Below are 54,704 nucleotides of genomic sequence, written 5' to 3'. Positions count from 1 at the left end.
ATCCTGCGCGAGGCCGGTTTCTCCGAGCCGACGCTGTTCTACACCGGCTTCACTTTCCGTGGTTGGGTGGCCTACGCGTGAGGTGCCATTGCTGCGTCGTCACTCTGGGCATCAATGCAAACCGGATGCGCCAGGGCGTGCGGGCATGACCCTTAGCCCGCGAATTAGGTCGTACCGTTCTGCCGTCAGAACCGGACATGGCCAGTTCGCCCCTGCGAATCGGCTAACGGCCACTTGCTGACATTCGCAAGACATCGGTCGAAGCCGCTTAGTCTGCCCGAAGGAACGAGTCCAGTTCGTCGAAAAACTGCGGCATGCCCGGATCGTTTTCCAAGGGCAGATGGTTCTTGCCGGGTAAGGAAACGAATTTTGCGCCCTTTATTCCGGCGCCCATCAGCCGACCCTGCTCCAGCGGAACCATGGCATCATCTCTGAAATGCAGCACGAGCGTCGGGACAGATACCTGCGGAAGAAGGTCGCGGACGTCGAAGTTACTTACAGTTTCGTAGTATCTGGCAGCGCTTTCCGCTGACAAACTCCGTCGTTGCATTTCATTGAAGGCAAGCGCTTGTTCCTTAGTAGCGCCCGGTATTAGTTGCGAGGCCAACATCTGTCGGAACGTTGGATCTTCAGAGCTCCATCCCAGTCTGATGAGGGTTGCCGTAGCTTTGTATCGCTCAAGGTCTGCAGCGGTGATCGAAGGCCTCTTGAATCTGCCGGTCACGAAGCCACCGAACAAGATGAGCCTGGATACTCTTTCGGGATGGCGGACCGCATACGCAATCGACACCGCGCATCCCTGCGAAAAACCAAAGATAGGAAAGCGTTCGAGGCCGACTGCATCTGCGACAGCCTCCATGTCATTTACCCAGGCGTCCAGCGACAGTTCACTTTGGTCCCAATCAGACAAGCCGTTGCCGCGTGCGTCATACCGAACGAGTTTGTGCCGCTTCGTCAAACCTACGAAGAGGTGACGATACAGAGGAAGCTCCCAATCGAGCTCTAAATGATTGATCCAATTCGCTGACTTCAACAGAATGGGACCATTGCCAACGACTGAATAAGCCAATCGGACACCGTCCTCAGATCGGCAATATCGAACCTCCTGCTGAAACTTCGATGAGGAGGGATTTGCCGTCTCTGAAGAGGCCAGGCGACTTCGTAACTGAATTGCGTAGGCTTCGACCGGGCGCGCGATATTTTTAAGAGTCTGAAGCCCAAGAGGTTCGATAGGGTGACCGATCTTTCCATCGATCTGGTCGAAGACGGCTCCGGATATGCAAATACCTCCGGGGTCGGCGATGCCTTCTAATCGTGCTGCGATGTTAACTCCGTCCCCGAGGAGATCATCCCCCTGAACGACCACGTCGCCCAAATGAATGCCTATCCGAAACCGGAGCGCTAGGTCTTCCGGCTGCCCCCTCTCAGCCTCAAACATGCGAAGCTGAACGGCCACGCAACATTCAACCGCGTCCGTTGCGCTCGGAAACTCGGCGAGAATACTATCGCCCGCTGTGTTCGCTATCCGGCCGCCGAAATCAGAGATAAGCCCATCCACAATTTGGCGATAAGCGGAAAGTATTTGAATGGTGGCGGTCTCGTCATGACTTATCAAACGAGAATAACCTGCTACGTCGGCTGCAACGATGGCAGCTAACTTGCGTCGAAGCGTTACCCGGCCCAATCCCTTCACTCCCCTTCAGTGCCTCATTACACTGCGGTCTGGCAGGCGGCTGTAGCTATCGCCGTCAAGATTAACCAAAATCTCGAGGGCGGAGCAATTCAAAGCACAAGCTTCTTACGCGTTCGCTTGAGGTCAACAGCTCCGGTTTGACTGGCGGCGTGTCACTTCCGGCCTCCCCCGATCAGCAGACCATATCTGAGCCATCCTGAACTTCGCCACCGGGGCCAGATGCAGACGTTAAATGAAGAAAAAAGCCCGATCCGGGCCACCTATAGATGGCAATCGGCCCGTCCAGAGAGCCGACTTGTTAACGAAGTGCAGAAGGCATGCGCGATGGATCATCGAGCCAGCCACGAGCGACAGAACAGCTGAGCCCGTCAGAAGTACAAGATAGACCGACATGCTGGCATCAGAGGCCGGCGGGCAAATAACCGCCTTATGACCTTCGGCATATAGCCCTAGCCGAGCGAGACCATCAAAATTCAAGAATCGATTGGAAGAGACTTAGCTGGTTACCCCGGCCAAATCTCGGATTATTGGACGGTGGGAGGTGCTTGTATGTCCTTTGACCCGATGGCCACTGCCGTCGACTGGCTCGATGCCTACCGTGCCGGCGATGTCGAAGCGATACTCGAGATGTACGCCGAAGATGCAGTGGTCTACTGCGGTTGTGACGCACTGACTATCACCGGCAGAGAAGGCCTCCGAGCATACTGGGCTGCTCGTATGCGGAAATACCCCGCTGCCGAGCTGGACGATCTTCAGCCTTCGCAAGGTGGGACAGTGATCTCGTACATCAGCGGGGAAAATGTAGTGAACGCGGTCTTGGCGTTTAACGCTGCTGGAAAGATCAAGGCCCTGAGCTGTGGTCCACCAGCACCAACTCATGCGTCATGTCGTCCTTGACGCGGTGCCTTTCAATGAGGGTCGCCTGCGAACTACAATCTAAGACACTGTATCATTTGAGATCCCGCGCTTGAATCCTGGGCCCGATATCGACTGGCGTCCGGCGTCGAGTCGGCGCGTCGGGCGATCTCGGTGCGTCTCGGTCCAGCCCCGGGGATGCCCGGGACCGTTCGCGTTGGAACGTCTGGGCGACGCAGCCAAATTCACGCATTGATGCAAATTTGACGAACGCCCACATAGTTGGCTGCAAGCTTGTCATATCGGGTCGCGACACGACGACATTGCCTGATCTTGTTGAAGGACCGTTCGATCAGGTTGCGCGCAGGTGTCGATCATCTGCACCGCCGCGTCATGACCGGCGGCCATTGCATCCGTAATCCGGTGCCAGACGCCAGCTCGCGGTGCGGATGCGCGGCTCGTCGACCCAGGCTTCCCGCGCGAACCACGAATGATCGGTGCGGCAGATCGGACAACGGGTGCGCGAGAAAAACACCGCGCGGCGTCCAAAGCTCTCGCTATCAGTCTTGATGCCAGTGGGAATCGCGTGTCCGGTTTGTGGACATTTGACCATGACCATTCCCATGTTGCCTCCCTTGCGATTTGTCTTGTTGTAGTTTGCAGAAAAACAACGGCCGGTTGGAATGCGCCTCTCGTCGGTGCCGGGCCTTGAGAGGCATCGCGCACCTTGTTGGTCGAGCATGGGGCCGTGGAGCGTGCTCGCTCAGTTGGGCGAGTTCCAACCAGCCGGATCTCCTCTTCAAACGAATCGGAATGTGAAATTGAACGCGCTTTTAGCCGCCTGGGTGGAGGACCCTGGTGAAGTGCTTCCTGATCGGCTCACCCGTTTCCGTCGCGAGCTTCTGGGCAAGCGCCCACAATTCCCTGTTCTGGTCAGAGGCGGTGTCGAACGCCTTGCGGGCTTGCGCCGCCGACAATGTATAGGCGTCGGTCGCAGATTTGGTGCCGAACAGATGGACGAAGAAATCGAGCGCAGAAGCGGCATTGGCGTTTGAGATTTCGAACACCTTGAGCCCGTAGTCGGTCGTGCATCTCGCATTGCTCGAATAGGTCTCACGCAGCGCCTGCGTCATCTCTTCCGATGCGACCTTGATCTTCTCGCACCCTTCCCGTGCGCGGGCGAGGCCCTGCTCGGCAAGCTCGCGCCCCACGCCAGGCAACATGGCCTTCGAGAAATCCAACCATGGCATCGCGAAAACGTTCGTTCCGTTCGGCGGCAAGTTCATTTGGCTTTCAGTCACGCAACATTCCCTTTCTCAAGCGAAAGCATTCCTCGCAACGCTCGCTTGCGTCACGAGAGCTCACGCTCTGTGTTCGATCAGATTTTGGATGAGCCTTGATCTAGCCCCGACCCGGTATGACTTTGTGCTGCGAGAAGCGGGAATGTCGGTTCGGTTTATGACTCTCCCTCAAACTTTTTTTGAGATTGTCAACACAGACGAAGGTATGTCAGGCACTGACGGTGCATAACAGGGATATCGCAAGGGATGGGAAGTTCCTTCCTCAGCGTAAGCATTGCAAAGGAGCACGGCGCTAGCTGCGGTGGGATGCGCTACGTTTGCGCAAGAACGGACATCACGCGACGTGCCGGCAACGGTAGCTGGTGCATGCCTCAAGCCGCCTGCCCTTATGCTTCACTCGGCCTCATTGAAACTTTCCCGTTTCCACCCGCTTCGCATGATAGCTCCTGACTGCACATGCGATCAATTCGGCCTCGCATGACACCATAGCACTCGCAAGCAATACCCTCCAGTTGGGTTCGCTCGATGTTGAGCAGTCCGCGACGATCGGGTTTGATGCAGCCAGCTCCGCGAAGCTTGTTCATTGTTAGTGTCACAGTGGTTCGTCGCACCCCCAACAGCTGTGCAAGCGCCTCCTGCGTCAGCTGAATTACGTCGCCCGCAACCCGATCATGCAGCTCGAGCAACCACCGCGCCATCCGGCATTCGACCGGATGCACTGCGTTGCAGGCCGCCACGTTCTGGAGCTGCAAAAGCTGTGTGCCGAGGTGAAGTCGCAGGACATGTTTAACCGCGGCGCTTTGCTCAAAAGCATACTTCAATTTTGAGGAGGGTATCCGCAACGCACTGCCGGCCACATAGGCTGTAGCCGTCACAGGCGATCGTAATGAACTGAGCACCGAGAGAGCGCCAACCGCTCCTTCCGAGCCCATCAGCGTGGAGGCCACCGTGTGTCCATCCGACATCTCGACCAGGAAGGCTACAACTCCACTAATTGGAAAATAGACATGTTCGAACTGTTCTTCCATTCGCACCAATACGGCGTCGGGCCCAAATGACATCCGCTGAAGGTGAGGCGCGAGCAAGTCGAAATCGTCAGGTGGCAATGCTGCCAAGAGTCTATTCCCAGGACTCGGCAGGAGGGCCATCTTGGATGTCCCCTTATCGAACGCACGAACCAAACAATCCAGTGGGAACCCATATCAGCACGATCTGTTCCTATTGATCGAGCCACGTTTGGTCGATCCGGACCAAGGTCGCGATCGACAGCAAGCTCCGGGGCTGCGACGTGATCGGTTTGAGGGTCGATGACGTGGCACCGAACGGCTCTGCGGCCGATGGAGCAAGCGTCCGCCAGTGTGCTGGCGGAGTTCCTAAACGCCGCTTCCAGCAGCTTGTGCTCATATCGCGTAGATCGCGCGATCGCTGTGAGAGGCATGGTTCGCGCGTCTCTCTCACCGCAGCGTTTGCCGCGCTCCGGAAAATGGAACCCCCTATGGTGTTACCCATACGCATTTTGCATTTGTGCCGCGTCGCGCTTGAATCTATGTCCTCAACGATGGCGCAAGACAAACCGTCGCCGTGTGTTTGGAGTTTTGTTTTTGAGATGAGAGCTTCCGCAGCTGAATTGGATTTCGCAGCGCGAAGCGTACGCGGTTTCAAACAAAGTTCGAGTTTGCCGCCCTATGCCACTCGAAATACGGTTCGCGGTGGGCTCCGGTGACGCATCCCAGCGGAATTGGGAACCGCCTTCTCGCTGCACTACCGGTGGCAGATTTCGGTCTGCTGGCATCCGAGCTGGAGTTGGTCGCGCTCGATCGGGACGCGGTCATCTCGCGGGCGGGCGACCAGACCGAGCACGTCCTCTTCCCTCATAGTGGCGCCATTTCGGTGATGATCGACATGGCGAACGGGCAGACGGTCGCCAGCGCTGCGATAGGGCGCGAGGGAGCAGTAGGCACTCTTTCCGTGCTGGGGCCGTCCCCTGTGGCCGTTACCGCCATCGTTCGTGCCGCCGGCACCGCCTCGCGGATCCCCGCATCGCGATTCCACGCGGCTTTTAGCCGAAGCCCCGCGATCCGCCACGCTATCCAGCTTCACTTCAAGGCGATGCTGATACAGCTGCAAATCGGCGGAGCCTGCAATGCGCTGCATCCGGTCCAAGCCCGCATGGCACGCTGGCTGCTCCATCTTCGCGACCGCGTCGACCACGACGTCCTCCCGCTCACCCAGGAGACGCTTTCGCAAATACTGGGTGTGCGACGGACGACGGTGACCCTCCTGATGCGCAATCTGCGCGCTTCCGGAGCGATCAGATCTGAACGGCGAGGCGAAATCGAGATCGACCCATCGCGGCTCGCAGCGGTGGCGTGCGAATGCCGCGACGCCATGCGTCCCGAAGTCGACGATATCTTTTCTATCGATCCAGCCTGAACTCGCGTTTGGTTCTGCCGACGCGTCAAATGAAACGGGCGATGCGACCCACTTCGGCGTGGCCCAGTGAAGCTGGGGAAGACCGGGCCTGAAATCGTCGCCGCTTCGCCGGGTATCCGGCCCTGACCTGAACCTCCCCACCTCGTTTCCGCAACGGGTCAAAAGCAGCTGTCGGCCGATGGGTCAGGCGATGTCCGGTTTCCCTCAAACAGCAGACATGACGATGGCTCTCGTGATGTTCCGTTCAGGGCCGAACAGACGATCTTGTGTGGCCGGGTACGGTCTGCGCGCGGAAGCCACACGTAAGCGGCGGCACTCTCGGCACGTGCATGAGCATCGCCGACGTTAACCCTGTCGGCAAATGAATCGTCGCGGGACGGCAGCCGCCGGCAAAGTTGCCTCATTGGCGCGGAGAATTTTCAGCGGCACGAACTCGGTTCAGAGGTGCGTAATGCTGAGAATGGCGCTGTTGGGCCTCCTGATCCTGTTCAGTGTCGGAGTGCTGTCGGCCATGGAGCTGAGAGCTCCACCGCGTCGCGCCGTCGCAATCGTCCAGCCGCTTGCCGAGCAGAGCGCAAGCATCTCCGCTTCGTATAACGCGTCGGCGAAGGCCGATCGCCTCGAGGTTGCCGCTGTGAGCAACGCGATGCCGACAGAGGCAGCTTCAGCCGAAAACCCGGTTGCTCCGCAAGACATCCATGCCGGTTCGCCCGCGCCGGAGCCGATCGTCCGTCATCGGCACAATCCGAAAACGATCGCGACCACCAAACCTCCCAAGCCGAGGCCAAAGCCAATCGTTGTCAAGCGAACCGCCAATGTTCAGCGCGCAAAGGCCGCCAGCGAGACCGAGCCCTGTCGACTCAAGGCGTTCGGCGGCTTGCTCAAGGCTTTGAATATGACCGGCTGCGAAATCTGAAGACTCCACGGGCAGTCCACACCCTTGCCTGCTTCCTCCAAGAGGCGCTTACGGGCACACGCCTTGCCGCCATCTTTCCTCCGGTCGACGTCTCGCAAACTGTTCCGATCATCCATATCTTGCCCTCATGAAAAAGATCGGATTCCTCTCCTTCGGACACTGGACGCCCTCGCCGCAATCGCAGACCCGCTCTGCTCGCGATACGCTGCTGCAATCGATCGAGCTTGCGGTCGCGGCGGAACAGCTAGGCGCCGACGGCGCCTATTTCCGCGTGCATCATTTCGCGCGCCAGCTGGCTTCGCCCTTTCCGTTGCTCGCCGCCGTCGGCGCCAGGACAAGCACGATCGAGATCGGCACCGCCGTGATCGACATGCGCTACGAGAACCCGCTCTACATGGTGGAGGACGCCGGCAGCGCCGACCTCATCGCCGGCGGCCGGCTTCAGCTCGGCATCAGCCGCGGCTCGCCCGAGCAGGTGATCGATGGCTGGCGCTATTTCGGCTATCGTCCGGCTGACGGCCAGAGCGACGCCGACATGGGCCGGCGGCATGCGGAGGTCTTCCTCGACCTGCTCCGCGGCGAAGGTTTTGCCGAACCCAATCCGCAGCCGATGTTTCCGAACCCGCCGGGACTGCTGCGCATCGAGCCGCATGCGCAGGGCCTGCGCGAGCGGATCTGGTGGGGCGCCGGCTCGAACGCCACCGCGGTGTGGGCGGCCAGGCTCGGCATGAATCTGCAGAGCTCGACGCTGAAGAACGACGAGACGGGCGAGGCTTTTCACGTGCAGCAGGCCGCGCAGATCCGTAGCTACCGCGCGGCGTGGAAAGAGGCCGGCCACACCCGTGAGCCCCGGGTGTCCGTCAGCCGCAGCATCTTCGCACTGATGAACGATCGCGACCGCGCCTATTTCGGCGGAGAGCGCGGCGGCGAAGACCAGATCGGCTTCATCGATCCGCAGACCCGGGCGATCTTCGGCCGGAGTTATGCGGCCGAGCCGGATGTGCTGATCGAGCAGCTTCGCCAGGACGAGGCCATCGCCGAGGCCGATACGTTGCTGTTGACGATCCCGAACCAGCTCGGCGTCGCCTATTGCGCGCATGCGATCGAGGCGATTTTGACGCATGTTGCGCCTTCGCTTGGGTGGCGTTGAGGCGGTTGGCGAGACGCCTTCGGCCACGACGTCGCACATGATATCTTGAGCAGCCTGAGCGCGCGCCTCGTCCTTGTTCGAGACGACCGCGGAGCCTGTCATCGGGCCGCGCTTTGCGCGGAGCCGGTGGCGGTCTCCTCAAGGATGAGGCTAAGCGGCGCCGGTGAGCGCGCAGCTTCACCCCGTCTTCGTACCGGTGACGATCGCCAGCGCCTCGACGAGGCGGTCGAGATCGGCCTCGTCGGTGAACAGCGCCGGCGTCACGCGGATGCACTGGCCCTTGGCGACGCCGGTCCGGCGCACCGTCATGACCTTGTGGCTGTCCCTCAGCTTCACCACGATGGCCTCGTTGTCGACCTTGCTGGTCTTGCCGGCGAGGCGGAACGACGTGATCGCGCCGTAGGAGCCGGCTTCGTCCGGCGTCAAAATCTCGATGTCCTTGAATCCGCGGACGCGGCTCACCCAATAGTCGCGCAAATGGCGCAGGCGGGCCTGCTTTGCCGCGGCGCCGATCTGCTGATGCAGCGCCACGGCCGTCGGCACCGTCAGCACCGTCGCGAAATTGACCGTGCCGGTATGCACCCGCGAGCGGATGTCGCTCTCGGCAAAATCCTCGTCGCCCATGTCACGATCGATGGCCGCGAGGCGGTCCTTCCTGATGTAGAGGAAGCCGACGCCGAGCGGGGCGCCGATCCATTTGTGCAGATTGAAGCCGACGAAATCAGCCTCGAGCTCACTCACCTTGAAGTCGATCTGCCCCCAGGAATGCGCGGCGTCGACGATGGTGTCGATGCCCTTGGCCTTCGCCATGCGGGCGATCTCGGCGACCGGCATCACCAAGCCGGTGCGGTGGCTGACATGGGTCAGCAGCAGAAGTCTCGTCTTCGGGTTCGCCTCGATGGCGCGGGCATAGGCGTCGAGCACCGCCTGGCGCGTGGCGGGCTCCGGCACGTCGAACTTGACCACGTCGACGCCGCGGCGCGCCCTGAGCGCATTCATCGCATACTGCATCGAATCATAGTCGAGGTCGGCATAGAGCACGCCGTCGCCGGGCTTCAGCCTGTTGTAGCCGCCGATGAGGTGCTGCAACGCTTCGGTGGCGCCGCGGGTGAGCGCGATCTCCTCGACCCCCGCGCCGACCGCCTCCGCCACCTTGACGCGCACGGCCTCGAAATCCGCACCCGCGCGCTGCCGCGCGTAGTAGGTGTTCTGATAATTGATCATGTCGGACTGGCGAATGAACTCGCGCCGCACGGGTTCAGTCATGATGCCCCAATAGCCGTTCTCGAAATTGACGACGTCTGACGTCACGGCATAGAGCCGCTTGACCTCCGCCCAATAGGCCTTGTCGGTGGCGATCGCGGCGGCCGCTCCGGTCGGCTGTGGCGGAAGACCTTCGGCCGCCAGACCCTCGGCTGCCATGGCCGGTGCCGCCAGCGACGTGACGGCGGCGGCCGCGAGAGCTTTCAGGATCGACCGGCGGTCGGACGAGTTCATCTCAGTCAGATGCATATCAGCCTCCACAATGCGCGGCGAAGGAAGCAGCGATCAATAGAGCGCGAATGACAAAGCGGTGACGGTTCGATGATGACGGGTTCAGCGCGATCTCACAGCAAGGCGGCGTTGGCGGCCTGCCGGTAGATCATCGTGGCTACGAGGGAAAGCAGCAGGCCCGCGCCCGCGAAGATCAGCAGCACCTTCAGAGTCTCGACGTCGAAATTGGTTCGTGTCGCGCGGGATATTGCCCTTGCCAGTGCAGCCATCATCGCCAGCTCCGAACTGGGCCGCGCGGTGGCGAGGCCTTGGTTCATCTAGCGTCAATGGGCACGTTTGCGTGTGAAGGAGATTACATTGAGCTTGCGACCGCATCGAAAGCGAGCTGCCGCAACCGACCGGAAATCGTGAACGCCGCCGCGCGTTCGTTGGTTTAACCGCACGAACTTCCAGGCCAGGCCGATTGCGGACCCCAGACGGAAACTGGGGCCCGTTGCATTCAGTGCATGTGGCCGATGAGATAGATGCCGCCGCCGAGGACGACGATTGCGGGCACGGCCCAGAGAATCAAGACAGGCATTTTCCTCTCCTCCAGTTGCATTGCGCCCCGGACAAGAACGGGAAATATCGGCAAACGTTCCGGCGGTTGCGGAACGGTCAGCCTGATCGCGAGTTCATCGCTGCGCCGCATGCAGCGGCGAAGGAGAACGCGATGAAGAAGTTCATGCTGATTTCAGCCGCCGCCCTGCTCGTGTCAACGAGCGCGATGGCGCAGTCCACCGTCGTCACCACCACCGGTGCGGGCCATGGCGCTGCCGTGCAGATCGAGCCGGAGTATCGCACCCGGATTCGGTCTTACGTCACCGAGCATAAGGTTCGTCCGGTCGAAACGCGCGAAAAGATCGTGATCGGCTCGCCGGTTCCGCGCGACGTCGAGCTCGCGACGGTGCCGAGCGATTGGGGCCCTTCGCTTACCAAGTATCGCTACGTCTATTCGGGCAGCCGCGTCATGCTGGTCGATCCCGAGACCCGCATGGTCGTCCAAGAGGTGGACTGATCGCAACGCATGGCGGGCTGTCGCCTGGCGGCCCGCCCCTGCAATGGCCCTTGGCTCGTCTATCGGTAGCGCCTGATGCCCATCATTCGATATTTTCTTTTTGCAGGCGCATTCGTCATGGCGCTACTCTTCGTACTCGACCGCAATCTGCCGCCGCTTGCGACGGCGTCTGCGGCCCCGGATGTCGATCGAACGATCATTCGAATCCGTTCCGCCCACGCTCTCCCTGAAAAGATCATCCTGGACACATCGACCGGCATTGCCGCTGCGGCAGCCTCGCCGCTGATTGCCGCCGAGGCGCCAAGCCATGCCTTGAGCGACGCGTTGGCAATGGCCGAAACACCGAAGGCGGAGACGAAAACTGCGCCTGCAGTTCGACACGGCGCGACGCGCGCAGCCGGTCTCCGCTCAAATCGCACAGCGCGCTCGGCGTCCTCGCGTCGACTCTTCGAGCGCCCGGTGATGGTCGGGGCATTCTGAGAGCTGCCGGCATCGCGTGATTGCGACGCAAGAGGCGACAAGCTTCGTGCAGATGAATAACGGATGAATGGATGCGATGTGCGTTGCGCGTTGCGCGCGCGGAACTTCGCGTCAGGCGTGAAGAGAACGCGTCAACGTGTCCGACCTAAGGAACGTTCGGGCGGTTGCCAATTTATCCCGTGCCTGATCGGGCGCTTTGTTTTGAAAACCAATGGAGGAACGGACATGAGGATCCTGAAGCTTTCTGCGGCTGCGGCCGCGCTGCTGGCCGGCACGGCGCTCGCCGTTGCGCAATCGAGCTCGACGGTCGGCACCGGCGGTTCTTCGGCCGGCGGCGGCACGAGCAACTCGACGGTCGGTACCGGCGGCTCCTCGGCTGGCGGCAGCGGCTCGGGCTCTGCCTCGACGCTCGGCACCGGCGGCTCGTCGGCAGGCGGCGGCACCAGCAGCTCGAGCGTGGGCACGGGCGGTTCGGCGGCCGGCAGCGGCTCGGGTAGCGGCTCGGCTTCGACGCTCGGCACTGGTGGCTCATCCGCGGGCGGCGGCAAGAGCTCGTCCAGCGTCGGCACCGGCGGCTCTGCGGCAGGTTCGGGCTCCAACTCTGCATCGACGCTCGGCACGGGCGGCTCGTCAGCCGGTGACGGCAAGAGCGGCTCGACCGTCGGCGCGGCCGGCTCGTCTGCGGGTCATGCCAGCGACAGAGGCATGGAAAAAGGCAAGGGCCACCACAAGGACAAGAATTGATGCCTTGAACGAGGAGCGGCAGCGATGCCGCTCCTTCGTCTTTGTCGGAGGAGAACTCGCATGAACAGATCAATCATTGCGATCGCAGCGTTGGCCCTGATGGGTGGCGCGGCTCAGGCAGCAACCATGGAAAAGACCGGCAAGAATGCATCGGGCCAGACCTGCAAGGTCACGGTCGAAAAACATGCCGACGGCAGCATTACCGCGGCCGGCGCATCGGGGTCCGGCACGACCGGATCGACGTCGTCGAGCGGTTCGCTTTCGAGCTCGAGCTCGGCAGGCGGATCATCGGTGCATGTGCAGGCGGGCGGCGGCAACGTCTCGAGCTCGTCGTCGACGGCGGGCGGGCCTGGCTCCACCAGCGCCAGCACCATCACCGTCAACGGCTGCACGATCTCGACGTCGTCGCCCTGAATTCACAGAGAGGATTGAGACATGAGAACTCTACTCACGACCTCGGCGGTCGCGCTTCTGCTTGCTGCCGCCTCGCCAGTTGTCGCACAGAAGAGCATGACAGGAGGCAGCGGCGGCTCGGCCGCAGCCGGCGGCACCTCCGCTTCCACGGTCGGGACGGGCGGCACGTCCACGTCACCGACGGGCAGCACCGGCTCGTCGATCGCGGCCGGCGGAAGCGCCGCAGCCGCCGACGGCAAGGCCCGGACCGGCGTCAGCATGAACAAGGGCAACGGCCCGGTGATGAATTCCAACGCCCGTGCGCAGGCCCATGAGGGCGGCACGTTCAGCCGCTCGCACACGCGCACCAAGGTCAAGGCCGGTGAAGAGGTCGGTTCGACCACCAAGACGATGTCGCATGTGCCGGGTTCGAAGCCGTCCATGTCGACCACGTCAACGACGGCGCGCTAATCCTCACGACCTGCTGCCCGGCTTAGCCGGGCAGCTTTTCTCCGTGGTCTGGTTCAGCCGCCCCTCAGGCTGTGGCTGATCCGCGTGACAAGCCGATCCCATTGCCGCTTCTCGGCCGCGGGATAATTGACCAGCACGCAGTGCACGTAGCCCCGCGAGAAATTGCAGCGGTCGTACCAGATTGTGCCGCGCTTGATGCTGGAAACCACGAAGAAATCGGGTGCGATGCGCTTGTAGATGATCCCGGACGGGGGATTCTTCCTGGCCAGGAATTCAGCCGGCGAAAGACCCTGCCGGTTGGCAACGGCCTGGACGGTGAGATCGGCCCTGCCGTCGGACGTGCGAAATTGCTGGCCGTAGCCGTCGGGCTTGCCGGCCGTCTCCGTGAAAACCGAGACGGGAACGTCGACTGAGGTCCCTGACTCCGGAATCCGGTAGCTGGTCCAGCTGTCGGCCCGGGCAACGGACAAGGTGGCAGACAGCGCAACGGCGGCAACAATGATCGTCTTCATGCGGGCCTCATCATTTGCGCGGCGCCAGTTGCAGCTCCATCAGGGCGATCCGCTGCAAAGTCGCGACGTTGCGCTCGCCTGCACCAGCCGTGCGCAGAATGGATTCGGCGAGGGCGTTGACGTGCGAAGAGTGCACGGGCTCCGGCAACGTGGCAACCGCGGCTTCCAAAGCGGTGGTCATGAGCTCGACCACCTCAGGGGAGAACTCGGTGTTGGAAAGGTTCTTCATGGCGTGCGTCGGCCTCTGCGGGCCGCTGTTCAACGCCGGGAAAAAGTGGAAGTTCCTGGATGGGCGCGCGACTGAGAGCCGCATCGGGACCTTTGGCGTTCCGCCGGCCTACGTCACGGGCTGGTACCGCGTCAGCTGCTCGAACTCGGCCTCCTCGCGGGCGACAGCCTGCACTCTCACATGGCTGCCGATGACGAGGCCCGTGAGCGACAGCATGAGTCCGAGCGCCAGCGGCGCGAACAAGGCCTCTTCCTGAAACAATCCGTTGAGCAGCACGACCATGACGCCGAAGCCGGCGAGACCCTGCGTCAGATATCCTGACGACGCGTATAGCCGCCAGGCCTTGAGCGCCATCGCGAGATAGAAGGCAAGCGGCACGAAGGCGGCGATGCCCATCTGGTAGAGCAGCACGCCGATCGCGCTTTCGACCGCGCCATCGATCGTCCCGGCCGCCTGCGCGGCACTCCAGTCGATGGAAAAATAGCTGTCCGACAAATTGCCGCCGACGCCGAGGCCGCGGCCGAACGGTCTCTCCAAGAATCCGTTCAGGCCGCCCATGAGGCCGATGACGTGATAGTCGCCGATCTGCAGGCCGACACGGATCGCCAGAATCGCAAAGGCGATCAGGCCGAGGAAGCCGAGCAACAGCGTCACCACCGCGCCGAGCAGCCGGGTCGAGACCCAGGCCGCGACCACGAAGACCACGACGATCAGCGCTCCCTTCACGCTGCAGAACACCAGGAGCGGCAACGCCGCAAGCGCCAGGAGCGGACGTCCCACCGAGAACAGGAACAGGCCGAGAAAGCCGATCCCGTAGGCGAAGCTGATCGGGTGCATGTTCGGACCGTGGATGCGCAGCATCTTCGACAGGCCGAACCCTTCGAGCAGGGGCGTGTTCAGGAAGTCGAAGCTGAAACGATCCTTGAGGGTGACCGGCACGTTGCCGGTGGCCCGCATCTCGGCTTCCCAGACGCCCGAATGGGTCGCCTTGAGCTCGTCGAAACCCCAGAACGTATAGCCGTTGGTGATGGCCAGCCAGACATCGCGGAAGGCGAGCTCGATATAGCCGCAACAGACGAGGATGACCGCGAGCGTCACCAGGAACGGCGTGATGCGGACCTCATAGGTCGCGGCCGTCAGCAGCGCCAGCTGAAACAGGAACAGCGGCAGCACGATGTTGCGGAGGTAGACCGCCGCCGGCTGTCCGTTCTGGCTGAAGCCGATCGCGAAATACAGCGACACCACCGCGAGTGTGATCACACCCCAGCGCATGATCTGATTCACTTCAGCCGACTGGCTTCTCCGGCCCAGCACGTAAAGGCCGAACGTTGCCAGCCACATCACGGAGCAGACGAGGAAATTGTAGCCCTTGATGAAGTCGAGATCTGACGGCAGCGGAACCAGCGGCGACAGGATCGAGACGAACAGGTTCTGGAAGAACAGAACGAAGATCGCGATAGCCGGCGCATAGGTCGGAACGCTAACGACAATGGCGATGCCGACGAGCACCTCGACGACAATGCCCAGAGCCGGATTGGCGAGATGCAGGATCGGCGCAAAGCCGATCGCCGCCACGGCGATGCAGAACGTCGCGACCAGCTCGTGCCAGACAGGCGACGATGGCCCGGCCTGCACGGTCTGAACCTGAGGTGAGGACCCGGCGCTCATTGATCGTCCTTTGGCATCGCGCGTCGAGCACGATAGCGGGGCGATGTGTAAGGATTCGTTAACGATAGCGGAACGCGATGAGAGGTCAGCGCCGGCCGGACCGTGGCGCGCCGAGCAGCGCCCGCATCACGTCGGGATCGGGCTTGCCGGTGTTGCGGTCGACGAGGCCAAAACCCTGCGCCAGTTCCCAATGCGCCCAGCCCCAGCAATGGTCGCGGGCATAAGCGGTGACTTCCGCCAGCCAGCGCATCCGGCTCTCTCTGGGAGCGCCGGCTTTCAACACGCCGAATTCGTTGACGATGATCGGTCGCGCAAACTGCTGCTGCCATTGAAGCGCGGGCGCGAGCCAGCGATCGGCGCCCGGCCTGTCCTTGGCGGCGGCAATCGCTACGTCGAGCATGCTGAGCGTCCTGGTTGCGCCCCGATCCTGCAAATCCTGGCGCAGCGCCCGAACCTTGGGATCGCCGGCGTTGATCGGATAAGGCAGATCGATGATGTCGTGCAGCGGATCCTGTGCATCCCAGTGGGCCTGATGGGTGAACACCATCGGATCATAGAAGTGAATGGCATAGACGATGTCGGGATCCGGCAGCGGCCGGAACCTTGGCAGCGAGTCCGCACGCTGCCAATTGACCGGACCGACAACGAGGGTTGTCTTGGGAAGCAATCCGCGCACGAAGACGGCGAGCGCCTCGACCTCGGTTTGCCATTTGTCGGCGTCGACGTCGGGCTCGTTGAGCAACTCGGCGAAGATGCGATCGGCCGGATAGGAGCGGATGACCTCCGCAAGACCGCTCCAGGCCTCCTGCATCTGACGCAGCGCCGCGTCCGGATCCTCCTTGTGCAGGCGATTGAAGCGCTCGCCGGGATGAAGATCGACGGACGTGGAATAGCCGAGCGCGGTGAGCTGCTTCAGCGCCTGGTCGAGCACGCGCAGCGTCTCGTCGCGCTCAGCCTTCGCAGCGAAACGAGGCATCACGCGCTCTGCCGGCACCGGCAGGCGAACATGGCTCATTCCCGCCCTGCGCAGCTGATGCAGCAGTTCACGACTCGGGGCCGCGCCGTTGATCCAGCCATCGGCATTGAAGCCACGGGACAGCGAGGCAAGCCGATCCGGCGCGACCGTCTGGGGCACGGGCACGCAATCGCCGGCGAAGACCGGCGAGCCTGACGAGATCGACAGCAAGATCGCCGCGACCAGCAAACGACCGCGCGACGTCATGGTCAAACCGCAAGGCCCAATGCGTCACCCTCGGGGTGCGGCGCCTGCGAGCCTGCAGGCGCATGATTGACGACCAGACCTGTCGGCACGGCCTCGTAGCGCGACAGCGCCGCGGTCACCCGGCGCATCGCCGCCGAGCCAAGCTCGCCGGCGCGCGCCACCAGGACGATGAGGTCCGCGTGCGCCGCCAGCGCGATGGCGTCGGGCTGCAAGGCGAGATTGCCGGCATGGACGATGATCAGATCGAACTCCGAGCGAATATCGTCCTCAGGACTCGCATCCGCCTTTCGGCCGGCACTGAGGAGCTCGTCGATCGACTGCAGTCCCGCCGTCGTCGAGCCGTCATTCCATTCGGTCACCGGAGGCTGGTGACCTGCGAATTCCCCCTGCAGCCGGATCAATACGCTCATCATGCCGCGCGTCACGGCGGCGCGATTCAGGGAGCGCGCAACGGTGTTGCCGCCGGCACTCTTGCCGACCGACAACACGAGCGCGACCTTGCAGCCGCGCACCGGCACGCGATCGATCCGCTCGAGCAGCGGCCGCAGATAGGCACCGAGATCGAGCTCGGCCGTGGCCGCAATCGGTCTTTGCCAGACAGTGTTGGTGTTGGCTCCAGATGAAAGATCGGGGATGCGGGCCCAGACAGGAAGGCGCGGCATTGTCTCGGGCCGACCCACGGCAGCGGCCGGAAGTTGGACTTGAGGCTGGACTTGAGGCTGGACTTGGGCCTGGACTTGCCGACCCTGCGTGTCCGCCGCCGCGGCATGCACGGGAGCTTCGATGGGCGCAGACTGGTCGGACATGCTCGTCATCACCGCAATTGCGGCGGTCGACGTCAGCAGCGATCCGATCGCCAGCGCCGCCAGCAGCAAAGCGAGCGGCGGGCGCGTCGAGCGCAGCGGCGGGATGGCGGGCGAAGCAATCTTGGTCTGGGATGCCTGCAGCTGACGCTGCTCGTTGGTGGTCTTGAACCGCGACAGGAACTGCTCGTAGATATTCCTGTTAGCGTCGGCGTCGCGCTGCAGCTCCTGCAGCTTCACCAGCGCCTGCCCGTCGACCAGCATCTGCGTCTCGACCGCCTTGAGCTGCTTTTCCAGCGCGTTCTGCTGCTCCAGCTGGGCTTCATATTCGGACTTGGCGGTATCAATGTTCTTCTTCCGCTCGACCTCGATCTGCCGGTTGATGTCGGCCAGCTGGCTGTAGGAGATCGCGAGGTCGGGATGGCGCTCGCCGTACACGGCCTTCTTCTGCGCAATCTGGTCATTCAGGGTCGAGCGCTGCGCCCGCAGCATGCTCAGCAGGTCCTGCTTCACCGGTCCTTCGACATTGGCCTTGAGATCGCGCTGCACCTGCTCGTAGCGCGCCTTGGCTTCCTCGGTGCGCAGACGTGCGGCGGAGACCTGCTGATTGAGATCGGTCACCCGCAATTGCTGGGTGGTCGAATCCTTGCCGGCATTGAGGATCTTGTGCTCGAGCCTGAAGGCGGCGACGGCGTCTTCCGAGGCGCGCAGGCGCTCGTTCAATGTCTTCAGCCGGTCCTTGAGCCAATCGGCGGCCTCATCCGTGGCCTCGGTGCGGACGCGGCCCTGGCTGGCGACGAACGCCTCGGCGATGGCGTTGGCATAGTAAGCGGCCCGCTCGGGGCGGTTGGAGGTGAACGAAACCGCAATGACGTAGGTGAGCCCGCGGCGCGTGATCTCGAGGCGGCTGCGGAATTTTTCGAGCAGGCGCGTCATGTCGGTATGACCACCCGCGATATCATCGTCTTCAGCGATCTTGAGCTGCTCGATCAGGGGGCGGAGAAAGCCGTCCGATTTGGCGATCTCGATCTGGCTCTGAAGCGCCGCGGCGTCCTGGCCGATGCCCGGCAAGACGTCCTGCTCCGTGGTGACACGCAGCTCCCGGGGATCGAGCACGACCAGCGCCGTCGCCGCGTACCGGACCGGCAGAACCATGAGAACGATGACGCCGAGGGCGAATAGCGCCAATGCCAGCGTCAGAATGCGCCGGCCGTTCTCGCGCAGGAAAGAGAGGGCTCCGGAGACGGTCAGCGATCCCTTGATCAGGGTCGGCGCGGCACCATCGGGTTTCGTCCGCGCAGCCCGCGGCGCTTCCCACGAAGCCGCTGGCTCCGTCGGGGCGATGCTTCGCGGAGATGGGCGGCTACCGAACGCCATGGGCTCGACTCGAAATCAACTGACAGTCACAGTTCAGAGGCTTTCGACACCGTAAATATCCATGGTTAACCGGCGGTTACGGCCGGCGCGAAGCCGTCATGACGCGCTGCCTGGCCACGCGGGCAGCAGCGGCGCTATTGCAGATGCCCCGAAAGGCCTGCGAACGGCCTCCTTTCTGGTTGAAAAGAACGGCTTGGATGGTCTGCGCGCCGGACTTGCGGTGCCGGCGGCCTCGACCAGGCTTGCGACTTGGTCGCCGCGCTCAGCTGATGTTCAGCAGAATTCGGCCCGATGTGCCGCTGCGCATCAGGTCCAACGCGTCATTGACGCCGTCAAGCGCGAACTCGTGGGTCACGATCCCGCGGTAGCTCACCTTGCCGGCATCGCTCAGCCGAACGAGACGCGGGATATCGCGGGCCGGCTGGCATTGCCCGCCTTCCGAGCCCTTCAGCACCTTCTCGAAGTGGAGCGGCAGCGTGTAGATTTCGGCCTTCTCGCGGGGAACGCCGACGAGGATGCAGCGGCCATTCTTCGCCGTGATCTCGTAGGCGAGCTCGATCAGATTCTTGACGCCGGTGGTTTCGACGACCTTGTCGGGCCCCTCAGTGCCCGTGATCGACCGAACCTCGGCAGCCACATCCTTGACCGCTTCGGAGTTGATGGTGTGGGTGGCGCCGAACTGCCTCGCCATCTCGAGCTTGTTGTCGAGGCGGTCGATCGCAATGACGGGATAGGCGCCCACCATCGCGGCAAATTGCACGATGTTCAATCCGACGCCGCCAACGCCGAACACGACGACGGCCTCGCCGATGGCGATTTGCGCATCGTTGTTGACGACACCGAGCGCGGTCGTCACCGCGCAGCCGAGCAGCGGCGCGCTGGTGCGGTCGATCGAGGCCGGAACGGGCGTGACGCGATTCTCGGACACCACGGCGTAGTCGTTGAAGGTGGTGACCCAGCCCGCATTGAGGCGCTTGCCGCGCCAGGAATAGGCCGGTGTATTGGACTGAATGCCCTTGCCCGGCCGCCAATGCATGACGACGGTGTCACCCTGCTTGCAGGAGACGACACCGGGCCCGGTCTCGACGATGGTTGCCAGCGCTTCGTGTCCCAGGAGGTGCGGCAGGAACTTGTCGACGCCTTTGACGGCGTCGATCTCGTTGATCTGCGCGCCGCAGATGCTCGACGTGTGCACGTGCGCGAGCACCTGGCCGTGCTCGAGCCGATCCGGCAACGTGAACTCGTCGACGATCAGCGGCTTGCCCGATTCGACGAGAATGGCCGCCTTGGCAGTCTTGATGTCCATGAGGAGCGCCCGATCACTCGAAATAGATGAATTCGTAATCGCCGGTGTAGCCGAGCTTACCGTACAGCCAGATCCATTCCGACGTGTGCAGGATGGACTCCGCCGTCAGCGCCCAGCATTCGAGGTTGTGCAGCTCAGTGACGTTCCGATAGCCCTCGACCATGACGTATTTGTTCTTGCCGACCCTCTCGACCTGCTTGAGCGCCGCCTCGAGTTCATACAATCGGAGATTGTGCAGGGTACCGAGCGAGATGACGAGATCGAAACTGTCGTCGCCATAGGGATAGATGTCCTGGGCACGATAGTTGAAGAGGTACGGCTTCACCTGCTCGTGCGCATTTTCGAGACCATGCTTGGAGATGTCGAAGCCGACGACCTTCAAACCCGGCAGGATCTTCTGCATCTCGTACAGCAGAAAGCCCTTGCCGCAACCGACGTCGAGCACGCTGGACCCATTCTTCAGACCATAGGTCTCGATCAGCGCCTTGGCGACCGGCGCCCAGCGCCCCTCGATGAAGCGGTAGCCGCCATAGCCGAAGCGGCGGTCGCCATCCCAATAATCGGCCTCGTATTCCCGCGCCTTCAGCGAGCAGCCGATCTTGTCGTCGTTCATGCGGCCCATGTAGTCGCGCTTGGTCGCCGTATGCAGTGGCGTCACGATATTCAGGAGTCGTCCCATTCAGCCCTCGGATTCCAATGCGCGTTGCGATTGTCGCGACCGGCCATGAGCCTTGAGTCGCGACTTCCGAGTCGTTCTAGCATTGGTGGTCGAGATCATCATTGCTGCAGATCAATGATGTGGGAATCTCGCGACGGCGTGGTCAGCGGCCGGCGTGGATTCCGCTGCTGGCAGCCGAGCCGTGGAAGCCGAAGCTCGCATCGGCCGCTACATCATGGCCCGTCGCGAAGTTTCAATCACTCGCGACTGTGCGGTTTCGCCGCAATGTTCCCAGCGGAATCAATCACTATACTCAGAGTGTCATGGCATATGTCGTCGACATAGATGCGCGCACCGCGCGTTTTAGTCTCCACGCCGGCCGCCTCCAAGCAGGCGGTTAGCCGGACGGTGCTTGCGCCGTCCGGGCTCTTTTCCAGCTTTCGTGACCTCCACCCGAGAGGTCGTATTGAAGCAGAAGGAGTGTGCCGTGCTGCCTCTTCCAAAAATCGCGCTCACCGCATCGGACTATCCGCGGCTGGAACAGCTTGCCCGCCGTGCCGCGCAGAAAGGCGACCTGGACGGGATCTTCCTCATAAGTGAGATCAACCGCGCCGACATCGTGCCCGACGAAGGGAACGATCTCCGTTCGCTCGTGACCGTGGGATCATGGGTCACCTGTTGCACGAATTGGGGCGTTCCGCGTCGCACCGTGCAATTGGTCTGGCCCGAAGAGTGCTGGTCGAATCCCGACAGCCTTTCGGTCCTGACACCTTTGGGTGCGGCTTTGATCGGACTGCAGGTCGGCGATCAGATGCCATACTTCGTTGCCGGCTGCCTGAACGTCGTCAGGGTTCAGCACGTGACCCAATCAAGCCCAAACGTCGTCCCTCTCTTCCGGGCGCCCCGAGGCAAGCCGTTCGATGACGACCCCGGACCAACTGCAGCATAGGAGAATTCAAATGCGCAACTTCGAAACCACGACTCGGCGAGAACAGCCGGCGCTGCCGCCGATCAAGATCACGGAAGACGAGTCGCGGCGCCTCAGCTCGCTGGCAAATTCAACCATGGAACTATTTCCGCATGTCGCCCAGTTTCTGGCTCGAGAACTGGAACGTGCGACGGTTACGGAAGAGAACGACTTGCGCGGCGTGATCAGGATGGGGTCGAAAGTGACCTATCGCGATGACGTGACGGGTGCGAGCCGGGAGATCGTGCTGGTCTATCCGCACGAGGCGAACATCGAGCTCAACCGGATCTCGCTCCTGACGCCTGTCGGAGCGGCGCTGATCGGCCTCTCGGTGGGACAGCGGATCGAATTCGAGACGCCCGACACCCGCACCAGGGGACTGACCGTTCTCGCCGTCTCCGAATGAGGGCTTCTCGCCGGAAAGGCGTCTTTTCGGCAACCGAATTCAGGCGAGCCACGCAGAGGCTGGCGTCGTGACAGGAACGTCTCCTCTCTCTTTGCAATTGACTCTCGTCAGGCAACGACAGCGAGAACCGTCATGAAGAACATCAGTGCCGGCCAGATCGCCCTGTTGGTCGCTCTCGGAGCCATGCTGATCCTCACCGGCGTCTGGGCTTTCTCGGTCTGGGGAGCCAGCAGCGGGGTCGAAATGGGCAAGCATGGCTGGATCGCGCTTGGCCTCGGAAGTTTCTTCTCGCTGCTCATCGGCTGCGGGCTGATGGCCTTGATGTTCTTCAGTAGCCGCAGCGGTCACGATGATGTCGCCGATCCCTTCCGCCGGCGGGATGGCGAGGACAGGTAGCTGCATCTTCGCCTTGTATCCTTACCAACAGTTCATTTTCTGCGACCCTCTGACGCTCGTCCGGCGTTGACGGAACGGAGCGGGCAAGCCGTCGTTGCTCCGGCATCCTCAACAACATGGAGCCGGACATGACACTGCGTAGAACCTTCGTCACCCTCGCGGCCGCTGGAGCGATGCTCTCGGCGGCTGCTTCACCGGTGCTGGCAGCGCCTCTGCCGATCGCGAATCCCGGTCCTGACTTAGGCGTGCAGCAGGTGCAGTACCGGCATTGGCACGGACATGGGCATCGGCACGGCTATTACGGGCACCATCACGGTGGGAACGGCGCAGCCGTACTTGGCGGCCTCGCGGCCGGCGCCATCATCGGCGGCGCAATCGCCAGTAGCCAGGCTCAAGCCAACGCCACCTCCTACTGTGCGCAGCGCTATCGGTCCTATGACCCCGGCTCAGGGACCTATCTGGGCCGCGATGGTCTACGTCACCCTTGCCCGTGAGGCGCGTTTGAGCCTGCGGCAGCCTCCTCGCGGCGCGAGAGGGCTGCCGACACGCGGCATACTCGCCATGATCTCAAGGCCGCCCAGCGCGTCTTGATTCCCCGGTCTGCCGCGGTATACGGCCCCACCATGATGTTCATGTCCACATTCTTCCCGCTGATCTGAACGGCCGAAGTCGTCGCGGCGCATCCGCGCCAATCAGATCAAACCGGCTGCGCTTGATGCGGTAGCCGAACGGAGAATGTGCAATGCCCCAGACCGAACAGGCTGGCCTGACGCCTCGTCAGGTCCAGAACTTTATCGACGACGGCTTCGTCAAGATCGAGAACGCCTTCAGCGCTCAGCTTGCAAAGCAATGCAGGGACGAACTATGGGCGGATATCGGCCTGTCACCGGACCAACCTCAACTTTGGACTCGACCCGTTGTCCGGGTGGGATTCAAGGCTTCGCCCCCTTTCATTAAAGCCGCGAACGCGCCGCCCCTGCACCACGCCTACGATCAACTCGTCGGCGAAGGGCGCTGGCTCGCGCCCACGGGCCTTGGAACCTTTCCGATCCGCTTCCGGTCAGAGGAAGCGCCCGGTGATGACGGCTGGCATGTGGACATGAGCTTTGGCACCGCCAATGCGGATTTCATGAAATGGCGCGTCAATGTGAAAAGCAGCGGGCGTGCGCTCCTAATGCTCTTCCTGTTCTCGGATGTCGGCGCCGATGATGCGCCCACGCGGATCCGGAAAGGCTCGCATGCCACTATCGCGCAGGAGCTACTGCCTTATGGCGAGGCAGGCGCGACGCTCCGGCAACTCTCTGCCGATGACTATGCGTCGACCGGAGATTGCGAGATCGAGCTCGCGACCGGTGCGGCAGGCAGCGTCTATCTGTGCCACCCATTCCTCGTTCATGCCGCGCAACCCCACCGAGGGAAACGGCCGCGCTTCATGGCACAGCCTCCGCTGCTGCCGAAAGGCGAGCTTGATCCCGCGTTGCCGCCTTCGCCAGTTCAGATCGCGATCCGGCGAGCTTGTGGATTGACGGTGTAGTTGGACGACATCCGCGACCGCTCGGCGGTCGCGGATGTTAGCCGGACTCGCCCAGCTTATTACACCTCGATGTTCGCTTTGATCAGCTTGCGCCAGCGTTCCTCCCCCTGCGCGACCTAGCAGGACCCGGCGGCGTCACCGGGCACCGGCCTCGACGACGGTCGGCAATTGCGGAAACGCCGCCGACCGCTCCGGTTACAGCTTTCCATAAACCCGCCCGGCGACCGCCTTCAGGCGTTCGACCGAGCCGGACTCCGGATGCGGCTTGACCGGGGCGAACAGGATCGAAGCCTGCTTGCCGTTCTTCCAGACATAGATGGTGACGGCGTTGCCGTTGCCCTTGGTGCAGGAATGCTCGCCGAACGCTTCACTGCCGAGCTCGGGTATCGCCAAATGCTTGCAGGGACCTGCGCGTTTCATCATGCCGATGGCGGTGTCGCGCGAGGTCGCGATAACCGCGACCGTCATGGTATTGGCCTCGCGATCGAACATCATGCAGCTGCCCGCGCCGGTCCGCTGCACCGTCAGCGTGCTGCTGTCGAGAAAGCCGCCGGCGTCCGCGGCCGCAAGCCACTCGCAATTGCCGAACCGTTCGCTGCTCCTGCTCACGTTGGCGACGGCAATTCGCGCGGCTTCGGTGAGCGGTCCGAGCAGCGCATCGTCGGCACGCCGGCCGGCCGGATAGACGGTGATCTGCAGAATGTAATCGCCGGACAAGGCGACGACCGAGGCCTCCTGCCGCTCTGCGCCGGCGGCGCTCGCTCCGCCCTGGCCTTCGTCGCCGATCCCGGACACCGCGTTGAGCGGCATGCGCTCGCCGAGTGTCTTGACGAAGGTCGCGTACAATTCCCTGGCGCGGTCCTTGTCGGGATTACGGAACACGGACAGCATCATCGTGTCGCCGCGCCCGGCCTGGTAGATGCAGCCGCGACCGTCCTGATTTGAAATCAGTGACCATTTGAGCGCCGGCATCGCGCCGGCGAGCTCCTTGGCGCTGATGAACGGGCAGGGCTCGGCCGCCCTTGCGGGAAGGACCGGGGCGGCTGCGATTGCAAGGAATAGAACGAGGCGGGAGAGCAGACGATCGATACTGGGCATGGGACGAACTTACTATCGAAATGGCAAGCCCGGAACCATTCAGATTCGTACCCTGATGCTCTACGTCACCGCCCGTGATATTCGGCCCAGCACTCCGCCGTTTCGTAGACGCGGACCGCCGAGATTTGCCGCAGGCTCGATGCCAGCCGGTCCCATATCCAGATCGCAATGTTCTCGGCCGTCGGGTTCTCGAGCCCCTCGACGTCGTTCAAGCATCGGTGGTCCAACGCGCCCACGATATCGGCGAAGCTCGACTCGAGATCGAAAAAGTCCACGACGAAGCCCGTGCCGGGGTCGACCGGTCCGTCGAGCTGAACCTCGACCCGATAGGAATGACCATGCAGCCGGCTGCATCGGTGCGTCTCGGGCACCTTGGGCAGCCGATGCGCCGCCTCGAATTTGAATGCCTGTGATATCTTCATCTGGTTCCCGACGGCGCGCGGCCGATCCGCGATCTCGGATGTTGGGTTGCCTGGCCGGCGTCGAAGAATGGCGCGCCCGGAACGATTCGAACGTCCGACCCTCAGATTCGTAGTCTGATGCTCTATCCAGCTGAGCTACGGGCGCGTTTTTCGCAAACAGCGCGGGCATGGCCCGCAAGCAGCCCCCGGCAAAGCCGGAGGGGGTGCGAAAGAGCGCTCTGACTAACCGCTCTTTCCCCGATTGGCAAGGTCTGCGTCGGCGGTATTTTGGGGCATTTCCGCCTCTCGATCGTCATTCCGGGGCGCGGGGAAGTCGCGAGCCTGGAATCCATAACCACCAGCCGGGGTTATGGATTCCGGGCCTGGCCCTTCGGTCCATCCTGGAATGACGGATATCGTGGAGATCACCGCATCGTTCAACTCGGCCGCTGGCCGACCTACGCCCTCTGCCGCTCGTTGCGGATGGAGAGCAGCTCCACGGGGCGGTCGGGGATGACGATGCGGAAGGTGGCGCCGATGGTGCCCTCGACCAGGTGAATGTCGCCGCCATGGGCGCGGACCAACTCGGCGGCAATGGCCAGGCCAAGGCCGCTGCCGCCGGGGCGGCCGGAGGTCTGGAACGCCTCGAACAGGTGATCCCGGGTCTTCTGGGGCACGCCGGGGCCGGTGTCGGAAACTTCGATGATCGCCACGGCGCCCTCGCGTTTTCCGGTGATCCGGATCTGCTGCGGGCCACCCTCGCCGGAGGAATGACTCTCCAACGCCTGGGCGGCGTTGCGAACGAGATTGAGCAGCACCCGGAACAACTGATCGGGATCGGCATCGATCGCAAGCCCGCGCTCGATCGCAGCGACCCAGGCGATCGAGGCGTCGGAGGCGAGGCCCGCGGTCTCACGGACCTCCAGCACGACAGGCTCGATCAGGATCATGCGACGGTCCGGCGCGGCCTCCTGGGCGCGGCCGTAGGACAGCGTCGATTGGCAGAAGGCGATGGCGCGCTCGAGCGAGCGCACCAGTTTCGGCGCAAAGCGCTGCACCCGGGGATCCGGCACGCTGGCGAGCTGATCCGACAGAAGCTGGGCCGAAGCCAGCAGATTGCGCAGATCGTGATTGATCTTGGACACCGCGAGGCCAAGGGCGGCAAGCCGGCTCTTTTGATTCAGCATCGACATCAAATCGCGCTGCATGTCCGACAATTCGCGCTCGGCGACCCCGATCTCGTCGCTGCGCTGGCTCGGCACGATGATGCCCGCGGAGCTTTCGGGGTTCTCGTGGAAGCCGACCAGGCTCGCGGTCAGCCGCCGCATCGGGCGCACGAAGAGATAATGAAGCGCGAGATAGACCAGCCCCGCGGTCAGCGCCGCGATGATCAGCGCGACCACCACGAGGTTGCGGGAGAAACGATACATCTGCTGCCGCAGCGGCAGCTCGTCGGTCACGATCTCGATGAACTGGGCATTGCCGACGCCGGGCCCGACGATCCGGATGGCCTGGTTGCCGGTCTCCAGCATCATTCGGAACGAGCCGGTGATCGCCTCCCAGGCGGTCATGTCGCGCAGGTCGAGGTCATGCTCGATCGCGGCCGGAATGTTGTCGCTGGCGAGCAGCCGGCGCTGCTGGCCCATCTTGATGGCGACGGCGCGGGCATTGATGCTTTTCAGGATCTGACGCGACAGCGAATCGGGGACCATGCCGAGCGGCGCCGCATCCAGCACCAGCGCCGCGGTGTTGGCCGCCGCGACGCGGTCGTTCAGCCGGTTGACCCAGAAATTGGCAATGGCGGGCACGTAGAGCAGAATGGCCGCAATCATCACCAGGGGAATGGTGAGCAGCAGCAGTTTGCCTGACAGCCCAAGCCCGCGCGTCCCGCGGGGACGCATCGCCGGCGGGTCCGGCTGATCCTGATCCTGGATCGGCTGGAGGTCTGTCGCTGCCACGAAATTCGCCCTCGCTGCCTTTGGCGGGTGAAGGATTGGCGGTGTGAAAGATGCGGCCCGACCCCGGTCGGGTCAAATTACGGATCGCTAATCTGCCAAGGTGGGATGTAAGCGCTGATATCGCGAGTCGCTACCTCAAGGGTTAAAAACCCCGCACAAACAGCGATATTCACCGGAAAGGTGCGCTTGTGCGGCGTTGACGAAAACAAGGCGCTCGCTTATAAGCCGCGCAAATTGTCCGCGATGACCCGGTGCGACACCGGGAGCGGCTCTCTTAGGGCCGGAAACGGTCCGTTTTGGGCCGCATCTTCCGGACTTTACCATCAATTCTACAGGCAAATTGCCCGGTCAGCGGAGAAAAACCCGTGAAGCGGACTTATCAACCCAGCAAACTGGTGCGCAAGCGCCGTCACGGCTTCCGTGCCCGTCTCGCCACTGCCGGCGGCCGCAAGGTTCTCGCCGCCCGCCGTGCCCGCGGCCGCAAGCGTCTGAGCGCCTGAGCCGGACCCCCTTTTCCGGGATTTCATCATGGATCGGCTGAGGCAGCGGGCGGATTTCCTCGCCGTTGCCAATGGCGCGCGGGTGAACAGTCCCGCGTTCGTCCTGCAAAGCCGCTCCCGCGATGACGGCGGCCCGATCCGGATCGGCTTCACCGTTACCAAAAAGAACGGCAACGCCCCCGCGCGCAATCGCATCCGGCGCCGGCTTCGCGAACTGGTGAAGCGGCTCGATCCGGTGTCGATGCAGCCCCATCATGATTATGTGCTGGTCGGCAGAAGGGACGCGCTCACGCGCCCCTTCGCGACCATGCTCGACGATCTGCGCATAGCGTTCACGAAGCCCGCGCGTCATACGCACAAAGTGCGCGGCCAAAGGCCAGGCCACGCCGCAGCGACCAGCCGCAAACCGGATTGATGACGAGACAATAGTGATGACCGACAATCGCAATACCATCCTTGCCGTCATTCTCTCCGGGCTGGTGCTGATCGCCTGGCAGTATTTCTACAATGTGCCGGCGATGGAGAAGCAGCGCGCCCAGCAGCAGACCCAGGCCGAGCTCCAGAAGGGCACGCCGCAGCCGACCGCATCGGCGACGCCGGGCAGCGCGCCGCAGCCGGGCAACGCGGCTCAGCCGGCAACGCCGGGCGCGAGCCAGCAGGCTCAGCCGGTCGTTGCGCGCGATGCCGCGATCGCAGCCGGTCCGCGCGTGAAGATCGACACGCCGCGGATCGCCGGCAGCATCTCCTTGAAGGGCGGCCGCATCGACGACCTCGCGCTGGTGCAATTCCGCGAAACGGTCGACCCGAAGTCACCGCCGATCATCCTCTATTCGCCCTCGGGCACCGCTGAACCCTATTACGCCGAGTTCGGCTGGGTCGCGGCGACGGGCGTGACGGCGAAGATGCCGGACACGCAGACCGTCTGGCAGCAGGAGGGCAGCGGCAGCCTGACGCCGACGACGCCGGTGGTGCTGAAATGGGAAAATGGCGACGGCCTCACCTTCCGCCGCACCATTGCAGTCGACGACCATTATCTCTTCACCATCAAGGATGAGGTGAGCAATGTCGGCAATGCGCCTGTCACGCTCTATCCGTTCGCGCTGATCTCGCGCCACGGCGCGCCCCAGGTCTCCGGCTACTACATTCTGCATGAGGGCCTGATCGGCTATCTCGGCGATCAAGGCTTGCAGGAATACGCCTACAAGAAGGTCGACGAATCCAAGCAGGTGAACTTCAACAACGTCACCAACGGATGGCTCGGCATCACCGACAAGTACTGGGCCTCGGCACTGCTGCCCGACACCGGTGCGCGGCTGCAGGCGAGGTTCTCGTCCAACCCGGTCGGCAACGTCCACACCTATCAGACCGACTACCTGCTCGATCCCGTCACCGTCGCGATCGGCGGCTCCGCGACCGCGAATGCGCGCCTGTTCGCCGGCGCCAAGGAAGCCGGCGTCGTCGGCATCAATTTCCCGCTCGCAGGTCACGGCGGCTACAACAAGGAGCTCGGCCTCAACCATTTCGATCTGTTGATCGACTGGGGCTGGTTCTACTTCATCACCAAGCCGATGTTCCTCGGCCTCGACTTCTTCTTCCGCTTCTTCGGCAATTTCGGCATCTCGATCCTGCTCGTGACCGTGATCGTGAAGCTGCTGTTCTTCCCCTTGGCGAACAAGTCCTACGCCTCGATGGCGAAGATGAAGTCGATCCAGCCGCAGCTTCAGGCGCTCAAGGAGCGCTACCCCGACGACAAGGTGAAGCAGCAGCAGGAGATGATGGAGATCTATCGCAAGGAGAAGATCAATCCGGTCGCCGGCTGTCTTCCCGTGGTGATCCAGATCCCGGTGTTCTTCTCGCTCTACAAGGTGCTGTTCGTCACCATCGAGATGCGGCACGCGCCGTTCTACGGCTGGATCAAGGACCTCTCCGCGCCGGATCCGACCAATCTGTTCAACCTGTTCGGGCTGATCCCGTTCGATCCGACCACGATTCCGGTGTTCGGCCACTATCTCGCGCTCGGCATCTGGCCGATCATCATGGGCATCACGATGTGGTTCCAGATGAAGCTGAACCCGACGCCGCCGGATCCGACGCAGCAGATCATCTTCAACTGGATGCCGCTGATCTTCACCTTCATGTTGGCGGGCTTCCCGGCGGGCCTCGTGATCTACTGGGCCTGGAACAACGCGCTCTCGGTTCTGCAACAGAGCTACATCATGCGCCGCAACGGCGTGAAGGTGGAGCTGTTCGACAATCTCAAGGCGACGTTCGCGAGGAAGGCGACGTAGCGCCCGTCATTGCGAGAAGCGAAGCGACGAAGCAATCCAGACTGCTTCCGCGGAGAAAGTCTGGATTGCTTCGCTTCGCTCGCAACGACGTGTGGAAACAAATGAGCTTCGCATGACCGACGACAAAGATGCGAAGCTGATCGAGGCTGGGCGAAAGCTGTTTGCCCGCGACTGGCAGTTCATCTGGGCCTCGCCCTCGATCCAGACGCTGCCGCCGATGGCGGGGCTGGAGGTCGCCTTTGCCGGACGCTCCAATGTCGGCAAGTCGAGCCTGATCAACGCGCTCACCGGCCGCAATGCGCTGGCGCGCACCTCGCATACGCCCGGCCGCACCCAGGAACTGATCTTCTTCGAGGTCCCAGGGAAGACCGACCTGCGCCTCGTCGACATGCCCGGTTACGGCTATGCCAAGGCGCCCAAGAGCCAGGTCGCGTCCTGGACCGAGTTGATCCACAAATTCCTGCTGGGACGTGCCTCACTCGCGCGCGTCTACGTCCTGATCGACGCGCGGCACGGCATCAAGGACGTCGATCTCGAAGTCCTGAAGACGCTCGACCGCTCCGCGGTCAGCTACCAGATCGTGCTGACCAAGGCCGACCAGGTGAAGGCCTCCGAGTTGCAATCGCGTATCGCCGAGAGCGAGGCCGCGCTGGCCAAGCATCCGGCCGCGTTCCCGAACGTGCTCGCGACATCGTCACGCAGTTCGACCGGCATGGAGAGCTTGCGCGCCGCAATGGCGAAGCTGCTGGAGGAGCGGGCCTCGTGACGGCGGCGCACCGCCTGCTGATCGGGCTTGCCGGTTTGATGGGCGCCGCCGGCGTCGCACTGGCCGCCGCCTCGGCGCATGGCGGCGATGCGAGCCGGCTGGCCTCCGCCAGCGCGATGCTGCTGTTTCATGCAACTGCCATACTTGCGACCGTCGCCCTGCTCGCGCGCGGCCTTCTGCACGGCGGAATTGGCCTCGTTGGTGCATCCGGCCTGGCGATCGGCGCCGCGCTGTTCGCCGGCGACCTCAGCTTGCGGCAATATGCCGGGCATTCGCTGTTTCCGTACGCGGCGCCGACGGGTGGGACGGTGATGATTTTGGGCTGGCTGGCGGTGACGCTGGCGGCGGTGGTGGCGAAGCGCTGACCTCGTAGCCCGGATGGAGCGAAGCGCAATCCGGGGCCGGTGCCCGCGGTGAGAATCCCGGATTTCGCTTCGCTCCATCCGGGCTACATATCAGCCACACTTTGCGCTGCCCCCGCCAATCGGATAGAACGCAGCCGCGTTAGACCCGCCAGCGAGACCGCGACATGACCGACATCTCCCCGCTCGACCAGGCCCGCATCCTGTCGGAAGCGCTGCCGCACATGCAGCAGTATGACGAGGAAACCATCGTCATCAAATATGGCGGCCATGCCATGGGCGACGAGGAGACCGCGAAGAACTTTGCCCGCGACATCGTGCTGCTCGAGCAGACTGCGATCAATCCCGTCGTGGTGCATGGCGGCGGACCGCAGATCGCGACCATGCTCAAGCGCCTCGGCATCGTCTCGGAATTCGCCGCCGGCCTGCGCATCACCGATGCCGCGACCATCGAGATCGTCGAGATGGTGCTCGCCGGCTCCGTCAACAAGCAGATCGTCGGCTACATCAACGAGGCCGGCGGCAAGGCCGTCGGGCTGTCGGGCAAGGACGGCAATATGGTGAAAGCGTCGAAGACGACGCGGACCATCATCGATCCGGACTCGCATATCGAGAAGGCGGTCGATCTCGGCTTCGTCGGCGATCCCGAGAAGGTCGACCTCACGCTGCTCAACCAGCTGATCGGCTACGAACTGATCCCGGTGCTGGCGCCGCTCGCGACGTCCAAGGAAGGCCAGACGCTGAACGTCAACGCCGACACCTTTGCAGGGGCTGTCGCCGGCGCGCTGAAGGCCAAGCGCCTGTTGCTGCTTACCGACGTGCCCGGCGTGCTCGACAAGTCGAAGAAGCTGATTCCTCAGCTCTCGGTGAAGGACGCGCGAAAGCTGATCGCCGACGGCACCATCTCCGGCGGCATGATCCCGAAGGTCGAGACCTGCATCTACGCGCTGGAGCAGGGCGTCGAGGGCGTCGTCATCATCGACGGCAAGATGCAGCATGCGGTGCTGCTCGAGCTCTTCACCAACCAGGGCACGGGCACGCTGATCCACAAGTGATGCAGGAGCGGCGAGGAACAGAGCTGGGAGAGCGGCGGCCTCGCCGCTCTGTCCTGACGCGTTTCCTGATGACGCTGCCGGCCGCAGCGGTCTCGTTCTTCTTCTCCTCCGCTCCCGCTTTCGCCGACCTCAAGATCTGCAACCGGATGTCCTATGTCGTCGAAGCCGCGATCGGCATCGACGACAAGGCGGCGACCGCGACGCGGGGCTGGTTCAGGATCGATCCCGCCACCTGCCGCGTGGTGGTGCAGGGCACGCTGACGGCCGACCGCATCCTCCTCAACGCCCGCGCGCTCGGCGTCTATGGCGCCTCCCCGATCCCGCAGAACGGCCGCGACATGCTGTGCGTGGCGCAGGACAATTTCGTCATCGCGGCGGCACGGCAGTGCCGCAGCGGCCAGACGCAAGTCGCGTTCACGCAAGTGACGCCGACGCAAGCAGCGGACGGCAACCTCACGGCCTATCTCGCCGAGGATTCCGAATATGACGACGAGCAGGCCCGCCTCGCCGGCATCCAGCGCCTGCTGGTGATCGCAGGCTACGACGCCGCGCCGATCGATGGCGTCGACGGGCCGAAGACGCAGGGCGCGCTGGCCGCGTTCCTGAAAAGCCGCGGATTGCCGTCGGACATCGTGGGCTCGCAAAACTTCTTCAAGACCATGGTCGATGCGGTGCAGACGCCGTCTGCGACCGGCCTCACCTGGTGCAACGACACGCCGCACAAAGTGATGGCGGCGATCGCGACCGACGACGGCAAGTCCGTCACCAGCCGCGGCTGGTATCGCATCGATCCCAAGACGTGCCTGCACCCCGATGTGACCGGCCAGCCGAAGCAGATCTTCAGCTTCGCGGAAGCGATCGATGGCGACAACCGCGCCGTCAAGCTGAAGGACAGGCCGCTGAACTGGGGCGGCGACAGGCAGCTGTGCACGCGCGAGACCAAGTTCGAGACCAATGAGCAGACCGATTGCGGCGCGCGCGGATTCGCGGCGACGGGCTTCGGCGCGGTGGATATGTCGAGCGGCGGCAAGACGCTGCGCTTCGCGGTGCCGTGATCGAGAGGGTTTTGATGACTTCGCCCCGCACATTCGACCACGTCGACACCTGGGTGTTCGACCTCGACAACACGCTCTATCCGCATCACGTCAATCTGTGGCAGCAGGTCGACGCGCGGATCGGGGAGTTCGTCTGCAACTGGCTGAACGTCGGCCCGGAGGAAGCGCGGGCTATTCAGAAGGACTATTACCGGCGCTTCGGCACCACCATGCGCGGCATGATGACCCTGCACGGCGTTTCCGCCGACGACTACCTCGCCTATGTCCACAAGATCGACCATTCGCCGCTGGAGCCGAACCCGGCGCTCGGCGCAGCCATCGCAAGTCTGCCGGGACGAAAACTGATCCTGACCAACGGCTCGGTCGACCATGTCGATGCCGTGCTGGCGCGTCTCGGCTTTGCCGGCCATTTCGACGGCGTGTTCGACATCATCGCCGCCGGGTTCGAGCCGAAGCCGGCCGAGCAGACGTATCGGAAATTCCTCAGCGATCACGCGGTCGATCCGACACGCGCCGCCATGTTCGAGGACCTCGCCCGCAACCTCACCGTTCCGCACCGGCTGGGCATGACCACCGTGCTGGTGGTGCCGGATGGGACGAAAGAGGTGGTGCGCGAGGATTGGGAACTGGAAGGCCGGGACGCCGCCCATGTCGACTATGTTACGGATGATCTGAGTGGGTTTTTGGCAAAGCTGCGCGGTGAGCCGTAGCCCGGATGGAGCGCAAGCGTAATCCGGGGTTTCTTGCCGCGGAGATGCTCTCCCGGATTACGCTGCGCTCCATCCGGGCTACGGGAGCCGGGACGACGGTTGGACTATGCCTTGACTCCGGCCCCTCAAATCCCGAAAAAGCGCTCCAATTCACGCGAAACCACGCCTTCTCCAGAGGAAATCCCGATGTCCCTGTCCGCCCTCGAATCCACCATCAACAGCGCCTTCGACGCGCGTGACGGCATTTCGACCTCGACCAAGGGCGAGGTGCGCGAGGCCGTGGACCAGTCACTGGAGATCCTGGACAAGGGCGAGGCGCGCGTTGCCGAGCGCGGCGCTGACGGCAAGTGGAAGGTCAACCAGTGGCTGAAGAAGGCCGTGCTGCTGTCATTCCGCCTCAACGACATGGCTGTCATCCCCGGCGGATCCGGCAAGGCGACATGGTGGGACAAGGTGCCCTCGAAGTTCGAAGGCTGGGGCGAGAACCGTTTTCGCGATGCCGGTTTCCGGGCCGTCCCGGGCTCCATCGTGCGCCGCTCGGCCTTCATCGCCAAGAACGTCGTGCTGATGCCGTCCTTCGTCAATCTCGGCGCTTACGTCGATGAGAGCACCATGGTCGACACCTGGGCGACCGTCGGCTCCTGCGCGCAGATCGGCAAGCGCGTGCACATCTCCGGCGGCGCCGGCATCGGCGGCGTGCTCGAGCCGCTGCAGGCCGAGCCCGTCATCATCGAGGACGACTGCTTCATCGGCGCGCGCAGCGAGGTCGCCGAAGGCGTGATCGTGCGCAAGGGCGCGGTGCTGGCGATGGGCGTGTTCCTGGGCGCCTCGACCAAGATCGTCGACCGCGAGACCGGCGAGGTCTTCATGGGCGAAGTGCCCGAATATTCGGTGGTGGTGCCCGGCGCGCTGCCCGGCAAGCCGATGAAGAACGGCCATATCGGCCCGAGCACCGCCTGCGCCGTCATCGTCAAGCGCGTCGACGAGCGCACGCGTTCCAAGACCAGCATCAACGAGCTGCTGCGGGACTAAGCTCCGGCACAAACGCAAACCTATCACCGTCACCCCCGCGCCAACGGCGAAGCCGTTGTCGCTGGAGGCGGCCGCCTCTTCGGCGGCCCTCGAAGGGCGACGCCCCGGCTGCATCTCGGCCGTCCATCCTTCGAGGCTCCCCGTGGGACGCGTTGCGTCCCAGGCGGAGCACCTCAGGATGACGGGTCTGGCAGGGCTTCGAACCGCCTAACTGTCCATCGCGACCAATCTTCGGACGGCCCTGCCGCCCGGAGCCCCGCGCATGGACTGGACCTCGTACCTCTTCCGCTTCGATGGCCGCATCAACCGCGCCCTGCTGTGGCAGGCGCTGCTGATCGTCGCGCTGTTGGCGGCGCTGCTCGGCGTCATCAGTCAGGTGATCCATCTCGTCGGCGCCGAAGGCGCGTTGAAGCTATCCCTGAAGATCGATTTCGACTTCGGCCTCGACGAACTCTTCAAGCTGGTCGATCCCCGGACCTATCGCTCGCCGGCCTCATTTGACCGCACGGATACGATCCTGAAGTCATCCGGCCTGGCGCTGTTCTCATGGATCTTCCTGGCGACCACGATCAAGCGGCTGCATGATCGTGACAGGAGCGGCTGGTGGATCATCCCGTTCTGCGTCGTACCCGGCCTGTACAGTCAGTTCTCGAACCTGTTGCCTGACGCCCGCTCGATGCTTCCGTTCAGCCTCACCGCCTCAAGCCTGTGGCTGTGGGGGTTCGTCGAGATGTTCTGCATGCCGGGCAACGAGGGCCACAACCGGTTCGGTCCTGATCCATTGGCCAAGGTCGAGGACGCCGCCGTATCGCCCTCTGCCAATAGCTGGGACCAGAGCCGCGAGATCGAAATTGTCCCGCCCAGTGCTAGCCCACCCGGCGGCATGCATGTTAAGCGGGGCGCATGACCGATGCCCTCTCCATTGCCCGCGATCTCATCCGCTGCCCCTCGGTAACCCCTGAAGACGCCGGCGCCCTCGGGGTGCTTGAAAAAGCCCTCGGTGCCGCCGGCTTCATTTGCCACCGCGTGACCTTCAGCGAGGAAGGCACTGCCGACGTCGACAATCTCTATGCGCGGATCGGCAACGACGGCCCGCACATCACCTTTGCCGGCCATACCGACGTGGTGCCGCCGGGCGACGAGAGCGCCTGGAGCGTCGGCGCGTTCTCCGGCGAGGTGAAGGACGGTGTCCTGCACGGCCGCGGCGCGGTCGACATGAAGGGCGGCATCGCCTGCTCGGTGGCAGCTGTGCTGGAGCATCTCGCCGCCAATGGCGGCAAGCCGCGCGCCGATGGAACAGGCTCGATTTCCTTCCTGATCACCGGCGACGAGGAAGACGTCTCCATCAACGGCACCATCAAGCTGCTCAAATGGGCCGGCGATCGCGGCGAGACGTTCGATCATTGCGTGCTCGGCGAGCCCTCCAATGTCGAGACGCTCGGCGACACCATCAAGGTCGGCCGCCGCGGCTCGCAATCCGGCACGCTTTACGTGGACGGCGTGCAGGGCCACGTCGCCTATCCGCATCGCGCCTCCAATCCGGTGCCGGATATCTCGCGCCTGATCATCGCGATCTCCGACGAGCCGCTCGACCATGGCAGCGCGCAGTTCCAGGCGTCCAATCTCGAATTCACTTCGGTGGACGTCGGCAACAAGGCCAACAACGTCATTCCCGGCGAGGCCCGCGCAAAGTTCAATATTCGCTATAACGATAACCACACCCAGGCGAGCCTGCGCGAACTGGTCGAGACGCGTCTCGCCAAAGCCTGCGGCAACCGCATCAAGGCCCGCATCGTCTGGGAACCCTCGAACTCCAACGTGTTCGTGACCAAGCCCGGCCCGTTCACCGATCTCGCGGTGGCCGCGATCGAGGAGGTGACCGGCCGCAGGCCGGAGCTGTCGACGAGCGGTGGCACGTCGGATGCGCGCTTCATCTCGAGCTATTGTCCGGTGATCGAGTTCGGCTTGGTCGGCCAGACCATGCATCAAGTCGACGAGCGCGTGCCGGTGGCTGATCTGGAGAAGCTGACGAAGGTGTATCGCGGGATTTTGACGCGGTATTTTGGGTAGGGCGCGACTGCCGCCCCATTCTCCGCTGTCATCGTCCGCGAAGGCGGACGATCCAGTATTCCAGAGACAGCAGTGATTGAGTCGGGGAGCCGCGGCGTACTGGATTCCCCGCCTTCGCGGGGAATGACAGCGAGGGCGTGGTGAGCGCGCGCTCTCCGCTCCCCTCACACCCCCTCAATAATCCACCTTCATCAGATACAGCCCGTCCGGCGGGGCGACGATGCCACACGCTGCGCGGTTGCGGGCTTCCAGTGCTGCGGAGAGATCGTCGGCGGTCCAGCGTCCTTCGCCGACCCAGACCAGCGATCCCACCATCGAGCGGACCTGGCTGTGCAGGAACGAGCGCGCCGAGGTGATGATCGTGATCTCGCGGCCGTCGCGCATCACGTCGAGCTGATCGAGCGTCTTCTCCGGCGACTTGGCCTGGCACTCGGTATCGCGGAAGGTGGTGAAATCGTGCTTGCCGAGCAGACGTTGCGCCGCCGCGTGCATCGCGTCGGCATCGAGCTTGCGCGGCACACGCCAGGCATGACCGATGTCGAGGGCGAGATTGGCGCGCGTATTGATGACGCGGTAGCGGTAGTGGCGTTTCACCGCGGAGAAGCGCGCCTCGAAACTGTCAGGCACGATCTCGGCTTCCAGCACCGCGATCGGATGCGGGCGCAGATGCGCATTGAGCCCGTCGCGAAAACGGCCCGGTGGAAACGGCTTGTCGACATCGACATGCGCGACCTGGCCGCGCGCATGCACGCCGGCATCGGTGCGGCCCGCGCCATGCACGCGGAGATCCGCGCCGGTCATCGCCTTCACGGCTGCCTCCAACGCGCCCTGCACCGAAGGCAGCGTCTCCTGCACCTGCCAGCCGAAGAACGGCGCGCCGTCATATTCGATGGTGAGCTTGTAGCGGGGCATCGTTCCCGGTGTCATCGTCCGCGCAGGCGGACGATCCAGTACGCCGTGACGGTTCGGTTCATCTCAGAAGTCTCGGTGTACTGGATACCCCGCCTTCGCGGGGTATGACAGCGTTAGGTGAATTTAGCTCCCGCCTTCAGCGGCACACCACGCAAAAAGTCCGCGGCCTGCATCCGGCCCTTACCCTCACGCTGCAGCTCGATGATACGGATCGCTCCCTCGCCGCAGGCGATCGTGAGCTGATCGTCGAGCACCTCGCCCGGCGCACCCGAGCCCTTCGCCAGCTCACAGCGCAGGAGCTTTACGCGCGCATTTTCAAGCTCGGCCCATGCGCCGGGGAACGGCGAGAGGCCGTGGATGTGGCGCAGCACGGCACGCGCAGGCTTGCTCCAGTCGATCCGCGCCTCGGCCTTGTCGATCTTGGCGGCGTAGGTGACGCCGTCCTCGCTCTGCTTCTTGAGCTGCAGCCCGCCGCGGGCGAGCGCGGCCATGGCTCGCACCATCAGGTCGGCACCGAGCCGGGACAGACGGTCATGCAGATCGACCGCGGTCATGCTGTCCGTGATGGCAAGACGCTCGGCCATCGCGACGTCGCCGGTATCCAAGCCGACATCCATCTTCATCACCATCACGCCGCTCTCGGCATCATCAGCCATGATCGCGCGGTTGATGGGCGCGGCGCCGCGCCAGCGCGGCAGCAGCGAAGCGTGCAGGTTGTAGCAGCCGAGCTTGGGCGCATCGAGGATCGCCTGCGGCAGGATCATGCCGTAGGCAACGACGACGGCCGCATCGGCGTCGAACGCATTGAACTCCGCCAGCGCTTCCTCGGTCTTCAGCGTCTTCGGCGTCAGCACGGACACGCCGAGTTTTCGCGCGGCTTCCTCGACCGGCGTCGGCTGCAACTGCAGGCCGCGCCGCCCGCCCGGCTTCGGCGCGCGGGTGTAGACGGCGACGATCTCGTGGCCATGCGCGACCAGCTCGAGCAGCGTCGGCACGGAGAAATCGGGCGTGCCCATGAAGATGAGGCGGAGAGGCATCAACAGACTCGCTGCGTTCCCTCCCCCCTTGCGGGGGAGGGTTAGGGAGAGGGGTGTCACACGACGCGCTCTATCGGCGTGAGCGCGGAGTCTTCGCCCCCAGACAAACCTTTTGCTGCGCTACCCCTCTCCCCCGCCCTCCCCCGCAAGGGGGGAGGGAGCGCAGAGGAGCGTGCGGCAACGCCAGTTGCTTACAACTCACTCCGCCCGCTTGGCGGCCTTTTCGAACTTCTTCATCACGCGGTCGCGCTTCAGCTTCGACAGATAGTCGACGAACAGCACGCCGTTGAGGTGGTCGATCTCATGCTGGATGCAGGTGGCGTAGAGGCCTTCGGCGTCCTCCTCGTGCACCTTGCCGTCGAGATCGGTGAAGCGCACGCGCACCTTCGCAGGGCGCTCGACCTCCTCGTAATATTCGGGGATCGAGAGGCAGCCTTCCTCGTAGACCGACAGTTCCTCGGACGAGGCGATGATCTCGGGGTTGATGAAGACGCGCGGCAGCGGCGTGGTCTCGCCGTTCTCGTCGCGCTTGGCGAGGTCCATGGTGATCAGCCGCAGCGGCTGCGCGATCTGGATCGCGGCGAGGCCAATGCCGGGCGCGTCGTACATGGTCTCGAACATGTCGTCGGCAAGCTTGCGGATCTCGGCCGTGACCTTCTCGATCGGCTTGGAGACCAGACGCAGCTGCTTGTCGGGCAGGATGATGATTTCTCTGAGGGCCATGGCCGCGATTTAAGCCGCATGCCGGATGCGGTCAATGCGGCGGGGAACCCCGTTAACCCCTCACTAACCATAAAACTTCGCTTTTCGTTAACCATAAAAATTAGGGGGCGGTTAACCCCTGTCGTTCCCTCTTCGTTCGCGAATATCGGCGAATCGCGCTAGAAGGGCACATGAACGAGATTATTTTCCTGATTGGCGACTGGCCGGTGCGCACCATCGATGCGCTGATCAGCTTCGGTGCGCTCGTCCTCATCCTGCTGGTGGTGATCGCGGTGGTGATCGCGCGCTCTGGCCAACGCGGCGCGGAACTCGCGATGGCGCACGCAATCCGGGCCGACGAGCTCGAGGAGCGGCTGAGTGAGGTGCTGCGCGCCCAAAGCGAATCCTCTGGAAGGGTCGACGCCATGACCCAGGCGCTGGCCGGCCGCCAGGCCGACATGGCGCGGGCGGTCAACGAGCGGCTGGATTCGGTGACCCATCGCGTCGGCCAGTCCATGGAACATTCGACCCGCAACACCATGGAGAGCCTGCGCGCCCTGCACGAGCGGCTCGGCATCATCGACAGTGCCCACAAGAACCTCACCGACCTCACCACGCAGGTGACCACCTTGCGGGACGTACTCGCCAACAAGCAGTCGCGCGGCGCTTTCGGTCAGGCGCGGATGGAGGCGATCGTCCAGGACGGCCTTCCCAAAGGCGCCTACGAGTTCCAGTTCACGCTCTCGACCGGCAAGCGGCCCGATTGCGTCGTGTTCCTGCCGGACCAACGCCCGCTCTGCATCGACGCAAAGTTTCCGCTGGAGGCGATGACGGCCCTGCACGACGCCCGCACCGACGAGGAGCGGCGCGTTGCCACGCAGCGCCTGCGCGGCGACGTGATGAAGCATGTCAGCGACATCGCGGAAAAATACCTCGTCACCGGCGAGACCCAGGAGATGGCGCTGATGTTCGTGCCGTCGGAATCGGTCTACGCCGAGATCCACGACGGCTTCGACGACGTGATTCAAAAAGCCTACCGCGCCCGCGTCGTGCTGGTGTCGCCCTCGCTCCTGATGCTCGCGATCCAGGTGATGCAGCAGATCATGAAGGACGCGCGCATGCGCGATGCCGCCGACCAGATCCAGACCGAAGTGATCAAGCTCGGCGACGACCTCGGCCGCCTGCGCGACCGCGTGGTCAAACTGCAGAAGCATTTTTCCGATGCGAACGAGGACGTCCGCCAGATCCTCATCTCCGCCGACAAGATCGAGAAGCGTGCAGGACGAATCGAGGAACTCGATTTCAGCAAGAGCGACGCACCGGAGGCACCGCGGCTGGTGGCCACAGGCGCAGGCGAGCTGTTTCCGCGGAAGCTCCAGGCGGGGGAGTGATTCGGGCACACACTGTCATGCCCCGCGAAGGCGGGGCATCCAGTACGCCGCGGCGGGTGTGATTGAACAGAGACTCCGGTGATTACTGGATCGTCCGCCTTCGCGGACGATGACGGCGGAGCGGGAAGCGGCAGATGGGCGGACGCTGCTACTACGTATACATTCTCGCGAGCAAGATCGGTGGCACGCTTTACATAGGCGTGACCAATGATCTCATTCGCCGAGTAGCGCAGCACAAGTCGAAGGTGATCGAGAGCTTTACGGAGAAGTACGACATCGCAAGATTGGTTACTTCGAGCGGTTCGACGATCCCGAGAATGCGATCAAACGGAAGAAGCGGCTGAAGAAGTGGAACAGGGCCTGGAAGGTCGATTGATCGAGCAGCACAATCCGAATTGGGACGATCTGTATCACGAGATTGCCGGCCCACCATAATACTGTCTCACTCCGCCACGCTGTCATGCCCCGCGAAGGCGGGGCATCCAGTACACCGCGGCGGGTGTGATTGAACCGAGACGCTGGTGATTACTGGATCGTCCGCCTTCGCGGACGATGACAGCGAGCGGGGGTTGGGAGCTTCCGCCTCGCGGGCTACCGTCAGAGTCTTTTCTCCCAGAATCTGCTAACACCACCCCATGACCGCACCCGACGCGACTTCCCCCGCCGCGACTTCCGCCCCTGGGACCTCCTGGCGCGAAAGTCTTGCCGTGTACCTGCAACCGCGGGTGCTGATCGTGTTGTTCCTCGGCTTCTCCTCCGGCCTGCCGCTGGCGCTGTCGGGCTCGACGCTGCTGGTGTGGATGCGCGAGGCCGGGGTCGATCTCAAGACCATCGGGCTGTTCGCGCTGGTCGGCACACCCTACACGCTGAAATTCCTGTGGGCGCCGTTGGTCGATGCGCTGCATGTTCCGCTGTTCACGCGAGCCTTCGGGCGGCGGCGCGGCTGGCTGCTGTTCTCGCAGCTGCTCCTCATCGTCGCCATCCTGCTGCTGGCGATGACCGACCCGGCGCAGTCCCCGTTCTACGTCGCGCTCGGCGCGCTGCTGGTGGCGACGACGTCATCGACGCAGGACATCGTGGTCGATGCCTTCCGCGTCGAGAGCCTGCCGGAGAGCGAGCAGGCCGCCGGCATGGCCGCTTACGTCGCGGCCTATCGCATCGGCATGCTGGTCTCGACCGCGGGCGCGCTGTTCATCGTCTCCGGTTTCGAAAGCACCGGCATCACCCGCACCTCAGCCTGGATGTGGGGCTATGTGGTGATGGCGGCGATGGTGCTGATCGGGACGATCACGGCGCTGGCCGCGACCGAGCCCGGGCAATCGGTCCAGGCGGAAGCTGCTGCGAAAACCGAGACCGCGTTCACGCGGGTGCTGCACGCGGCGATCGGGGCTTTCTCGGAATTTTTGTCACGGAAGGACGCGCTCGCCGCACTCGCCTTTGTCGTATTGTTCAAGTTCACCGACGCCTTTTCAGGCACGATGACCGCGCCGTTCGTGATCGACCTCGGCTTCACCCGCAACGACTATGCGGCGATCGTGAAGGGCGTCGGCTTAGCTGCGACCCTGATCGGAGGCTTTGCCGGCGGCTTCGTCGCGCGGCGCTATCCGCTGGCGGCATCGCTCTGGATCGGCGGCGTGGTGCAGGCGCTGGCCAATCTGTCCTTCTCCTGGCTGGCCGTGGTCGGCACCAATCAATGGGCGCTGGCCTTCGCCATCTGCGCCGAGAATTTCACCAGCGCCATCGGCACCGTGATCTTCGTCGCCTATCTCTCCGCGCTGTGCCAGAACCCGCTGCACACGGCGACGCAATACGCGCTGCTCACCGCGCTCGCGGCGGTGGGACGGACTTATCTGTCGTCAGGCGCCGGCTTCGTGGCTGCGGCGACCGGCTGGCCGCTGTTCTTCGTGATCTGCGTGCTGGTGGCGATCCCTAGCCTGGTGCTGCTGGCCTGGCTGCAGAAGCGCGGGCATTTCGACGCGCTGGGGCCGGTAAGGGTGTGAGCGCCACGCCTGCGGTGCCGTAGGGTGGGCAAAGGCGCGGAGCGCCGTGCCCACCATCACGCCATGATCAGAAACAGGTGGTGGGCACGCTTCGCTTTGCCCACCCTACGGCAGCCACGGCACCTCGCCTTGAGGCGCCGCCTACTGCTTCTTGATCAGGCTCCACTTCGTGATCACGGCCTCGCTCAACTGGCCGGCATCGCTGGCGCAGGCAATCTCGTCGACCTTGACGGAGATCTCCTTGCCGACGAACGATTTGAGCTGCGTGGCCTGCGCGTCGCTGGAGGTGACGAGCTGGAAGGTCTCGGGGCCGGTCTCGAGATTGCACAGCCCGTTCGGCGCCGGCAAGCGACGCGGCTCGGAGGTGATCTGGTACATCGGAACCCGCTTGCCGTTCTTGCCGTCGCGCACCTTCATCGCGTTCAGCTCGCCCGACAGCACGTCGCCATTGTTGATCGGCTTGCCGGGCTTCGACGGCGGCGGAGTGTCGCCACCCTGCTGTGCGGCGATCGCCGGGTTCACCAGCATCGCCATCGTCGCGACCAAAGCCAATCGTGTGGCGAAAAGTTTCGTCATGTCGTCCGTTCCGTGAGATCTCAGGGATGGCTAGAACAGGGTCCGCTGCCGCATCGCTGCCGATAGCGTACCTTCATCGAGATAATCAAGCTCGCCGCCGACGGGAACTCCGTGGGCGAGCCGCGTCACCTTCACATTGGCGTCTTGAAGCAGGTCGGTGATGTAGTGGGCCGTGGTCTGGCCGTCCACCGTCGCATTCAGCGCCAGGATGATTTCGTGCACCTGCGAATCATGAGCGCGCGCGACCAGCGCGTCGATGGTCAGATCCTGCGGGCCGACGCCGTCGAGCGGCGACAATGTCGCGCCCAGCACATGATAGCGCCCCTGGGTGGCATTGGCCCGCTCCAGCGCCCAGAGGTCGGCGACGTCGGCGACGACGACGATGATCGCAGGATCGCGCTTCGGATCGGTGCAGACCGTGCAGGGATTTTGCGTGTCGATGTTGCCGCAGGTCTTGCAGACCTCGACCTTGTCGAGCGCGACCTGGAGGGCCGAGGACAACGGCATCATCAGCGCTTCGCGCTTCTTGATCAGATGCAGCGCCGCGCGCCGCGCCGAGCGCGGACCGAGGCCCGGCAGCCGTGCGAGCAGCTGGACCAGCCGTTCGATTTCGGGACCTGCAACAGCGCCCATATTATTGGCCGAACAACCCCGGCGGCAGGCCGAGCCCACCGGTGAGAGCCTGCATCTTCTCCTGCATCGCCGTCTCCGCCTTGCGGCGCGCATCGCCCATGGCGGTGACGAGCAGGTCTTCCAGCACCTCACGCTCTTCCGGCTTCATCAGCGAGGGATCGATCTTGACGGCCTTGACGTCCATCTTCGCGGTCATGCGCACGGCAACGAGGCCGCCGCCGGAGATGCCCTCGACTTCTACGTTGGCGAGCTGCTCCTGCATCTCCTGCATCTTGGATTGCAGCTGCGCCGCCTGCTTCATCATGCCGAGAAAATCAGCCATCGGTACTCGTCCTTGAAAAGACTGGCTCTAGAGATCGTCGTCGCCGTCGGAACCGTCGGGCGGATCGTCACTGCCATAGTCGGTGTTTATATTGGTTTCCGGTGTCTCGGGGGCAAGCCTGCGGACCTCGACGACCTTTGCGCCGGGGAAACGCGACAGCACCTCCTGCACGCGCGGATCGGCCTCGGCGGTACGCGCATGCTCCTGCTTGGCGGCCTGGTTCACCGAGCGCAGCGTCGGCTGGCCCTGCTCGTTGGACACGACGATGGTCCAGCGCCGGCCGGTCCACTGCTCGAACTTCTTCGCGAGCTCGGAGATCATGGTCTTCGCCGCGTTCGGCTCGAGCGCGACCTCCAGCCGGCCCTCCTCGAAACGGACGAGGCGCATATCGCCTTCGAGCGCGCTCTTGGTCATGATGTCGCGCTTCTGCCCGGCGAGCGCGACGAGCTGGGTGAAGCTTGTGACGCGCAGCACGGGCGCTGCGCCTTGCGGATCCGGCGCGGGCGCCGCCATCTGCGGCCGCGCGCCGCCACCGCCGAACGAGGACGGCGACGACGTCGGCATACGAACTGGCGCTGCGGAAGCCACCGGCGCGGCCGGCGCAGTGCTGCGTGCGGCACCGCCGCCGCTCACGACCGGCGAGCCGCCGCCGTTCTGCTCCAGCATCTTGATCGCTTCGTCCGGCGTCGGCAGGTCGGCGACATAGGCAATGCGCACCAGCACCATCTCGGCGGCGGCAGCGGGACGTGTCGCGGCCTGCACCTCGGTGATGCCCTTGAGCAGCATCTGCCACATCCGCGACAGCACGCGCATCGAGATTTTCGAGGCGAATTCCTTGGCGCGCACGCGCTCGGTCTCGCCATAGGCGACGTTGTCGGCGGTCGTCGGAACGATCTTCACGCGGGTGACGAAATTGACGAATTCGGCGAGGTCCGAGAGCACGACGATCGGATCGGCGCCGACGTCGTACTGGTCGCGGAATTCCCTGAATGCGCTCGCGATATCGCCGCGTGCCAGCGAATCGAACAGGTCGATGACGCGGGTGCGGTCGGCAAGGCCCAGCATCTGCCTGACCGCGTCGGCCTTCACCTGCCCAGCGGCATGTGCGATCGCCTGGTCGAGCAGCGACAGCGAATCACGAACCGAGCCTTCGGCGGCACGGGCGATGATGCCGAGCGCCTCCGGCTCGATCTCGACGTTTTCCTTCGTTGCAATACTGGCCAGATGCCTCATCAGCACGTCGGCCTCGACGCGGCGAAGATCAAAGCGCTGGCAGCGCGACAGCACCGTCACCGGAACCTTGCGGATCTCAGTGGTCGCGAACACGAATTTGGCGTGCTCCGGCGGCTCCTCCAGCGTCTTCAGAAAGGCGTTGAACGCCGCCGTAGACAGCATGTGGACTTCGTCGATGATGTAGACCTTGTAGCGCGCGCTGGCGGGGGCATAGCGCACGCTGTCATTGATCTGGCGAACGTCGTCGACGCCGGTATGCGAGGCCGCGTCCATCTCCAGCACGTCCATGTGCCGGCTTTCCATGATCGCCTGGCAATGCACCCCTAACGTCGGCATATGAATGGTCGGGCCCTTCACCGAACCATCAGGCATCTCGTAGTTGAGTGCACGGGCCAGGATGCGCGCGGTGGTGGTCTTGCCGACGCCGCGGACGCCGGTGAGGATCCAGGCCTGCGGAATGCGCCCGGTCTCGAACGCATTGGAGACGGTGCGGACCACGGCCTCCTGGCCGATCAGATCGTCAAAGCTGGAGGGACGGTATTTGCGCGCCAGCACCCGGTAAGGCGCGTTGCCGGCCTGGCCGGCGCTGTCGGGGTTGGGAGGGGCGCCAGCGTCGGTCATCGGTCGATCCGCAATGAAATGTCTCTTGGCCGGCTTTTGCGGAAAGGAGCGCGCTGGCGGCTGGTGCCGCCGGCGCAATTCGCTCGAAAAACAGGTAGGAGACTGACGAGCGACCCGATCCGGACCTCGTTAGGGCTGCTTCCTTCCGGACCTGACCCGGTTGGCGAGTGGCTCGTCCACCGCCAATCTCCCGGTCCTATTTGGGGCCAAAAGGACCGGAAAGCAAGCGGCTATCGCCCCCGATCGCCGGCGCCTGCCCAGCATCCGGGCAATTCCCGATCTGCCCAGCCGATAGGCTGTGCTTTCACTGATAGTGCTGCCTTGGTATGAACCTGCCGGAACCTGTCCCAACCAGAAAAGCGATTGATCCCAATGGTTACACGTCGTGATGTTGCATCGATTGTCGGACTTGGCGCGATGACGGCGGCCGCGCTCGCTTCGCCGGCGGTGGCCCAGACCGCCGATTCGAACGAATCGACCTTCGCCCGCATCCGCCGGACTAAGAAGATGCGGATCGGCGCAGTCGGCGGCGGCGCACCCTATTACATGAAGGATCTTTCCAGCGGTCAGTGGAAGGGCTTTTACATCGACATCGCCAAAGGTCTCGCCGACGACATGGAGGCCGAGCTCGAGATCACCGAGACCACCTGGGGCAATTCGGTGCTCGATCTGCAGGCCAACAAGATCGACATCTTCTTCGGCCTCAACCCCACTCCGAAGCGCGCGCTGGTGGTCGACTTCTCGGTGCCGGTCTTCAACAATGCCTTCGCCATCCTCTGCAAGAAGGACTTCAAGCCGAAGAGCTGGGCCGAGCTGAACTCGCCCGACATCAAGATCGCGGTCGACCAGGGCTCCTCGCACGACCAGGTCGTCAGTCGCCTGACGCCGAAGGCGCAGATCACGCGGCTCAAGACCGCAGACGACGCCACCGCCGCACTGCAGACCGGCCGCGTCGACGCGCAGTGCCTGATCACCATGCTGTCGCTGACCGTGCTGAAGAAGAATCCCTCGCTCGGCCAGCTCGTGCTGCCGACGCCGATCTTCGCGACGACATCGAATGCCGGCTTCCGCCGCGAGACCGACAAGACCTGGCGCGATTACGTCAATACCTGGATCGACTTCAACAAGGGCCTCGGCTTCATCCGCAACGCGATCATCACCAACATGGAGCTGGTGGGCGTGACCGAGGCGGACATTCCGCCGGGCGTGTCGTTGTAAGGTAATGATTGGGCGCGGCTGCATCGACAATCTCGCTGCGCCCCCTCTCCCGCCTGCGGGAGAGGGTTGGGGTAAGGGTGTCTCCGCTGGCAAGACTCCCCAAGAGGAGAGAGCCCTCACCCGGCACGCTGACGCGCGCCGACCTCTCCCGCAAGCGGGAGAGGTGCAGTGAGACTGCCGCTCTGCCAAACCAAACTTCGTCGCGTCTGAGGTCCAAACAAATATGTATCAGTGGGACTTCGGCATCCTCTGGACCTATCGCTGGCTCTTTCTCAACGGGCTTGGCGTCACCGTCGGCTTCACAATCGTCATCGTGGTGTGCGGATTGCTGTTCGGCCTGCTTGGCGCATTCGGCACCCTCTCGCGCTTCAAGCCGCTGCGTCTTCTCGCGCTCACCTTCATCGAGGCGTTCCGCTGCACGCCGATCCTGGTGCAGCTGATCTGGTTCTATTACGCGCTGCCGATCCTCGCCGGCGTCGAGATGACGCCGATCACGGCCTCGGCGCTGGCGCTCTCGCTCTATGGCGGTTCGTTCTATTCGGAGATCATCCGCGGCGGCATCATCTCGATCGACCGCGGCCAATCCGAAGCCGGTGCCGCGCTCGGCATGACGCCGATCCAGACCATGCGCCGCATCGTGCTGCCGCAGGCGATCAAGCGCATGATTCCGGCGCTGATGAACCAGTCGATCATCCAGTTCAAGAACACCTCGCTGGTCTCGGTGCTGGCGGTGCCCGACCTCGTCTACCAGAGCCAGGTCGCCGCCCATGACAGCTACCGGCCGCTGGAGACCTACACCGCCGTCGCGGTCGCCTATGCGGCGATCCTGATCCCCCTGACCATCCTCGTCCGCCGCGGCGAGAAGCGACTGGCGGTCAGCGAATGAGCGAAACGTCAAAAATCGAGATCAGGGCCTTGCGCAAGAGTTTTGGCAGCAACGAGGTCCTGAAGAACATCAATCTCGACGTCGCCAAGGGCGGCGTCGTCGCGCTGATCGGGCCATCAGGCTCCGGAAAGTCGACCCTGCTCCGCTGCATCAATCTCCTTGTCGTGCCCGATGGCGGCAGCGTCCGCGTCGGCGATACGCGCTTTGCGTTCGGCGACGGTTCAAAACTCCCGGACGTGAGGACGCTGGCAAATTTCCGTGCCACCACCGGCATGGTGTTCCAGCACTTCAACCTGTTCCCGCACATGACGACGCTTCAGAACGTGATGGAGGGCCCGGTCACGGTGCGGCGCATGGCCAAGGCCGACGCGGAGATGCTCGCGCGCGCCCAGCTCGCCAAGGTGGGGCTCGCGGAGAAGGCCGACCAATATCCGGCGACGCTCTCCGGCGGACAGAAGCAGCGCGTCGCGATTGCCCGAGCACTGGCAATGGAACCTGATGTCATGCTGTTCGACGAGGCGACCTCAGCGCTCGATCCCGAGCTCGTCGGCGAGGTCTTGAACGTAATCCAGCAACTGGCGTCCGAGGGCATGACCATGGTGATCGTGACGCACGAGATCGCCTTTGCCCGCGAAGTCGCCGACCGCCTGATCTTCATGCGCGACGGAATCGTGGTCGAGGAAGGCCCGGCGCGGCAGGTGATCGACAATCCGCAGGAAGCCGCGACGCGCGCCTTCCTCAGCCATTTCCACCGCACCGGTGCATTGCCGCCGGCCACAACGGCATCGTGATGTCCGACATTAACCGCGTTTATCTCGTCACCGGTGCCGCCAGCGGCATCGGCCGCGCCACCGCAAAGCTGCTCGCGGCGCCCGGCGTCGGGTTGGTACTACATACGCGCTCGAACGCAGAAGGTCTCGACACCACCGCAGCTGATGCCGAAGCGAAGGGCGCCGTCGTCTCAAAGTGCCTTGGCGATCTTGCCGAGGAGGCCACCGCCGGCGATGCCGTCGCTGCCGCGAAAGCTGGCTTCGGCTGGCTCGACGGATTGATCCTGGTTGGCGGCCACGCTCGCCGCGGCGGTGCGATCGGCGCGCCCGCGGATCAGTTCCGGCAGGCGATGGACGAGTCCGCCCTCGCCTTCACGCGAATGGTCGCTGCCGCGCTGCCGCTCCTTCGCGCAGGGCGCGATGCGCGGATCGTCACCGTATCGTCGTTCGTGGCGCATGCGATCCGGCCCGAATTCGCGCCCTTCGCAGCGACAGCTGCCAGCCGCGCCGCACTGGAAGCGCTGGTGCGGCTCACCGCAGTTGAGCTGGCCAGCGACGGCATCACCGTCAACGCGGTCGCGCCGGGCCTCATTGTCAAGGACAAGCCAAGCGAAAGCCGGCTATCACCCGAGCAGATCGCTGCGACCGAGGCGTTGATCCCGATGCGCCGCCGCGGGCGGCCCGAGGAAGTCGCCGAGATCATCGCCTTTCTCGCTTCCTCAAAAGCATCCTACGTCACCGGCCAGATCTGGCACGTCAATGGAGGCCTGACATGACCGAAGCAACGATCGAACGTCTCAGGCTTTTCCTGATCGAAAGCCCGATCAAGATGGCGCGCCTGCAGGGCGTCGGCAACGTCAAGGGCACCGTGAAGCGCGTGCTGGTCGAGCTCACCGCGAGCGACGGCGTGGTCGGTTGGGGCGAAGCGGCGCCGTGGGAGGTGTTCACGGGAACGCCCGAAGCCGCCTTCTCCGCGCTCGACATCTATCTGCGCCCCATCTTGCTCGGCAAACCGGTGCGCCGCATTCGTGCGCTGATGACCGAGCTCGATCGCGTGCTGGTCGGCCATGCCGAAGCGAAAGTCGCGATCGAGATGGCGATGCTCGACATCGTCGGCAAGTCGTCCGGCTTGTCGGTCGCCGACCTGCTCGGCGGCCGCGTGCGCGACACGATCCCGCTCTCCTTCTCGATCGCCGACCCGGATTTCGCCGCCGATCTGGACCGCATGCGGAAGATGGTTCCGGACGGCAACGTCATCTACAAGGTCAAGACCGGCGTGAAGCCGCATCGCGAGGACCTCGATCATCTTGAGGCGATCCGCAAGGAATTCGGCGACAAGGTCGATCTGCGCGTCGACTACAACCAGGCGCTCACGCCGTTCGGCGCCATCAAGATCCTGCGCGACGTCGAAGAGTTCGCGCCGACCTTCATCGAGCAGCCAGTGCCGCGCAAGTTTCTTGACGTGATGGCGCAGCTGACCGCGGCGCTGGAAACGCCCGTGCTGGCCGACGAAAGCTGCTTCGATCGCCGCGACATGATGGAGGTGGTGCGCCGCGAGGCCGCCGATGCGGTCTCGATCAAGCTCATGAAGGCCGGCGGCCTGTTCGAGGCGCAGGCGATCATGGCCATCGCCGACATCGCCGGCCTGCCCGGCTATGGCGGCACGTTGTGGGAAGGCGGCATCGGCCTTGCCGCCGGAACGCAGCTGATCGCGGCCACACCGGGCATCTCGCTCGGCTGCGAATTCTACATGCCGCACCATGTGCTGACAGAGGATGTGCTGGAAGAGCGCGTCGCCAACCGCGCCGGTCATGTCGTGGTGCCGGATGGACCGGGCCTCGGAATTCGCGTCAGCGAAGCCTCGATCCGCGCCAATGCGCGGGTGTTGACGGAGGCGTAAGCCGCTGTCGTCCTGGCCGCTAGCGCGGCCAAAAACTCAACTGTCGTCCCGGGCAAGCGCCAGCGCAGACCCGGGACCCATAACCACAGCGCGTGGTCGTGGCGCGAGCTGGCAACCACGAGTCTTCGCAAAACCACTCCCTGTGATTATGGGTCCCGGATCGGCGCTTCGCTTCGCTGCGCTTGTCCGGGACGACGATCGCGTATGCGGTCCGCGTGCTTCCCCAATCAGAATCCCTATCGTATGGTCGTATCACACAAGCCCGTTCCCCATCGGGCCATCCGGAAACACCTATGCCCGAATCCGCCTGGTCGCTGCATTCCCGCCTGAAAGACGACACCATCGACATCGGCGATTTGCCGCTGTCGAAGGTGCTGGTCATCAAGGATGCGCATTATCCCTGGCTGCTGCTGGTGCCGCGGCGCCCCGACGCGGTCGAGATCATCGATCTCGACGAGGTGCAGCAGGCGCAGCTGATGACCGAGATCTCCCGCGTCTCACGCGCGCTGAAGGAGATCACCAAATGCGACAAGCTCAATGTCGCCGCGCTCGGCAACCTCGTGCCGCAGCTTCACGTTCACATCATCGCGCGCCGCACCAGTGACGCCGCCTGGCCGCGGCCGGTCTGGGGCGTGATGCCGCCATTGGCACATGACGCCGCAGAGGTTCAGAATTTCATCAGCGCGCTTCGCCGCAAGATCTGGTTGGGTTGAAAGAACGATAATGTCAGCATTCGACGCATTTCCGCTGGGACAGCCGGCCTTCGTCACCAACATCCTCGACCGCGCCGCGCATCTGCGCCGCGACGACGAGAAGCTGTTCGCGATGGAGCAGAAGCCGACCTCGCGCGCCTATGTCGTCCACCGCGACTCGCTCCTGGTCAGGCGCGAGGGCGACAAGACGCGCGCGCTGCTCTCGATCGACGAGGCGCTGAAATGCGGCGCCAATCCCGGCACGATCTTCCTCGGCCTGCGCGACGGCGCCGCGATGTTCGGCATGGGCCTGTCGCAGGCTGCCGCCGAGAAGCTGGTGGGACGCGAGGACTACACCCTGACCGAGCTGCGCGGCATGGCGATGCAAGGCGCGATTCCCCCCGAGGAGCTCTCGGCGATCGCGATGGCGAAGTCGATGGTGAGCTGGCACCAGCGCCACGGCTATTGCGCCAATTGCGGCGCGCGCAGCGCGATGAAGGAAGGCGGCTGGAAGCGCGAGTGCCCGAGTTGCAAGGCCGAGCATTTTCCGCGGACTGACCCTGTCGTGATCATGCACGTTGCCACGGGCGACAAATGCCTGCTCGGCCGCCAGAAGCAGTTTCCGCCGGGCATGTATTCCTGCCTCGCCGGCTTCGTCGAGGCTGCCGAGACCATCGAGGACGCGGTTCGCCGCGAGATCCTGGAAGAATCCGGCATTCGCTGCACCGACGTGCAGTATTACATGACCCAGCCCTGGCCCTATCCGTCGTCGCTGATGATCGGCTGCAGCGCGCGGGCCGTGAGCGAGGACATCGTCGTCGATCGCATGGAGCTCGAGGACGCACGCTGGTTCACGCGCGAGGAGGCCGCGAAGATGCTGACACGCACGCATCCGGACGGGCTCGCCGGCCCGCATCCCTTCGCGATCGCCCATCACCTGCTCGGCCGCTGGGTGCACGACAAGAGCTGACTGCCGATGGCGCTACTTGCAGCCGCGCCGCGCATCCTCTGCATCGGCATTCCCGTGCGCGACCTGACCTTTCGGGTCGAGGCCGTGCCCGCACGCGGCAGCAAGGCCAACGCCACGCATCTCGCCGAGATCTGCGGCGGCAATGCGCTCAACGCCGCCATCGCGATCGCCCGGCTTGGCGGCCGCGTCGCGTTCGCGGGACCGATGGGCGATGCCCGCGAGACGTCGAGCGGCTTCATCCTCGAACGCATGACCGCCGAAGGCATCGAGACCAGCCATATCGTGCGCATGCCCGATGTGAGCACGCCCGTCTCGGCGATCATCATCGACGCGACGGGTGAGCGGACGCTGACCATCTATCGCGATCCTGTTCTCTGGGCCGTCAAGCTGCCCGATGCCGACAAGCTGCTCGACGATTGTCAGGCCGTCCTCGTCGAGAGCCGCTGCGCGGCGTTCGCGATCTCCCTCTGCACCGAGGCACGCCGGCGCGGCATTCCCGTCATCGTCGGCGTCGACCGCGCGATGTCGTTGCAGGACGGCCTGCTCACCGCCGCCTCGCATCTGCTGTTCGCCAGTGAGCAGGTGCAGGAGACCGCTGGCATCACCGACGACGGCGAGGCCTTGAGGCGCCTCGCCAAGCTGACGCCCGCCTTCCTCGCCGCGACCCGCGGTCCGCGCGGCACGATCTGGCTGAACGAGGCGGGCGAGCTGGAGGAGACGCCGGCCTTCCCGGTCCGGGCGGTCGATACGCTTGGCGCCGGCGACGTCTTCCATGGCGCCTGCACGCTTGGCCTCGCCGAGGGTAAGGGGGTGAGGGAGGCGCTGCGATTCGCCGCGGCCGCCGCCGCGCTGAAATGCACCCGCCATGGCGGTGGCCTAGCGGCCCCGCAACGCGTTGAAGTTGAAGGGCTTTTGAGAGGCGCGCCGTAGAGCTATTCCACTCTCGCGCCGAGATTATGGGCTTGCCGTGGAAAGATTTTCTCTATATCAGGGAAATCGACCCCTGAAATGGAACAAAGTTCTTCAAATGACTGATGTCGCCGTCCAGATCCCCGAGACCAGCCGCCGCCTCGATGCCATTGACCGAAAGATCCTGATGGTGCTCCAGGAAGATGCCTCGCTGTCCGTCGCCGAGATCGGCGATCGCGTCGGCCTGTCCTCGACCCCCTGCTGGAAGCGCATCCAGCGGCTGGAGGCCGATGGCGTGATCATCAAGCGGGTCGCCCTCGTCGACCAGAACAAGATCGGGCTCGGCATCTCCGTATTCGTGTCGGTCGAGAGCTCCGACCATTCCGACGCCTGGCTGAAGAAGTTCGCCGAAGCCGTCAGCGCCATGCCCGAGGTGATGGAGTTCTATCGCATGGCCGGCGACGTCGATTACATGCTGCGCGTCGTGGTCGCGGACATGCAGGCCTATGACGTATTCTACAAGAAGCTGATCAGCGCCGTGCCGCTGAAGAACGTCACCTCGCGCTTCGCGA

At 63.7% G+C, this 54,704-nt stretch carries 60 protein-coding genes, 1 tRNA gene, 1 other RNA gene and 2 pseudogenes (2 of these 64 running past the window's edge); 37 read left to right on the top strand and 27 right to left on the bottom strand.

The features are described from left to right. Positions 1-81: the 3' portion of a class I SAM-dependent methyltransferase gene (locus tag IVB26_RS02885; protein WP_247970530.1), read on the top strand. It extends 603 nt beyond the left edge of the window; only the last 81 of its 684 coding nucleotides appear in the window; the start codon falls outside the window, past its left edge; it ends in the stop codon at positions 79-81. A 187-nt stretch (positions 82-268) separates the two neighbouring features. Here the strand turns inward: IVB26_RS02885 and IVB26_RS02880 are convergent, their stop codons facing one another. After that, complete coding sequence (locus IVB26_RS02880; RefSeq protein ID WP_247970529.1) at positions 269-1,684, bottom strand: alpha/beta fold hydrolase; 1,416 nt, start codon at positions 1,682-1,684, stop codon at positions 269-271. Positions 1,685-2,242: 558 nt separating this feature from the next. On the opposite strand from IVB26_RS02880, the gene IVB26_RS02875 reads away from it, so the two are divergent. Next, on the top strand, positions 2,243-2,590 hold the full coding sequence (locus IVB26_RS02875; protein ID WP_247970528.1) for a YybH family protein: 348 nt from the start codon (positions 2,243-2,245) through the stop codon (positions 2,588-2,590). Between the two features lie 203 nt (positions 2,591-2,793). On the opposite strand, the pseudogene IVB26_RS02870 reads toward IVB26_RS02875, so the two are convergent. From IVB26_RS02870 to IVB26_RS02855, 4 genes and pseudogenes are all read right to left on the bottom strand, one after another. Then, positions 2,794-2,910: pseudogene (locus IVB26_RS02870) on the bottom strand (IS5/IS1182 family transposase); the annotation flags it as partial. A gap of 29 nt (positions 2,911-2,939) precedes the next feature. Next, positions 2,940-3,173 (bottom strand): hypothetical protein, encoded by a 234-nt coding sequence (locus IVB26_RS02865; protein WP_247970527.1) that lies wholly within the window; start codon positions 3,171-3,173, stop codon positions 2,940-2,942. Positions 3,174-3,381: 208 nt separating this feature from the next. After that, positions 3,382-3,849, bottom strand: a complete 468-nt coding sequence (locus IVB26_RS02860) for a phasin family protein (protein WP_247970526.1) — start codon at positions 3,847-3,849, stop codon at positions 3,382-3,384. Between the two features lie 386 nt (positions 3,850-4,235). Next, a complete protein-coding gene (locus tag IVB26_RS02855; protein WP_247970525.1) occupies positions 4,236-4,964 on the bottom strand; it encodes a Crp/Fnr family transcriptional regulator in 729 nt (242 codons plus the stop codon). Between the two features lie 604 nt (positions 4,965-5,568). Here IVB26_RS02855 and IVB26_RS02850 point away from each other — a divergent pair. The 3 genes from IVB26_RS02850 (at position 5,569) to IVB26_RS02840 (ending at position 8,348) form a co-directional block, all read left to right on the top strand. Beyond that, the gene (locus IVB26_RS02850) at positions 5,569-6,282 is read left to right on the top strand and encodes a Crp/Fnr family transcriptional regulator (protein ID WP_247970524.1); all 714 of its coding nucleotides are present in this window, start codon (positions 5,569-5,571) and stop codon (positions 6,280-6,282) included. A 634-nt stretch (positions 6,283-6,916) separates the two neighbouring features. Continuing rightward, positions 6,917-7,198, top strand: a complete 282-nt coding sequence (locus IVB26_RS02845) for a hypothetical protein (protein ID WP_247970523.1) — start codon at positions 6,917-6,919, stop codon at positions 7,196-7,198. A 127-nt stretch (positions 7,199-7,325) separates the two neighbouring features. Next, positions 7,326-8,348, top strand: coding sequence for an LLM class flavin-dependent oxidoreductase (locus tag IVB26_RS02840; protein WP_247970522.1), 1,023 nt, complete (start codon positions 7,326-7,328; stop codon positions 8,346-8,348). 177 nt (positions 8,349-8,525) lie between these two features. Here IVB26_RS02840 and IVB26_RS02835 read toward each other — a convergent pair whose 3' ends face one another. The 3 genes from IVB26_RS02835 to IVB26_RS02825 form a co-directional block, all read right to left on the bottom strand. After that, positions 8,526-9,860, bottom strand: coding sequence for an aminotransferase class V-fold PLP-dependent enzyme (locus IVB26_RS02835; protein WP_247970521.1), 1,335 nt, complete (start codon positions 9,858-9,860; stop codon positions 8,526-8,528). Positions 9,861-9,955: 95 nt separating this feature from the next. Continuing rightward, entirely contained in the window at positions 9,956-10,114 is a 159-nt protein-coding gene (locus tag IVB26_RS02830; RefSeq protein ID WP_247970520.1) for a hypothetical protein, read from the bottom strand. A 227-nt stretch (positions 10,115-10,341) separates the two neighbouring features. Then, positions 10,342-10,533: a hypothetical protein gene (locus tag IVB26_RS02825; protein WP_247970519.1), complete on the bottom strand. Its 192-nt coding sequence runs from the start codon at positions 10,531-10,533 to the stop codon at positions 10,342-10,344. A gap of 21 nt (positions 10,534-10,554) precedes the next feature. On the opposite strand from IVB26_RS02825, the gene IVB26_RS02820 reads away from it, so the two are divergent. The 4 genes from IVB26_RS02820 (at position 10,555) to IVB26_RS02805 (ending at position 12,987) form a co-directional block, all read left to right on the top strand. Continuing rightward, positions 10,555-10,899, top strand: a complete 345-nt coding sequence (locus IVB26_RS02820) for a DUF1236 domain-containing protein (protein WP_246922203.1) — start codon at positions 10,555-10,557, stop codon at positions 10,897-10,899. A 705-nt stretch (positions 10,900-11,604) separates the two neighbouring features. Continuing rightward, positions 11,605-12,123, top strand: a complete 519-nt coding sequence (locus IVB26_RS02815) for a hypothetical protein (protein ID WP_247319303.1) — start codon at positions 11,605-11,607, stop codon at positions 12,121-12,123. Positions 12,124-12,183: 60 nt separating this feature from the next. Beyond that, on the top strand, positions 12,184-12,537 hold the full coding sequence (locus IVB26_RS02810; protein ID WP_247970518.1) for a hypothetical protein: 354 nt from the start codon (positions 12,184-12,186) through the stop codon (positions 12,535-12,537). A 21-nt stretch (positions 12,538-12,558) separates the two neighbouring features. Next, positions 12,559-12,987 (top strand): hypothetical protein, encoded by a 429-nt coding sequence (locus IVB26_RS02805; protein ID WP_247970517.1) that lies wholly within the window; start codon positions 12,559-12,561, stop codon positions 12,985-12,987. A gap of 53 nt (positions 12,988-13,040) precedes the next feature. Here IVB26_RS02805 and IVB26_RS02800 read toward each other — a convergent pair whose 3' ends face one another. The 7 genes from IVB26_RS02800 to IVB26_RS02770 all read right to left on the bottom strand — a co-directional run bounded on the left by IVB26_RS02800 (position 13,041) and on the right by IVB26_RS02770 (position 20,783). Further along, positions 13,041-13,499, bottom strand: a complete 459-nt coding sequence (locus IVB26_RS02800) for a hypothetical protein (protein WP_247970516.1) — start codon at positions 13,497-13,499, stop codon at positions 13,041-13,043. 10 nt (positions 13,500-13,509) lie between these two features. After that, the gene (locus tag IVB26_RS02795) at positions 13,510-13,728 is read right to left on the bottom strand and encodes a hypothetical protein (protein WP_247970515.1); all 219 of its coding nucleotides are present in this window, start codon (positions 13,726-13,728) and stop codon (positions 13,510-13,512) included. A gap of 108 nt (positions 13,729-13,836) precedes the next feature. Beyond that, positions 13,837-15,396: a hypothetical protein gene (locus IVB26_RS02790; RefSeq protein WP_247970514.1), complete on the bottom strand. Its 1,560-nt coding sequence runs from the start codon at positions 15,394-15,396 to the stop codon at positions 13,837-13,839. 85 nt (positions 15,397-15,481) lie between these two features. Next, positions 15,482-16,618, bottom strand: a complete 1,137-nt coding sequence (locus tag IVB26_RS02785; RefSeq protein WP_247970513.1) for a glycoside hydrolase family 5 protein — start codon at positions 16,616-16,618, stop codon at positions 15,482-15,484. 2 nt (positions 16,619-16,620) lie between these two features. Beyond that, positions 16,621-18,798, bottom strand: a complete 2,178-nt coding sequence (locus tag IVB26_RS02780; protein ID WP_247970512.1) for a GumC family protein — start codon at positions 18,796-18,798, stop codon at positions 16,621-16,623. A 262-nt stretch (positions 18,799-19,060) separates the two neighbouring features. Then, complete coding sequence (locus tag IVB26_RS02775; protein WP_247970511.1) at positions 19,061-20,104, bottom strand: zinc-binding dehydrogenase; 1,044 nt, start codon at positions 20,102-20,104, stop codon at positions 19,061-19,063. A 13-nt stretch (positions 20,105-20,117) separates the two neighbouring features. Then, complete coding sequence (locus IVB26_RS02770; protein WP_247970510.1) at positions 20,118-20,783, bottom strand: class I SAM-dependent methyltransferase; 666 nt, start codon at positions 20,781-20,783, stop codon at positions 20,118-20,120. 445 nt (positions 20,784-21,228) lie between these two features. Here IVB26_RS02770 and IVB26_RS02765 point away from each other — a divergent pair, with 445 nt between their 5' ends. The 5 genes from IVB26_RS02765 (at position 21,229) to IVB26_RS02745 (ending at position 24,065) form a co-directional block, all read left to right on the top strand. Continuing rightward, positions 21,229-21,711, top strand: a complete 483-nt coding sequence (locus IVB26_RS02765) for a GreA/GreB family elongation factor (RefSeq protein ID WP_247970509.1) — start codon at positions 21,229-21,231, stop codon at positions 21,709-21,711. Between the two features lie 10 nt (positions 21,712-21,721). Beyond that, positions 21,722-22,135, top strand: coding sequence for a nucleoside diphosphate kinase regulator (rnk, locus tag IVB26_RS02760; protein WP_247970508.1), 414 nt, complete (start codon positions 21,722-21,724; stop codon positions 22,133-22,135). 132 nt (positions 22,136-22,267) lie between these two features. Beyond that, positions 22,268-22,531, top strand: coding sequence for a hypothetical protein (locus IVB26_RS02755; RefSeq protein WP_246921983.1), 264 nt, complete (start codon positions 22,268-22,270; stop codon positions 22,529-22,531). 128 nt (positions 22,532-22,659) lie between these two features. Beyond that, a complete protein-coding gene (locus IVB26_RS02750) occupies positions 22,660-23,025 on the top strand; it encodes a BA14K family protein (protein WP_247970507.1) in 366 nt (121 codons plus the stop codon). 248 nt (positions 23,026-23,273) lie between these two features. Further along, positions 23,274-24,065, top strand: coding sequence for a phytanoyl-CoA dioxygenase family protein (locus IVB26_RS02745; protein ID WP_247970506.1), 792 nt, complete (start codon positions 23,274-23,276; stop codon positions 24,063-24,065). Between the two features lie 195 nt (positions 24,066-24,260). Here IVB26_RS02745 and IVB26_RS02740 read toward each other — a convergent pair whose 3' ends face one another. From IVB26_RS02740 to IVB26_RS02725, 4 genes are all read right to left on the bottom strand, one after another. Next, positions 24,261-25,163 (bottom strand): hypothetical protein, encoded by a 903-nt coding sequence (locus tag IVB26_RS02740; RefSeq protein WP_247970505.1) that lies wholly within the window; start codon positions 25,161-25,163, stop codon positions 24,261-24,263. 65 nt (positions 25,164-25,228) lie between these two features. Continuing rightward, the gene (gene queD / locus IVB26_RS02735) at positions 25,229-25,585 is read right to left on the bottom strand and encodes a 6-carboxytetrahydropterin synthase QueD (protein WP_247970504.1); all 357 of its coding nucleotides are present in this window, start codon (positions 25,583-25,585) and stop codon (positions 25,229-25,231) included. Positions 25,586-25,653: 68 nt separating this feature from the next. Further along, positions 25,654-25,730: transfer RNA gene (locus tag IVB26_RS02730), tRNA-Arg, on the bottom strand. 292 nt (positions 25,731-26,022) lie between these two features. Continuing rightward, a complete protein-coding gene (locus IVB26_RS02725) occupies positions 26,023-27,522 on the bottom strand; it encodes an ATP-binding protein (protein ID WP_458309308.1) in 1,500 nt (499 codons plus the stop codon). Positions 27,523-27,887: 365 nt separating this feature from the next. On the opposite strand from IVB26_RS02725, the gene rpmH reads away from it, so the two are divergent. The 11 genes from rpmH to dapE all read left to right on the top strand — a co-directional run bounded on the left by rpmH (position 27,888) and on the right by dapE (position 37,360). Continuing rightward, positions 27,888-28,022, top strand: coding sequence for a 50S ribosomal protein L34 (gene rpmH / locus IVB26_RS02720; RefSeq protein ID WP_008542748.1), 135 nt, complete (start codon positions 27,888-27,890; stop codon positions 28,020-28,022). A gap of 28 nt (positions 28,023-28,050) precedes the next feature. Further along, on the top strand, positions 28,051-28,437 hold the full coding sequence (gene rnpA, locus IVB26_RS02715; RefSeq protein WP_247970503.1) for a ribonuclease P protein component: 387 nt from the start codon (positions 28,051-28,053) through the stop codon (positions 28,435-28,437). Positions 28,438-28,453: 16 nt separating this feature from the next. After that, positions 28,454-30,310: a membrane protein insertase YidC gene (gene yidC, locus IVB26_RS02710; protein ID WP_247970502.1), complete on the top strand. Its 1,857-nt coding sequence runs from the start codon at positions 28,454-28,456 to the stop codon at positions 30,308-30,310. Between the two features lie 112 nt (positions 30,311-30,422). Further along, on the top strand, positions 30,423-31,076 hold the full coding sequence (gene yihA / locus IVB26_RS02705) for a ribosome biogenesis GTP-binding protein YihA/YsxC (protein ID WP_247970501.1): 654 nt from the start codon (positions 30,423-30,425) through the stop codon (positions 31,074-31,076). After that, positions 31,073-31,441, top strand: coding sequence for a DUF423 domain-containing protein (locus IVB26_RS02700; protein WP_247970500.1), 369 nt, complete (start codon positions 31,073-31,075; stop codon positions 31,439-31,441). The genes yihA and IVB26_RS02700 overlap by 4 nt, the downstream gene beginning before the upstream one ends. 164 nt (positions 31,442-31,605) lie before the next feature. Then, positions 31,606-32,493 (top strand): acetylglutamate kinase, encoded by an 888-nt coding sequence (gene argB / locus IVB26_RS02695; RefSeq protein ID WP_188103057.1) that lies wholly within the window; start codon positions 31,606-31,608, stop codon positions 32,491-32,493. A 68-nt stretch (positions 32,494-32,561) separates the two neighbouring features. After that, positions 32,562-33,548, top strand: a complete 987-nt coding sequence (locus IVB26_RS02690) for a DUF1036 domain-containing protein (protein ID WP_247970499.1) — start codon at positions 32,562-32,564, stop codon at positions 33,546-33,548. Between the two features lie 14 nt (positions 33,549-33,562). Then, positions 33,563-34,258, top strand: coding sequence for a pyrimidine 5'-nucleotidase (locus tag IVB26_RS02685; protein ID WP_247970498.1), 696 nt, complete (start codon positions 33,563-33,565; stop codon positions 34,256-34,258). A gap of 186 nt (positions 34,259-34,444) precedes the next feature. Next, positions 34,445-35,290, top strand: coding sequence for a 2,3,4,5-tetrahydropyridine-2,6-dicarboxylate N-succinyltransferase (gene dapD, locus IVB26_RS02680; protein WP_247970497.1), 846 nt, complete (start codon positions 34,445-34,447; stop codon positions 35,288-35,290). Positions 35,291-35,552: 262 nt separating this feature from the next. Beyond that, positions 35,553-36,197, top strand: a complete 645-nt coding sequence (locus tag IVB26_RS02675; RefSeq protein ID WP_247970496.1) for a DUF805 domain-containing protein — start codon at positions 35,553-35,555, stop codon at positions 36,195-36,197. After that, a complete protein-coding gene (gene dapE, locus IVB26_RS02670) occupies positions 36,194-37,360 on the top strand; it encodes a succinyl-diaminopimelate desuccinylase (protein WP_247970495.1) in 1,167 nt (388 codons plus the stop codon). The genes IVB26_RS02675 and dapE overlap by 4 nt, the downstream gene beginning before the upstream one ends. A 174-nt stretch (positions 37,361-37,534) precedes the next feature. Here dapE and truA read toward each other — a convergent pair whose 3' ends face one another. From truA to def, 3 genes are all read right to left on the bottom strand, one after another. Further along, complete coding sequence (gene truA / locus IVB26_RS02665; protein ID WP_247970494.1) at positions 37,535-38,272, bottom strand: tRNA pseudouridine(38-40) synthase TruA; 738 nt, start codon at positions 38,270-38,272, stop codon at positions 37,535-37,537. 113 nt (positions 38,273-38,385) lie between these two features. After that, positions 38,386-39,309, bottom strand: a complete 924-nt coding sequence (gene fmt, locus IVB26_RS02660; RefSeq protein WP_247970493.1) for a methionyl-tRNA formyltransferase — start codon at positions 39,307-39,309, stop codon at positions 38,386-38,388. A 198-nt stretch (positions 39,310-39,507) separates the two neighbouring features. After that, on the bottom strand, positions 39,508-40,032 hold the full coding sequence (gene def, locus IVB26_RS02655; RefSeq protein WP_097661791.1) for a peptide deformylase: 525 nt from the start codon (positions 40,030-40,032) through the stop codon (positions 39,508-39,510). A 170-nt stretch (positions 40,033-40,202) separates the two neighbouring features. On the opposite strand from def, the gene IVB26_RS02650 reads away from it, so the two are divergent. From IVB26_RS02650 to IVB26_RS02640, 3 genes and pseudogenes are all read left to right on the top strand, one after another. Beyond that, entirely contained in the window at positions 40,203-41,402 is a 1,200-nt protein-coding gene (locus IVB26_RS02650; RefSeq protein ID WP_247970492.1) for a DNA recombination protein RmuC, read from the top strand. A 134-nt stretch (positions 41,403-41,536) separates the two neighbouring features. After that, a pseudogene (locus IVB26_RS02645) lies at positions 41,537-41,837 on the top strand (GIY-YIG nuclease family protein). A 200-nt stretch (positions 41,838-42,037) separates the two neighbouring features. Further along, positions 42,038-43,402, top strand: a complete 1,365-nt coding sequence (locus tag IVB26_RS02640; RefSeq protein ID WP_247970491.1) for an AmpG family muropeptide MFS transporter — start codon at positions 42,038-42,040, stop codon at positions 43,400-43,402. A gap of 141 nt (positions 43,403-43,543) precedes the next feature. On the opposite strand, the gene IVB26_RS02635 is transcribed toward IVB26_RS02640, so the two are convergent. The 5 genes from IVB26_RS02635 to ffs all read right to left on the bottom strand — a co-directional run bounded on the left by IVB26_RS02635 (position 43,544) and on the right by ffs (position 46,978). Beyond that, positions 43,544-43,978, bottom strand: a complete 435-nt coding sequence (locus tag IVB26_RS02635) for a hypothetical protein (protein WP_247970490.1) — start codon at positions 43,976-43,978, stop codon at positions 43,544-43,546. 30 nt (positions 43,979-44,008) lie between these two features. Next, positions 44,009-44,611: a recombination mediator RecR gene (gene recR / locus IVB26_RS02630; RefSeq protein WP_197960051.1), complete on the bottom strand. Its 603-nt coding sequence runs from the start codon at positions 44,609-44,611 to the stop codon at positions 44,009-44,011. A 1-nt stretch (position 44,612) separates the two neighbouring features. Further along, positions 44,613-44,933 (bottom strand): YbaB/EbfC family nucleoid-associated protein, encoded by a 321-nt coding sequence (locus IVB26_RS02625; RefSeq protein WP_212084247.1) that lies wholly within the window; start codon positions 44,931-44,933, stop codon positions 44,613-44,615. A 27-nt stretch (positions 44,934-44,960) separates the two neighbouring features. Next, positions 44,961-46,787, bottom strand: a complete 1,827-nt coding sequence (locus tag IVB26_RS02620) for a DNA polymerase III subunit gamma/tau (RefSeq protein ID WP_247970489.1) — start codon at positions 46,785-46,787, stop codon at positions 44,961-44,963. Positions 46,788-46,881: 94 nt separating this feature from the next. Then, positions 46,882-46,978: signal recognition particle sRNA small type (ffs, locus tag IVB26_RS02615), an RNA gene on the bottom strand. 181 nt (positions 46,979-47,159) lie between these two features. On the opposite strand from ffs, the gene IVB26_RS02610 reads away from it, so the two are divergent. The 9 genes from IVB26_RS02610 to IVB26_RS02570 form a co-directional block, all read left to right on the top strand. Continuing rightward, entirely contained in the window at positions 47,160-48,005 is an 846-nt protein-coding gene (locus tag IVB26_RS02610) for a transporter substrate-binding domain-containing protein (RefSeq protein WP_246931064.1), read from the top strand. Positions 48,006-48,228: 223 nt separating this feature from the next. After that, a complete protein-coding gene (locus IVB26_RS02605) occupies positions 48,229-48,891 on the top strand; it encodes an amino acid ABC transporter permease (protein WP_247970488.1) in 663 nt (220 codons plus the stop codon). After that, positions 48,888-49,682 carry an amino acid ABC transporter ATP-binding protein gene (locus tag IVB26_RS02600; protein ID WP_247970487.1) on the top strand — a complete coding sequence of 265 codons (795 nt, stop codon included), beginning with the start codon at positions 48,888-48,890 and terminating at the stop codon, positions 49,680-49,682. The genes IVB26_RS02605 and IVB26_RS02600 overlap by 4 nt, the downstream gene beginning before the upstream one ends. Then, positions 49,682-50,437: an SDR family NAD(P)-dependent oxidoreductase gene (locus tag IVB26_RS02595; RefSeq protein ID WP_247970486.1), complete on the top strand. Its 756-nt coding sequence runs from the start codon at positions 49,682-49,684 to the stop codon at positions 50,435-50,437. Before IVB26_RS02600 ends, IVB26_RS02595 begins: the two co-directional genes overlap by 1 nt. Then, positions 50,434-51,561 carry a muconate cycloisomerase family protein gene (locus tag IVB26_RS02590; RefSeq protein WP_247970485.1) on the top strand — a complete coding sequence of 376 codons (1,128 nt, stop codon included), beginning with the start codon at positions 50,434-50,436 and terminating at the stop codon, positions 51,559-51,561. Before IVB26_RS02595 ends, IVB26_RS02590 begins: the two co-directional genes overlap by 4 nt. Positions 51,562-51,854: 293 nt before the next feature. Continuing rightward, positions 51,855-52,274, top strand: a complete 420-nt coding sequence (locus tag IVB26_RS02585; RefSeq protein WP_247970484.1) for an HIT domain-containing protein — start codon at positions 51,855-51,857, stop codon at positions 52,272-52,274. A 10-nt stretch (positions 52,275-52,284) separates the two neighbouring features. Continuing rightward, positions 52,285-53,223, top strand: a complete 939-nt coding sequence (gene nudC / locus IVB26_RS02580; RefSeq protein WP_247970483.1) for an NAD(+) diphosphatase — start codon at positions 52,285-52,287, stop codon at positions 53,221-53,223. Positions 53,224-53,229: 6 nt separating this feature from the next. Then, a complete protein-coding gene (locus tag IVB26_RS02575) occupies positions 53,230-54,153 on the top strand; it encodes a sugar kinase (RefSeq protein ID WP_247970482.1) in 924 nt (307 codons plus the stop codon). Between the two features lie 97 nt (positions 54,154-54,250). Next, positions 54,251-54,704, top strand: partial view of an Lrp/AsnC family transcriptional regulator gene (locus IVB26_RS02570; RefSeq protein WP_126260215.1) — the 5' portion only. It continues 56 nt past the right edge of the window; 454 of the gene's 510 nt are visible here — the first part of the coding sequence; the start codon lies at positions 54,251-54,253; its stop codon lies beyond the right edge, outside the window.

The sequence above is a fragment of the Bradyrhizobium sp. 195 genome (assembly GCF_023101665.1).
Classification (GTDB): domain Bacteria; phylum Pseudomonadota; class Alphaproteobacteria; order Rhizobiales; family Xanthobacteraceae; genus Bradyrhizobium.
The sequence above is the reverse complement of the archived record's forward strand: the minus strand, read 5'-3'. Positions and strand labels throughout refer to the sequence as shown.

What these genes read in the sequence shown, in the direction of transcription:
- rnpA (WP_247970503.1), top strand. Translation starts at nt 28,051, where the DNA reads ATGGATCGGCTGAGGCAGCGGGCGGATTTCCTCGCCGTTGCCAATGGC.
- IVB26_RS02650 (WP_247970492.1), top strand. Translation starts at nt 40,203, where the DNA reads ATGAACGAGATTATTTTCCTGATTGGCGACTGGCCGGTGCGCACCATC.
- IVB26_RS02810 (WP_247970518.1), top strand. Translation starts at nt 12,184, where the DNA reads ATGAACAGATCAATCATTGCGATCGCAGCGTTGGCCCTGATGGGTGGC.
- IVB26_RS02600 (WP_247970487.1), top strand. Translation starts at nt 48,888, where the DNA reads ATGAGCGAAACGTCAAAAATCGAGATCAGGGCCTTGCGCAAGAGTTTT.
- IVB26_RS02775 (WP_247970511.1), bottom strand. Translation starts at nt 20,104, where the DNA reads ATGGACATCAAGACTGCCAAGGCGGCCATTCTCGTCGAATCGGGCAAG.
- IVB26_RS02640 (WP_247970491.1), top strand. Translation starts at nt 42,038, where the DNA reads ATGACCGCACCCGACGCGACTTCCCCCGCCGCGACTTCCGCCCCTGGG.
- argB (WP_188103057.1), top strand. Translation starts at nt 31,606, where the DNA reads ATGACCGACATCTCCCCGCTCGACCAGGCCCGCATCCTGTCGGAAGCG.
- dapE (WP_247970495.1), top strand. Translation starts at nt 36,194, where the DNA reads ATGACCGATGCCCTCTCCATTGCCCGCGATCTCATCCGCTGCCCCTCG.
- IVB26_RS02825 (WP_247970519.1), bottom strand. Translation starts at nt 10,533, where the DNA reads ATGCGGCGCAGCGATGAACTCGCGATCAGGCTGACCGTTCCGCAACCG.
- IVB26_RS02625 (WP_212084247.1), bottom strand. Translation starts at nt 44,933, where the DNA reads ATGGCTGATTTTCTCGGCATGATGAAGCAGGCGGCGCAGCTGCAATCC.
- dapD (WP_247970497.1), top strand. Translation starts at nt 34,445, where the DNA reads ATGTCCCTGTCCGCCCTCGAATCCACCATCAACAGCGCCTTCGACGCG.
- truA (WP_247970494.1), bottom strand. Translation starts at nt 38,272, where the DNA reads ATGCCCCGCTACAAGCTCACCATCGAATATGACGGCGCGCCGTTCTTC.
- IVB26_RS02820 (WP_246922203.1), top strand. Translation starts at nt 10,555, where the DNA reads ATGAAGAAGTTCATGCTGATTTCAGCCGCCGCCCTGCTCGTGTCAACG.
- IVB26_RS02610 (WP_246931064.1), top strand. Translation starts at nt 47,160, where the DNA reads ATGGTTACACGTCGTGATGTTGCATCGATTGTCGGACTTGGCGCGATG.
- IVB26_RS02830 (WP_247970520.1), bottom strand. Translation starts at nt 10,114, where the DNA reads ATGATGGCTGCACTGGCAAGGGCAATATCCCGCGCGACACGAACCAAT.
- IVB26_RS02780 (WP_247970512.1), bottom strand. Translation starts at nt 18,798, where the DNA reads ATGGCGTTCGGTAGCCGCCCATCTCCGCGAAGCATCGCCCCGACGGAG.
- IVB26_RS02740 (WP_247970505.1), bottom strand. Translation starts at nt 25,163, where the DNA reads ATGCCCAGTATCGATCGTCTGCTCTCCCGCCTCGTTCTATTCCTTGCA.
- IVB26_RS02585 (WP_247970484.1), top strand. Translation starts at nt 51,855, where the DNA reads ATGCCCGAATCCGCCTGGTCGCTGCATTCCCGCCTGAAAGACGACACC.
- IVB26_RS02835 (WP_247970521.1), bottom strand. Translation starts at nt 9,860, where the DNA reads ATGCATCTGACTGAGATGAACTCGTCCGACCGCCGGTCGATCCTGAAA.
- queD (WP_247970504.1), bottom strand. Translation starts at nt 25,585, where the DNA reads ATGAAGATATCACAGGCATTCAAATTCGAGGCGGCGCATCGGCTGCCC.
- yihA (WP_247970501.1), top strand. Translation starts at nt 30,423, where the DNA reads ATGACCGACGACAAAGATGCGAAGCTGATCGAGGCTGGGCGAAAGCTG.
- IVB26_RS02755 (WP_246921983.1), top strand. Translation starts at nt 22,268, where the DNA reads ATGAAGAACATCAGTGCCGGCCAGATCGCCCTGTTGGTCGCTCTCGGA.
- IVB26_RS02875 (WP_247970528.1), top strand. Translation starts at nt 2,243, where the DNA reads ATGTCCTTTGACCCGATGGCCACTGCCGTCGACTGGCTCGATGCCTAC.
- IVB26_RS02605 (WP_247970488.1), top strand. Translation starts at nt 48,229, where the DNA reads ATGTATCAGTGGGACTTCGGCATCCTCTGGACCTATCGCTGGCTCTTT.
- IVB26_RS02690 (WP_247970499.1), top strand. Translation starts at nt 32,562, where the DNA reads ATGACGCTGCCGGCCGCAGCGGTCTCGTTCTTCTTCTCCTCCGCTCCC.
- IVB26_RS02590 (WP_247970485.1), top strand. Translation starts at nt 50,434, where the DNA reads ATGACCGAAGCAACGATCGAACGTCTCAGGCTTTTCCTGATCGAAAGC.
- recR (WP_197960051.1), bottom strand. Translation starts at nt 44,611, where the DNA reads ATGGGCGCTGTTGCAGGTCCCGAAATCGAACGGCTGGTCCAGCTGCTC.
- yidC (WP_247970502.1), top strand. Translation starts at nt 28,454, where the DNA reads ATGACCGACAATCGCAATACCATCCTTGCCGTCATTCTCTCCGGGCTG.
- nudC (WP_247970483.1), top strand. Translation starts at nt 52,285, where the DNA reads ATGTCAGCATTCGACGCATTTCCGCTGGGACAGCCGGCCTTCGTCACC.
- def (WP_097661791.1), bottom strand. Translation starts at nt 40,032, where the DNA reads ATGGCCCTCAGAGAAATCATCATCCTGCCCGACAAGCAGCTGCGTCTG.
- rnk (WP_247970508.1), top strand. Translation starts at nt 21,722, where the DNA reads ATGCGCAACTTCGAAACCACGACTCGGCGAGAACAGCCGGCGCTGCCG.
- IVB26_RS02840 (WP_247970522.1), top strand. Translation starts at nt 7,326, where the DNA reads ATGAAAAAGATCGGATTCCTCTCCTTCGGACACTGGACGCCCTCGCCG.
- IVB26_RS02745 (WP_247970506.1), top strand. Translation starts at nt 23,274, where the DNA reads ATGCCCCAGACCGAACAGGCTGGCCTGACGCCTCGTCAGGTCCAGAAC.
- IVB26_RS02795 (WP_247970515.1), bottom strand. Translation starts at nt 13,728, where the DNA reads ATGAAGAACCTTTCCAACACCGAGTTCTCCCCTGAGGTGGTCGAGCTC.
- IVB26_RS02805 (WP_247970517.1), top strand. Translation starts at nt 12,559, where the DNA reads ATGAGAACTCTACTCACGACCTCGGCGGTCGCGCTTCTGCTTGCTGCC.
- IVB26_RS02595 (WP_247970486.1), top strand. Translation starts at nt 49,682, where the DNA reads ATGTCCGACATTAACCGCGTTTATCTCGTCACCGGTGCCGCCAGCGGC.
- IVB26_RS02865 (WP_247970527.1), bottom strand. Translation starts at nt 3,173, where the DNA reads ATGGGAATGGTCATGGTCAAATGTCCACAAACCGGACACGCGATTCCC.
- IVB26_RS02815 (WP_247319303.1), top strand. Translation starts at nt 11,605, where the DNA reads ATGAGGATCCTGAAGCTTTCTGCGGCTGCGGCCGCGCTGCTGGCCGGC.
- IVB26_RS02685 (WP_247970498.1), top strand. Translation starts at nt 33,563, where the DNA reads ATGACTTCGCCCCGCACATTCGACCACGTCGACACCTGGGTGTTCGAC.
- IVB26_RS02635 (WP_247970490.1), bottom strand. Translation starts at nt 43,978, where the DNA reads ATGACGAAACTTTTCGCCACACGATTGGCTTTGGTCGCGACGATGGCG.
- IVB26_RS02770 (WP_247970510.1), bottom strand. Translation starts at nt 20,783, where the DNA reads ATGGGACGACTCCTGAATATCGTGACGCCACTGCATACGGCGACCAAG.
- IVB26_RS02785 (WP_247970513.1), bottom strand. Translation starts at nt 16,618, where the DNA reads ATGACGTCGCGCGGTCGTTTGCTGGTCGCGGCGATCTTGCTGTCGATC.
- IVB26_RS02800 (WP_247970516.1), bottom strand. Translation starts at nt 13,499, where the DNA reads ATGAAGACGATCATTGTTGCCGCCGTTGCGCTGTCTGCCACCTTGTCC.
- IVB26_RS02790 (WP_247970514.1), bottom strand. Translation starts at nt 15,396, where the DNA reads ATGAGCGCCGGGTCCTCACCTCAGGTTCAGACCGTGCAGGCCGGGCCA.
- IVB26_RS02575 (WP_247970482.1), top strand. Translation starts at nt 53,230, where the DNA reads ATGGCGCTACTTGCAGCCGCGCCGCGCATCCTCTGCATCGGCATTCCC.
- fmt (WP_247970493.1), bottom strand. Translation starts at nt 39,309, where the DNA reads ATGCCTCTCCGCCTCATCTTCATGGGCACGCCCGATTTCTCCGTGCCG.
- IVB26_RS02620 (WP_247970489.1), bottom strand. Translation starts at nt 46,787, where the DNA reads ATGACCGACGCTGGCGCCCCTCCCAACCCCGACAGCGCCGGCCAGGCC.
- IVB26_RS02675 (WP_247970496.1), top strand. Translation starts at nt 35,553, where the DNA reads ATGGACTGGACCTCGTACCTCTTCCGCTTCGATGGCCGCATCAACCGC.
- IVB26_RS02750 (WP_247970507.1), top strand. Translation starts at nt 22,660, where the DNA reads ATGACACTGCGTAGAACCTTCGTCACCCTCGCGGCCGCTGGAGCGATG.